This is a genomic window from Streptomyces sp. NPDC052299 (assembly GCF_040679335.1).
Taxonomy (GTDB): Bacteria; Actinomycetota; Actinomycetes; order Streptomycetales; family Streptomycetaceae; genus Streptomyces.
In genome coordinates, this window is the sequence record NZ_JBFAUP010000009.1 from 283,043 (window position 1) to 338,554 (window position 55,512).

Here is a 55,512-nt window from a genome sequence, read left to right on the forward strand (position 1 = left end):
AGTGGTGGCGCAAGGGCCCGTGCGTGTCGCCGTGCGGCGAGCAGGGCACGGACGAGGGCTGAGGGGGCGCCGGACATGACGCGCGTGGCCGCCATCGACTGCGGCACCAACTCGATCCGCCTGCTGGTCGCGGACGCCGACCCGGTCACCGGGAAGCTCGTCGAGCACGCCCGGCGGATGGAGATCGTCCGGCTGGGGCAGGGCGTCGACCGGACCGGCCAGCTCGCCCCCGAGGCGCTGGAGCGCACGTTCGCCGCCTGCCGGAGCTACGCGACGGTGATCGAGGAGCACGGCGCCGAGAAGATCCGTTTCGTTGCCACCTCCGCCTCCCGGGACGCGGAGAACCGGGACGACTTCGTGCGCGGGGTGGTGGACATCCTGGGCGTCGAGCCGGAGGTGATCAGCGGGGACCAGGAGGCCGCGTTCTCGTTCGCCGGGGCGACCAAGGAGCTGACCGGGCGCGACGACCTCGCGAAGCCGTACCTGGTCGTGGACATCGGCGGCGGCTCCACCGAGTTCGTCGTCGGCGACGACGAGGTGCGGGCCGCCCGGTCCGTGGACATCGGCTGCGTGCGGATGACCGAGCGCCACCTCGTGCGCGACGGCGTCGTCGCCGATCCGCCCTCGGCCGCCGGGATCGAAGCGGTCCGCGCCGACGTGGCGGCCGCCCTGGACCTCGCCGAGGAGACCGTGCCGCTCTCGTCGGCGGCCACGCTGGTGGGCCTCGCCGGGACGGTCACCACGGTGGCCGCGATCGCGCTGGGCCTGGAGGAGTACGACTCCGAGGCGATCCACCACTCCCGCGTCTCCCTGGAGCAGGTCCGGAAGATCACCGCGCGGCTGCTGGCCTCGACCCATGCGGAGCGCGCGGCGATCGGCGCGATGCACCCGGGCCGGGTCGACGTGATCCCGTCCGGTGCGCTGATCCTCCAGGCCGTGATGGAGCGGACCGGGGCGCGCGAGGTCGTGGTGAGCGAACACGACATCCTGGACGGAATCGCGTTCTCGCTGGCGTGAGCCGGGCGCTCATGCGTCGCACCTTCCGCACCGTTGAGAGGGTGGGGCGTGCCTGGTGGGGCGGCTTTCGGGCCGCCTCGCCACCAACTTCGTGAACTTCTTCACAAGGAATTGCCCACCTCGGTCCCGTCTTCTGCTCCGGACGGGTGGCGGGGGAGGTGAGCGGGGTCACTCGGGGGCCGGACCGGGAGGTTCCGGGAGTGTTACGCCGAGGTGGACCGGGAGGGCCCTTCACCCGGGTCCGAGGGCCAAGGGCCAGCTCGCAGGCGGTGAACAACGTTCACCACTGTAACGGGGTTCCCGAGGCGGGTCATGACCTGGGTCACGTGGGCGGCGAACTATAGCAGAGGGTTGCCCGAACCTTGTGAAGGGGCTCACGAGCATGGCTCCCGGGTGGGGTGGATACTCGATGGCATGAGCACCACGGAGCGTCCCAGGATCCTCGTAGTAGGCGGTGGGTACGTAGGTCTGTACGCAGCTCGGCGCATCCTCAAGAAGATGCGCTACGGCGAGGCGACCGTCACGGTCGTCGACCCCCGGTCGTACATGACCTATCAGCCCTTCCTCCCCGAAGCTGCCGCCGGCAGCATCTCGCCCCGGCATGTCGTCGTCCCGCTGCGACGCGTCCTGCCCAAGGCCGAGGTGCTCACCGGTCGTGTCACCACGATCGACCAGGACCGCAAGGTCGCCACGGTCGCGCCGCTCGTCGGCGAGGCCTACGAGCTGCCCTTCGACTACCTGGTCATCGCGCTCGGCGCGGTCTCCCGCACCTTCCCGATCCCCGGCCTCGCCGAGCAGGGCATCGGCATGAAGGGCATCGAGGAGGCCATCGGCCTGCGCAACCACGTCCTGGAGCAGCTGGACAAGGCCGACTCCACGACCGACGAGGACGTCCGCCGCCGGGCCCTCACCTTCGTCTTCGTGGGCGGCGGGTTCGCCGGTGCGGAGACCATCGGCGAGGTCGAGGACATGGCCCGCGACGCGGCCAAGTACTACACCAACGTGAAGCGCGAGGACATGCGCTTCATCCTGGTCGACGCCGCCGACAAGATCCTTCCCGAGGTCGGCCCGAAGCTCGGGACCTGGGGCCGCGAGCACCTGGAGTCCCGTGGTGTCGAGGTCTTCCTCTCGACCTCCATGGACTCCTGCGTCGACGGCCACGTGGTGCTGAAGAACGGCCTGGAGGTCGACTCCAACACCATCGTGTGGACCGCCGGTGTGAAGCCGAACCCGGCGCTGGCCCGCTTCGGCCTGCCGCTCGGCCCCCGCGGCCACGTGGACACCACCGAGAAGCTCCAGGTGCAGGGCACCGACTACATCTGGGCCGCGGGCGACAACGCCCAGGTCCCGGACATGGTCGGCCGCAAGGCGGGCAACCCCAACGCCTGGTGCCCGCCGAACGCCCAGCACGCGCTGCGCCAGGCCAAGGTCCTCGGCGACAACGTGATCTCCGGGATGCGCGGCTTCCCGCAGGCCGACTACAGCCACGCCAACAAGGGCGCGGTCGCCGGTCTGGGCCTGCACAAGGGCGTGGCGATGATCGTCATGGGCAAGATGAAGATCAAGCTCAAGGGCCGCCTCGCCTGGTACATGCACCGTGGCTACCACGGTCTGGCGATGCCGACCTGGAACCGCAAGATCCGGATCTTCGCCGACTGGACCCTCGCGATGTTCCTCAAGCGCGAGGTCGTCTCCCTCGGCGCCATGGAGACGCCGCGCGAGGAGTTCTACGAGGCCGCCAAGCCGGCCCCCGCACCGGCCGCCGCGAAGCCCGTGGGCGAGAAGGCCAAGGCTTCCTAGCCCACCGCTCCCGCCGGAGCGAGCAGTTCGACGCCCGAAGGGGCCGTCCGCCATCCGTGGTGCGGGCGGCCCCTTCGGCGTATCCCGCTCCGAAGGGGCGGTGCGCGGTGCGGGCCCGCACCCCCGGCGGATGCATGTGCCATGCACGCATTTTGCCGTTCCCTTGCCCGGTAGCGGGATGGCAGGGCCGCCGGAGACTGTTGTGGGGGATGTACCACGCCAAGGCGCCCCGGGTGCCGGGGCGTGGTCCGGGACATGTGTGGGCATGTCTGGGCACGTCGGGAAACACCGTCACGGAGGTGTGCGCCATGGCAGACGCCGCATTGCGGCTGACCGCTCTCGCCCAGCAGTTGCTGGGTCAACCCCTACCCGTCCGCATCCGGGCCTGGGACGGCAGCGAATCCGGACCGCCCGGAGCCCCCGTCCTCGTCATCAGGAACCGCCGGGCCCTGCGCCGGCTGCTGTGGAAGCCGGGCGAACTCGGCCTGGCCCGCGCCTGGGTGGCCGGCGAACTCGACATCGAGGGCGACCTCTACGAGGCCCTGGACCTGATGGCCGGGCTCGTCTGGGAGCGCGGCACCGACGCCCCGTCCGGCCTCCGGGCCCTGCGCGACCCGAGGACGCGCGCCGCCGCCGCGGACCTGCTGAAGCTCTCCGGGCCCTGGCTGCCGCCCGCCCCGCCGCCCGAGGAGGTGCGCCGCCGCAGCGGCCCCCTGCACACCAGACGCCGCGACAAGGAGGCGATCAGCCACCACTACGACGTGGGCAACGACTTCTACGAACTGGTGCTGGGCCCGTCCATGGTTTACTCCTGCGCCTACTGGGAGGACGCGGGGACCCTGGAGGACGCCCAGCGCGACAAGCTGGACCTGGTCTGCCGCAAACTGGCCCTCAAGGAGGGCGACCGCCTGCTGGACGTCGGCTGCGGCTGGGGCTCCATGGCCATCCACGCCGCCCGCGAGTACGGCGCCCACGTCACCGGCGTCACCCTCTCCACCGAACAGGCCGCCTACGCCCGCAAGCGCGTCGCCGACGAGGGCCTGACCGACCGCGTGGAGATCAGGGTCCAGGACTACCGGGACGTCCGAGACGGCCCCTACGACGCCATCTCGTCCATCGGCATGGCGGAGCACGTCGGCTCCGTCCGCTACCGGGAGTACGCCGACGACCTCTTCGCCCTCCTCAGGCCCGGCGGGCGCCTCCTCAACCACCAGATCGGGCGCCGCCCGGAGAAGGACGAGTCGGCGTACGAGATCGACGCGTTCATCGACGCCTATGTCTTCCCGGACGGGGAACTGGCCCCGGTCGGCCGGACCCTCGCCCTGCTGGAGGAGGCCGGCTTCGAGGCCCGGGACGTCGAGGCGCTGCGCGAGCACTACGCGCTGACCCTGCGGCAGTGGGTCGCCAACCTGGAGCGGGGCTGGAAGAGCGCCGTGAAGCTGGTCTCGCCCGGGCGGGCCCGGGTCTGGCGGCTCTACATGGCCGCGTCCGCGCTCTCCTTCGAGCGCAACAGGATCGGGGTCAACCAGATCCTCGCGGTGCGCCCGGAGGCGGACGGCGCCTCGCGCATGCCGTTGCGCGCCCGCGCCTGGAAGGCCGACGCGACCGCCTGAGCGACGTGAAGCACGGCTGTACGCACGGAAGGGGCCGGTGTCCGCGGACACCGGCCCCTTCCGTGCGTACCGCTGCGGTCACTCGGTCTTGATGGCCGTCAGCATGTTGAGCTTCGCGGCGCTGCGGGCGGGCCACAGGGCGGCGAGCACGCCGACCAGACCGGCCAGGACCAGGAAGACCGCGATCCGGCTCCAGGGGATCACCAGCACGTACTGCGGGATCTCCGCGGCCACGGTCTGCCCGATCGCCCAGCCGAGGAACAGCCCGAGTCCGATGCCGACGAGCGCGCCGAACAGCGAGATCACCACCGCCTCCAGCCGGATCATCCGCTTCACCCGGCGCCGGTCCAGGCCGATCGCCCGCAGCATGCCGATCTCCTGCTGGCGCTCGAACACCGACATGGCCAGGGTGTTGACGACCCCGAGCACCGCGATGATCAGAGCCATGCCGAGCAGGCCGTACATGATGTTCATCGCGAGGTTGACGCCGCCGCCGAACATGTCCCGGATGTCCTGACGGTCCATGATGCTCATGCCCGGGTTGTCGCCCAGGGCGTCCACCAGCGCCTGCTCGTTGGCCGCGCTCGCGCCGCCGTCCGTCTTGACCCAGACCTCCTGGATGTCGCCCTTGCCCTCGTGCGGGGCGACGGTGGCGCGCGGGATCAGGACCGGCGAGAGGAACTCGTTGTCCGTGTAGAGCGCGCCGACCTTCAGCGTCTCCTTCTTCTCGTCCTGGTACGTGACCGAAACGGTGTCCCCGGGCTTCCAGCCGTGCGACTTCGCGGTCTTCTCGGCGACCGCGATCTGCCCCTTCTCCAGGGTGTCCAGGGAGCCCGCGACGGTGTCGACGGCGAGCACCTGCTGCACGTCGCCCGGGGTGACGCCGGAGGCCGAGACGCCCTTCCCGCCGATCGTCAGCCAGACGGCCTGCTGGGGCGATGCGGCGGTGACGCCGTCGGCCTTCTCCAGGGCGGTCAGCGCCGCCTCGTCGAGCGCGTCACCGCTGGCCATCGAGACCATGTAGTCGGCCTTGATGTTGTCCATGGTCACCTTGTCGACCGCCCGGCCGAGGGTGACGCCGAGCACCGAGATCCCGGTGACGAGGGTGAGGCCGATCGCCAGTGCGGAGGCGGTGGCACCGGTGCGGCGGGGATTGCGGACGGCGTTCTGCGCGGCCAGCTTGCCGGAGACCCCGAACAGCCGCCGCAGCAGCGGGCGCACCAGGGCGATCACGGGGCGGGACAGCAGCGGGATGAGGACGATGACGCCGATCAGCGCGAGGAACGTGCCGCCCGCGATGAGCAGCTGGCCGTCCGACCCCGCCTGGGCCGCACCGCCGACGATCGCCGCCGTGCCCAGCAGCGTGATGATGCCGCCGACGGTGTTGCGCAGGACGAGTGACTTGACCGTCGCCACCGCGTGCGCGCTGTTCATCGCGGCGACCGGCGGGATCTTCGCGGCCCGGCGGGCGGGCAGCCAGGCGGCCAGCACGGTGATCAGGACGCCGACGGCGAACGCGGCGATCACCGTCACCGGGGCGATCACCAGCGGCCCGGCCGGGATCTTGCCGCCGAGCAGGCTCATCGCGGAGCGCAGCCCGGTCGCGAGGCCGAGGCCCACGGCGAAACCGACGACGGAGGCGATGAGGCCGACCACGGCCGCCTCCAGGAGCACCGAGCGCTTCACCTGGCGGCGCGACGCACCGACGGCGCGCATCAGGGCCAGCTCCTTGGTGCGCTGGGCGACCAGCATGGTGAAGGTGTTGGCGATCAGGAAGACGCCGACGAAGAGGGCGACCCCGGCGAAGGCGAGCAGCAGCTTGTTGAGGTCGCTGAGCCCCGCCTCGATGTCCGCGGCCTGCTCGTCCGCGCGCGCCTTGCCGGTCTTGGCCTCGGCGTCCTTCGGCAGCAGCGGCTTCACGGCCGCCAGCAGCTCCTGGTCGGAGGTGCCGGGGGCGGCGGCGACGGACACGTCCTTGAACTCACCGGGGCGCAGGAACAGCTTCTGCGCGACCGGGGTGTCGAACAGGACCAGACTGCCGCCCGCGTTGACCGCGCCGTCCTCGGTGGTGAACACCCCGGACAGGGTGTACTCCTTCACCGGCCCGTTGGTGGCCACGCGGACCTTGTCGCCGACCCGGTACTCGCCCTTCTCCGCGGTGTCGCGGTCCAGCGCGATGCTGCCGGGCCGGGTGGGACCCGTGCCGTCGGTGAAGGTGTACGCGGGGTCCTTGCCGTCCTTGCCGGGGGCGAAGTTGGAGCCGGTGTTGGACCAGCCGTTGCCGATCAGCTTGCCGTCGGGGTCGGCGACCCCGGCGAAGCCGTCGACCCGGCCGGTGACGGACGCGACGCCGTCCAGGGCCCGGATCTTCTCCAGGGCGGCCTCGCCGACGGCGGGGGTCTCCTTGTCGAGCTGGTCGGCATGGGTGGTGACGGCGACGGCGATGTCGTCGTAGCTCTTGGCCGACTGGTTGCGGAAGGCGTTGCCGAGGGTGTCGGTGAAGACCAGGGTGCCGGAGACGAAGGCCACGCCGAGCATCACGGCGAGGATCGTCATCAGCAGCCTGGCCTTGTGCGCGAGCACATTGCGCAGGGCGGTACGGAACATGTCAGTCAGTCCTGGGTGTCTGCCGGCCCGGGGAACGGCGAGCCGGAGGAAGGGGTACGAAGCGCCGGAACGGCCCGGCTCAGCTGGTGCGGCCCTTGGCGTCGAACGCCTTCATCCGGTCCAGCACCCCGTCGGCGGTGGGGCGGATCATCTGGTCGACGATCGCCCCGTCCGCCAGGAAGATGACCCGGTCCGCGTAGGAGGCGGCGACCGGGTCGTGGGTCACCATCACCACGGTCTGGCCCAGTTCGCGCACGGAGTTGCGCAGGAAGCCCAGGACCTCGGCGCCGGAGCGCGAGTCGAGGTTGCCGGTCGGCTCGTCCCCGAAGATGATCTCGGGCTGCGAGGCCAGGGCGCGGGCCACCGCCACGCGCTGCTGCTGGCCGCCGGAGAGCTCGGTGGGGCGGTGCTTCAGCCGGTCGGAGAGGCCCACCATGTCGATGACCCGGTGCAGCCACTCCTGGTTCGGCCTGCGGCCCGCGATGTCCATCGGGAGCGTGATGTTCTCCAGGGCGGTGAGCGTCGGCAGCAGGTTGAACGCCTGGAAGATGAAGCCGATCTTGTCCCTGCGCAGCTGCGTGAGCTGCTTGTCCTTGAGCGCGCCCAGCTCCGTCTCGCCGATGCGCACCGAACCGCTGCTGAAGCTGTCGAGGCCCGCCACGCAGTGCATCAGCGTGGACTTGCCGGAGCCCGACGGGCCCATGATCGCGGTGAACTCGCCCTGCGGGAAGTCCACGGTGACCCGGTCGAGAGCGGTCACCCGGGTCTCGCCCTCGCCGTAGACCTTGGACAGTTCCGTGGCGCGGGCGGCCACCGCGGTGGCGCGGTGAGCGGTGGACATGGTGGTCACAGCAGACTCCAGGGTGGGGTGCGTACGGGACGGAGCCCGCCCGGCGGCCCGCCGCGTCGGCGTGGGCCCCGGGTCAGGGGTACCGCTCCATCGTCTCCGCCGGACGGCGCCCGGTCGTCAATCCCGGTGCCCGTTCCAGGGGCCCTCTTGAGTCGCATGAGGGGCCCGTCGGCGTCCTCCTCGGGTATGACATCCGCCGCCGCACGGCTCAGGGGGCCTTGTTCGGCGCCCCCGTCGACCCCCGCGGCACCAGGCGGCCCGCCTCGTCCTCGTGCCCCTCGGCGCCGCCGTCCGTGATCAGGGACAGCAGGGTCCGGGCCGCGAGGCTGCCGTACGCCGGGATGTCGCGGCTCAGCGCCGTCAGCGGGGGCCGGACGACCCGGGAGAGCTGGGAGTCGTCCCAGGCGACGAGCGACAGGTCGCCCGGCACGTCGAGTCCCATCTCCTGGGCGACCGACAGCCCCGCGACGGCCATGATGTCGTTGTCGTACACGATCGCGGTGGGCCGCCCGGGCGAGCTGACCAGGCGGCGCGTGGCGTGCGCCCCGTCGTCGCCGGAGTAGCCCGTGTGCACGACGACCGGCTCGCCGAGGCCCAGTTCGGCGCAGACCTCACGCTGGGCCCGGTCGCGCAGGGCGGTGTGGTTCAGCTCCGGCATCCCGGCGACCCGGGCGACCGAGCGGTGGCCGAGGGCGGCGAGATACGCGAAGGTGTCGCGGACCGCCGCCGCGTCGTCGGACCACACGGCGGGGAGGGGGCCGGCCGCCGAGGGGTGGCCGATCGCCACGGCGGGCAGGCCGAGCCCGGCGACGCCCTCGATGCGGGGGTCGGCGCCGCGCAGGTCGGTGAGGAAGACGCCGTCCACCCGGCCCTCGCCCCACCAGCGGCGGTAGACCTCCAGCTCCTGGGCCGGGTCCGTGACGACCTGGAGGAGCAGGGCGCAGCCGCGCGGCGAGAGTTCGGACTCGATGCCGCTGATCAGCTCCATGAAGAACGGCTCGACGCCGAGCAGCTGGGCGGGCCGGCACAGCGCGAGGCCCACCGCGTCGGCCCTGGCCCGGGTGAGGGCGCGCGCCGCGCTGTTGGGGCGCCAGCCGATCTCCTGCGCGATGGCCTTGATGGCGGACCGGGTCGCGGGGGAGACGCCCGGCCGGTCGTTCAGCGCGTAGGACACGGCGACCTTGGACACCCCGGCGCGGGCCGCGATGTCGGCGATCGTGGGGCGTTTGGGCATGTGACCTCGCTTAACCGGTTCGTGCTGCGGCCACATCCTAGCCGCCGCGACGGGTGTGCGCGGGCCCCTCCTCCGAGCGTGATCGCCCAACTCGCCTGGCCCGTACACGCAATGGGAGCGCTCCCGCACCCTTGACAGGGGCATGAGGTGGCCTTAATTTCACGGCACTTACCCGGTTCAGTAACTCCGCTCGGCAGGGACGGCGGGGAGAAGGAGGGACGATGGGCACGGGATTCCGCGGACGGGTCGCGGCCACGCTCGCCGTGATCGCACTCACCGCCACCGCGTGCACGGGGGGCGGCTCCTCGGGCGGCTCGGGGACCGGCGGCGGGGGAGGCGGCGCCCTCCCCCGCAACGAGACGCTCTACACCACCGGCACCCAGTGGGGGCCGCCGGCCAACTACAACCCGCTGCACAACTGGGACCACGCCACCGGCACCAAGGGCCTCGTCTACGAGACCCTGTTCCACTTCGACCCCGACGCGGGCAAGCTCACGCCCTGGCTCGCCGAGTCGGGCAGCTGGACCGGGGACAAGACCTACGAGGTGAAGCTGCGCCCCGGCATCAAGTGGTCCGACGGCAAGCCCCTCACCGCGAAGGACGTCGCCTACTCCTATGAGATCGGGAAGATCGAGGCGTCCGCCTTCCACAGCCTGTGGAGCTGGCTCTCCGGCGCCGAGGCGGTGGACGCCACCACGGTCCGCTTCACCTTCAAGGAGGCCCGCTACCAGGAGTGGGACTTCACGCTCTACGGGCAGCCCGTCGTTCCCGAACACATCTGGGGCAAACGTTCCGAGAAGGAGATCCTGGACGGCGTCAACGACAAGCCCGTCGGCACCGGCGCGTACACGCTCAAGAGCCACACCCAGGACCGGGTCGTCTGGCAGCGGCGCGACGACTGGTGGGGCGTCAAGGCGCTCTCCATGAAGCCCGCGCCCCGCTACATCGTGGACGTCTCCAACCCCAGCAACGAGGTCGTCATCGGCCAGCTCGGCCAGAACCAGCTGGACCTGAGCAACAACTTCCTGCCCGGGGCCGCCTCCCTGGTCAAAAGCAAGAAGGTCGTCTCGTACTACGACGAGCCGCCCTACATGCTCTCCGCCAACACCGCCTGGCTGGTGCCCAACACCACCAAGAAGCCGATGAACGACGCCGCCTTCCGCCGGGCGCTCGCCGCCTCCGTCGACACCGGGAAGATCGTCAAGGGCGTGTACGGGGGCCTGGTCAAGGGGGCCGACCCGACCGGGCTGCTCCCGCAGTGGGACAAGTACATCGACAAGGGCCTCGTCGCGAGCGAGGGCTTCACCTTCGACACCGCCAAGGCCAAGCAGATCCTCGCGGACGCCGGCTACCGGGACACCGACGGGGACGGCCTGGTGGAGAACAAGGACGGCTCGAAGATCAGCCTGAAGCTGGCCGTGCCCACCGGCTGGACCGACTGGATGGAGGCGGCCAAGGTCATCGCCTCCTCCGCCAAGGCCGCCGGAATCAGGATCACCACCGAGTTCCCCGACGCCAACGCCCTCAACGAGCAGCGCGGCAAGGGCAACTTCGACCTCGTCGTCAACAACGAGCGCCAGCTCTCCAGCACCCCGTGGACGTACTACGAGTACATGTTCCAGCTGCCCGTCCAGAAGCAGCAGAACACCGTCAACTTCGGCCGCTACGAGAACGAGGACGCCTGGAAGCTCGTCCAGCAGCTCGGCGGGGTGAAGACCGACGACACCGAGGGCATGAAGAAGGTCATCTCGAAGATCCAGGACATCCAGCTGAAGGAGATGCCCGTCATCCCCCTCTGGTACAACGGCCTGTGGGCCCAGTCCACCACCGGCACCTGGACCAACTGGCCCTCGGACGCGCCCGGAGCGCCCAAGTACGCCCCCGCGATGTGGCGCAACTGGCTGGAGATGGGCGGCTTTGAAGCGCTCACACAGCTGAAGCCCGCCAAGTGACACGGCAGTTCTGAGGGCGGCCGGTCCCTGGGGGCCTTCCCCCGCCGGCCGCTCCTCATCCACGACCGCCCCGCCGTGCGCGCCGACCTGACCGCAGCCCGCACGGCGGGGCTCTCTCCGGGGAGCCCTCTTGCGCCGCTACTTCGCCCGCAAACTACTCATCTACGCGCTGACCTTCGTCGTCGCCGTCACCGTCAACTGGATGATCCCGCGCTTCATGCCCGGCGACCCGGTCGCCGCCATGGTGGCCCGGGCCCGGGTCTCCCAGCCCGAGGCCGTCGAGGCCATGCGCGCCTACTACAACAACCTCTTCGGCTTCGACGAGCCCGTCTGGCAGCAGTACCTGCACTTCTGGAGCGCCCTCCTCCAGGGCGACTTCGGCCTGTCCATCTGGGTGTTCCCGAAACCCGTCGCCGACGTCCTGCTCGACGCACTCCCGTACACCCTCGGGCTGATGATTCCCGCCGTGCTGCTCAGCTGGTTCGTGGGGAACTGGGCCGGGGCGCTCGCCGCCCGCCGCAAGGTGCTCGACAACACCGTGCTCCCGGCCGGCTACCTGCTCACCGCCATGCCCTACATGTGGATCGCCGTCGTCCTCGCCTGGGCGCTCGGCTCCAAGGCGGGCTGGTTCCCGCTCTCCGGCGGCTACAGCCTCGACATCCAGCCCACCTGGTCCTTCGCCTTCGCGGTGGACCTGTTCCAGCACTGGATGCTGCCGTTCCTGTCGCTCTTCCTGGTCGCGCTGGGCGGCTGGGCCATCGGCATGCGCAACATGATCATCTACGAGCTGGAGTCGGACTACTCGAACTACCTCTCGGCCCTCGGCGCGCCCCAGCGCCTCATCCGCCGCTACGCCTTCCGCAACGCCGTCCTGCCCCAGATCACCGGGCTCGCCCTCCAACTGGGCGTGCTGGTCGCCGGAGCGCTCGTCACGGAGATCGTCTTCGCGTACCCGGGACTCGGCTCGCTCATCCTCGCCGCGATCCAGAACCAGGACTTCTTCCTGCTCCAGGGCGCGTTCCTGTTCATCGTCATCGGCGTCCTGATCGCCAACTTCCTCATCGACATCGTGTACGTCCTGGTCGATCCCCGCACCCGCACCGGCATGGCAGGAGGCCAGTCATGAGCACCGTGCCCGAACCGGCCACCGAGCCCGCCGCGCCCTCCGCCCCCGCCGCCCGCCCCGGCCGCGAGACGCTGCACTACGCCGTCCGCAACCCGAAGCTGCTCATCGGGTTCACCGTCGTCGTGCTGCTCCTGCTCGTCGGGATCGTCGGCCCGCCGCTGCTCGACAACGCCGACCCCAACGAGTACGTCGGCCCGCAGGCCGCCCCGCCGGACTCCACGTACTGGATGGGCACCACCACCTTCGGGCAGGACGTCTACGCCCAGTTCGTGCACGGGCTGCGCTCCACGTTCCTGGTCGGCGTCGTCGGCGGGGCGATCGCCGCCGCGATCGCCATGCTCGTCGGCTTCCTGGCCGGCTACCGAGGGGGTGCCGTGGACGAGATCCTCAACATGCTCACCAACGTCGTGCTGGTGCTGCCCGCGCTCGCCGTCCTGCTCATCATCAACGCGTACCTCGGGGTCCGCTCCGTGCCCGTGCAGGGCCTGTTCATCGGGCTCACCTCCTGGCCGTGGGCGGCCAGGGCCATCCGGGCGCAGACCTTCTCGCTGCGCACCCGTGAGTTCGTGGACCTCGCCCGGCTCAGCGGCAGCGGCACCTGGCGGATCATCTTCCGCGAGATCGCGCCCAACATGAGCTCGTACCTCTTCATGATGTTCATCCTGCTGTTCGGCGGCTCGGTCCTGATCGCCTCCTCGCTCGACTTCATCGGGCTCGGCCCCACCGAGGGCGTCTCCCTAGGGCTGATGCTCCAGAGCGCCCAGCAGTGGAGCGCCCTCCAACTGGGCATGTGGTGGTGGTTCGTTCCGCCCGGCGCCGGGATCACCGCGATCGTCGGAGCGCTGTACGTCGCCAACGTCGGCCTCGACGAGGTCTTCAACCCCAAGCTGCGGGAGGCCTGACCATGACCGCGACCGATCGCAGGGAGGTCTGAGCGCATGACCCTGACCGTGACCGACCTCCGGGTCCACTACCGCACGCTGCGCGGTGAGGTGCGGGCCCTGGACGGCGTCTCCTTCGACCTCGCAGACGGGGAGATCCTGGGCCTCGCCGGTGAGTCCGGCTGCGGCAAGAGCACGCTCGGCAAGTCGCTGATCCGCCTCGACGGCCGGATGCGGCACGCGGGCGGCACCGTCACGCTGGACGGCGACGACGTGCCCGTGGCCGACGACCGGGCGATGAACGCCTTCCGCTTCCACCGGATCTCGCTCGTCCCGCAGTACTCCATGAGCGCCCTCAACCCGACCCGCCGCATCGGCCGCATGATCCGCGAGCTGCTCGCGTCGCGCGGCGCGAGCGTGGACACCGCCGAACTGCACCGCAGGCTCGACCTGGTGGGCCTCGACCACGACGTGCTGGACCGCTATCCGATCGAGCTGTCCGGCGGCATGAAGCAGCGCACCGTCATGGTGATCTCCACCCTGCTCGACCCGGCCGTCCTCATCGCCGACGAGGTCACCTCCGCGCTCGACGTCTCCACCCAGCGCGCCGTCGTCGGCGCACTGACCGGGCTGCGCGACAAGGGCCTGGTCACCAGCATGATCTTCGTGACCCACGACCTCGGGCTCACCTCGCACATCGCGGACTCCATCATGGTGATGTACGCGGGCAAGCTCGCCGAGAAGGCGCCCACGAAGACCCTGACGACCGCGCCCCGCCACCCGTACACCAAGCTCCTGCTCGGCGCGCTCCCCGAGGTCGGGGCCCGGCACGCCGACCGGCCCCTCACGGGCATCGCCGGAGCCCCGCCCTCGCTCCTGAATCCCCCGGCCGGCTGCCGCTTCCGCGACCGCTGCCCCGTCGCGGACGAGCGCTGCGCCGAGGAGCCCCCGGTCGTGGAGATCGCCCCCCGCCACTCCGTCGCATGCTGGAAGGCCTGATGCTGACCCTCGACCACGTCACCAAGACCTACCGGGCCGGGGCGTTCGGAGGCGGCTCCGTCACCGCCGTCGACCGGGTCTCCTTCACGGCCGAGCCCGGCGAGGTCGTCTCCCTCATCGGCGAGAGCGGCAGCGGCAAGTCCACGATCGGCCGCATGATCCTCGGCCTGACCGGCGTCAGCTCGGGCACCCTCACCCTGGACGGGCAGCGGGTGCGGCCCGGCAAGGACTTCTACCGGCGCGTCCAGGGCGTCTTCCAGGACCCCTTCTCCTGCTACAACCCCGTCTTCCGCGCCGACCGCGTCTTCGACCTGGTCCGCCGGGCGTACCACCCGGGCGTCCGTGACGCGGAGTGGGCCGACCGCGTCGAGAAGGCGGTACGCGATGTCCGCCTGGACCCCGCTCAGGTCCTCGGCCGCTACCCGCACCAGCTCAGCGGCGGCCAGCTGCAACGCCTGCTCATCGCCCGCGCCCTCCTGCTCGACCTGAGCTTCCTGGTCGCCGACGAGATCACCAGCATGCTCGACGCCTCCACCCGCATCGACGTCCTCAACCTCCTCGCCGGGCTCAAGGAGCGCGGCCTCGGCGTCCTCTACATCACGCACGACCTCGCCCTCGGCACGTACCTGGCGGAGAAGACGGTGGTGCTGCGCCGTGGCCGGGTGGTCGAACGCGGCGACACCCAGAAGGTGTTCGGCAACCCCCTCCACCCGTACACCCGCACCCTGCTCGCCGCGGTGCCCCGCCTCAACCAGCCGTGGGACCCGCCGGAGCCGGTGCGGACGTGCGCCTTCCACGAGGGGGGCGGCGGCGCCACCACCGACCTGTACGAGACCGAGCCGGACCACTTCGTCGCCTGTGCCCAGCTCCCCGACTGCGGAAGGACCCCCGCGTGACCCTTCGCCACCTGCCCCTGCACGACGGCTGGACGCTCCGCCCGGCCGGACCCGTGCCCTCCGGGCTCCCCGCGGGCGGCATTCCCGACGGCATCCCCGCCACCGTCCCCGGCTGCGTCCACACGGACCTGCTGGCCGCCGGGCTCATCGACGATCCGTATCTGGACGACAACGAGACCCGGCTCGGCTGGATCGGCCGCACCGACTGGGCGTACCGCACCGTCTTCGACTGGACGCCCGACGGCCACGACCACGCCGCCCTGTGCTTCGACGGCCTCGACACGGTCGCGACGATCCTGCTCAACGGCACGGAGATCGGCCGGACGGCGAACCAGCACCGCTCGTACCGCTTTCCCGTACGCGATCTTTTGAGCGAGGGCAAAAATACCCTCGACGTAATTTTCACCGCACCGTATACCTACGCCGAGGAACTGCGCGACCGCCTCGGCTACCGCCCCGGCGCGTACGCGGAGCCCTACGCCTTCATCCGCAAGATGGCCTGCAACTTCGGCTGGGACTGGGGCCCGACGCTGGTCACCTCGGGCATCTGGCGTCCGGTCGCCCTGGAGACGTGGAGCGGCCCGCGCATCGCGTCCGTGAAGCTGCTGCCCGACCTGGACCCGGAGGGCGTGCCGTTCCTGACCGCCGAGGTGGAGATCGAACACGACGGCATCGAACCCGTCTCGGGCGCGGTCGAGGTGACCGGCGCGGGGAGCGTCTTCATCCTCACGGAGGACGAGCACCGCGTCTCCGTCGGCCTCTCGGTGCCGCAGGCCGAGCCCTGGTGGCCGCACAGCCACGGCGAGCAGCCGCTGTACGAGGTGGAGGTCCGCGCCGGCGACCACGTGCGCCGCCTCCGCACGGGATTCCGGTCCGTCACGCTCGAACAGGAGGCGTTCCGGATCTCCGTGAACGACCGGCCGGTCTTCGTGCGCGGGGTCAACTGGATCCCCGAGGACTGCTTCCCGTCCCGCCTGACAAGGCAACAGCTCTCCGAACGCCTCGACCAGGCCGTCGCCGCCCACGTCAACCTGGTCCGGGTGTGGGGCGGCGGGCTCTACGAGAGCGACGACTTCTACGAACTGTGCGACGAGAAGGGGCTTCTGGTCTGGCAGGACTTCCCGTTCGCCTGCGCCGCCTACCCGGAGGAGCAGCCGCTGTGGGACGAGGTGGCGGCCGAGGCGCGCGAGAACGTCACCCGTCTGGCGCCGCACCCTTCCCTGGTCCTGTGGTGCGGGAACAACGAGAACCTGGAGGGCCACGCCGACTGGGGCTGGCAGAAGGAGCTCGGCGACCGCACGTGGGGCCACGGCTACTACCACCGGCTGCTGCCCGGGATCGTCGCCGAGACCGACCCGACGCGCCCGTACTGGCCGGGCTCGCCCTACTCCGGCAGCCCGGACATCCACCCGCAGGACCCGGAGCGGGGCACGATCCACATCTGGGACGTCTGGAACCGCGCCGACTACCGCGCGTACGCCGACCGGGTGCCGCGCTTCGTCGCGGAGTTCGGCTTCCAGGGGCCGCCCGCGTACGCCACGCTCCGCCGCGCGGTCAGCGGTCCGCTCGCCCCCGGCACCCCGCTCCTGGCCCACCACCAGAAGGCCGAGGACGGCGACGCGAAGCTGCTGCGCGGCCTGGGCGACCATCTGCCGCAGCCCGGCGCGGACTTCGACGACTGGCACTGGCTCACCCAGCTCAACCAGGCCCGCGCCGTCGCGTTCGGCATCCGCCACTTCCGCTCGCACGCGCCGTACTGCATGGGCACGATCGTCTGGCAGCTCAACGACTGCTGGCCGGTCGTCTCCTGGTCGGCGGTCGACGGCGACGGCCGCCGCAAGCCGCTCTGGCACGCGCTGCGCTCGGTGTACGAGGACCGCCTGATCGCCGTCCGCGACGGCTCCGTCCACCTGGTCAACGACACGGCGGCCCCGTGGGCGGGCACCCTTCGCCTGACCCGGCACGCCCTGGACGGCACGGTCCTGGCCGAGGAGGCCCTGCCGGTGACCACGGCGCCCCGCGCCACGACGAGCGTCCCCCTGCCCGCCGCGCTCGCGACCCCGGCCGATCCGGCCCGCGAACTCCTCGTCGCACGTCTGGACGAGACCAGGACCCTGCACTTCTACGAGGAGGACACGCGACTCGCCCTGCCGCAGGCGCGCTACGGGGTGACGGTCACGGAGGAGGAGGGCGCCGGGGCCCCCGCGTACCGCGTCGAGGTGCGGGCGGAGACCCTGCTCCGGGACCTCTGCCTCTTCCCGGACCGCCTCCACCCGGACGCCGAGGCCGACACCGTGCTCGTCACGCTCCTCCCGGGCGAGACCACCACGATCCGGGTCACGGGCGCCGTGCTGGAGGACCCGTCGGCGCTCGCGACCCGCCCGGTTCTGCGGTGCGTCAACGACCAGATCACGACCTAAAATCAGCCACGAGGTGGCGCGCCCCTGGCGATCGGTGGCGCGCCCCTGGCGAAGCGACTGTGTCGGTGCGGCGACTTTCCGTCAATTCGCCCGGCACCCCTGCACTGCCGCCATCTTGCCCGGGCATGTGGGTATGCCCCCGACGTGCACTGACGGGGACTCAAGAGATCGATAAATAAGACAACATCGAGCCACTGTTCGGCTGATCACGCCGAGCCCCCCGGATAGGGTCATGTGCCAACGCGGAGCCGCGCCAAGCCCGGATGGTGGAATGCAGACACGGCGAGCTTAAACCTCGCTGCCCCTCGGGGGCGTACCGGTTCAAGTCCGGTTCCGGGCACCATCGCGTACAAGGTCCAAAGCAATCACGGACCCGGAACCGGGCGCCCGGGACCGATGGAATCGGCACTGCCGGACAGCGGGAGTCCACGGGCTGAGAAACGCGGTGGGCCCGGGGTGGTTCGACCGGCAGGTTGGACGTATGACCGATGCGGATCAGTTCAAACACGACCTGCGGCTCTATCTTCAGGATGCCCGCGATGCCTTTCTCTGGAAGCTCGACGGGCTGTCCGAGTACGACATCCGGCGCCCTCTCACTCCCACCGGCACCAATCTGCTCGGGCTCGTCAAGCATGTGACCGGGGCCGAGGCGTTCTACCTCGGGACCGCCTTCGGCCGGCCCGTCGACGCGCCCGCCCTGTGGATCGCCGGGGACGCCGAGCCCAACGCCGACCTGTGGGCCACGCCCGACGAGTCCCGGGAGGAGATCACCGGGCGGTACCGCCGGGTGTGGGCGCACTCCGACGCGACCGTCGAGGCGTTCGGGCTGGACGCCGTGGGGGTCCTCCCCGGGGAGGACGGGGGTGCCGGGCCCGAGCTGTCGCTGCACCGCATCCTCGTCCACCTCGTCGCCGAGACCCAGCGCCATGCCGGGCACGCCGACCTCGTCCGGGAGCTGATCGACGGGGCGACCGGGCTGCGGCGGGGGAGCGAGGACATGGCGCCCGGTGACGAGGCATGGTGGCGCCGCCACCGGGCACGGGTGGAGAGCGCGGCCCGGGAGGCGGGCGCACGTACCGCAGGGTGACCGCGCACGGCCGGTCCGTTCGGGGAAAGATCCTCCTTCGGCACTAGGCCGATTGCTTTGCCTACCCATTACTCTTGTGGGAAGGCCACGCTGGGTGGCCATGGAGGAGTGAGATGAGGAGCAGCAACCCGGTCTTCTCGCGACGGGGCTTCAGCCGCGACAACGGTTACGCGGGCTTCAACGCGGCGCCGCAGGCCGGGGCCCCCGCAGCGGGTGCCAACCCGTACGCGCAGGGCACCGCCCCGAACCCGTACGCGACCAACCCCTACGCCCCCACGGGCGCCCCCGCGCCCGCCCGTACCGGCGCGATGACGATCGACGACGTCGTCACCCGCACGGCGATGACGCTGGGCACGGTGGTGCTCGGTGCCGCGCTCGCCTGGGCCCTGCTGCCGGTGGACGAGGCGAACCTCAACAAGTCGTACGGCATCGCCGTCGGCGCGGCGCTCATCGCGTTCGTGCTGTCCATGGTCCAGTCCTTCAAGCGCAAGCCCGTACCCGCGCTGATCATCGCCTATGCCGCCTTCGAGGGTGTCTTCCTCGGCGTCATCTCCAGCGCGGTCAGCACGTACATCGGGCCCGGCGTCGTGATGCAGGCGGTGATGGGCACCATGTGTGTCTTCGCCGGCGTGCTGCTCGCGTACAAGATGCGCTGGATTCGCGTCACCCGCCGCTTCTACGGCTTCGTGATGGCCGCCGCCATGGGCTTCGTGCTCCTGATGGCCGTCAACCTGCTGTTCGCCGTCTTCGGCGGCGGTGACGGCCTCGGCTTCCGCAGCGGTGGCCTCGGCATCCTCTTCGGTGTCATCGGCATCATCCTCGGCGCCTGCTTCCTGGCCCTGGACTTCAAGCAGGTCGAGGACGGCATCGCGTACGGCGCTCCGCGCGAGGAGTCCTGGCTGGCCGCCTTCGGCCTCACCATGACCCTGGTGTGGATCTACCTGGAGATGCTGCGCCTGCTCTCCATCCTCAGCGGCGACGACTGATCGCCCCCGGCGCACCCAAAAGCGGCCCGCGGTCTCCTCCAGGAGGCCGCGGGCCGCTTTTGTGTGTACGGCGATAAGGTCGCGGGGTGCTCGATACGACCCCCCTGATCATCGCCGTCGACCGATTCGCCGACCGGCTGCGCGCCGCCCCGCAGAGCAGGCTCCAGCGGGGGGCGGCGGCCCGGGGCCTCGCCGTCGCGCGTGAGCTGTCGGCGCGGGCCCAGCGCGCCGAGGAGCCCGGCCGGGAGCCCAGGGTCATGCCGGACGCCGGGGTCTTCGCGGTCGGCGACCAGCTCGCCGTGGCCGGCCGGGACCTGGCCGTGGCACTGGAAACGGCCCCGTCCGAGGAACTGGACGAGGCCGTGCGACATGTCGAGGAAGCGGCCGCGCGGGCCTTCGAGTAGGGCGCGCGGCGCACCGGGAGGCAGCAGCCTCCCGTAAGCCGGGGACCGACGTCGGGGCGTGCTCAGAAGCTCGCTATGACGCGGTCGGCGAGTATGTACACGTTCTCCTTGCCGCAGGAGAAGGTCAGCGCGTAGGCGCCCGAGACGCCGGAGCCGCCCAGCAGTACCGGGTGCTCGCCCGCGCGCAGCGATGCGGCCAGGCGCTCGGCCGTCTCGCGGTGGCCGGGGGTCATACAGAGCGTCGTACCGTCGGCGAACACGTACACGTCGAGCGTGCCGAGCGGGCCCGGGCGCACGTCGGACAGCTCCGTGCGGCTGTCGGCCAGCTCCTCCAGGCGGTTCACGGTGCGCTCGTGGTCGGTGACCACGGGCGTCTGCACGGGGACGAAGTCCGGGTGCGAGGGGTGGCGGCGGCGGGCGGCGGCCAGCTCGGGGGAGTCCTCGGCGAACTCGGTCTCCGGCAGCTCGGCCAGCTCGGTCAGCTCGTCCAGGGCCTCGGCCGCGTCGAGGTCCATCGACTCCAGACCGGCGAAGTCGCTCTGGCGCGGCATGAAGAACGGGGCGTCCTCGCCGAGTCCGGCCAGACCGCCGAGCAGGGACGGGGCGTCCGCCGCGTCACGCGCCTCCTGCGACGCCCAGAACGCGCGGGCCTCGGCCAGCTCCCGCTCGCGCTCCTCGGCCAGCGCCTCGGCGACGGCCGCGCGTATTTCTTCGGTGGAAGTGGTGTCGTTGCGGGTCTGAGGGGGTACAGCGGCAGTACGGGCGTGACCGTCGGCCAGCTCCTTCCGGAGCGCCGAGACCTGCCTGCGCAGCCCGTGAGCGGCGTGCAGAGCAGCGGCGCCCACAGCCGTGGCAGCGGCGGTGGTCAGCAACAGGGCAATAGGCATGGCGCTCACTGACATACTCCCGGTTTCAATCGATCCCCCGACTTCCTACATCAGCTTGTGCCCTGACGGCACCATGTGTCAGTGCATTACGTCACGAAATGGACAGGACTTTGGGCCCGGTGTAAACGACTGGTGTAGGTGTGACCTGCGCAAACGACTCTCCCCCAGGAGATAGATCACATCCTGGGGGAGATTCGGTCACGGTCGGGGCTCGGTGGCCCGCAGGGCCCCGAAACCCGCCCTGATCAGCTCAGACGCTCGATGACCATGGCCATGCCCTGGCCGCCGCCGACGCACATGGTCTCCAGTCCGAACTGCTTGTCGTGGAACTGGAGGCTGTTGATCAGCGTGCCGGTGATCCGCGCGCCGGTCATGCCGAAGGGGTGGCCGACGGCGATGGCGCCACCGTTGACGTTGACCTTCTCCAGCGGCAGGCCGAGGTCGCGGTAGGAGGGGATGACCTGGGCGGCGAACGCCTCGTTGATCTCGGCGAGGTCGATGTCGCCGACCGTCAGCCCGGCGCGCTTCAGCGCCTGCTTGCTGGCCTCGACGGGGCCGTAGCCCATGATCTCGGGGGAGAGGCCGGAGACGCCGGTGGAGACGATCCGGGCGAGCGGGGTCAGGCCCAGCTCGCGCGCCTTCGTGTCGGACATGATCACGAGCGCGGCGGCGCCGTCGTTGAGCGGGCAGCAGTTGCCCGCCGTGACCAGGCCGTCCGGGCGGAAGACCGGCTTCAGGCCCTGGACGCCCTCCATCGTGACGCCCGCGCGCGGGCCGTCGTCCTTGGCGACGACGGTGCCGTCCGGCGTGGTCACCGGGGTGATCTCGCGCTCCCAGAAGCCGTTCTTCAGGGCCTCCTCGGCGAGGTTCTGCGACCGTACGCCGAACTCGTCCATGTCCTGACGCGTCACGCCCTTCAGCCGGGCCAGGTTCTCCGCGGTCTGGCCCATCGAGATGTAGGCGTCCGGGATCAGGCCGTCCTCGCGCGGGTCGTGCCAGCCCGCACCGGACTCCTCGGCGCGGGCGGCGGTCCGGGCCTCGGCCTCCGCGAAGAGCGGGTTGTGCGTGTCCGGCAGGCTGTCCGAGTTGCCCTTGGCGAAGCGGGACACCATCTCGACACCGGCCGAGATGAAGACGTCGCCCTCGCCGGCCTTGATGGCGTGCAGGGCCATGCGGCTGGTCTGCAGCGAGGACGAGCAGTAGCGGGTGACCGTACAGCCGGGGAGGTGGTCCATTCCCATCTGCACGGCGATGATGCGGCCCAGGTTGTTGCCCTGCTCGCCGCCGGGCAGACCGCAGCCGAGCATCAGGTCGTCGATGTCCTTCGGATCCAGCTCCGGGACCTTGGCCAGTGCGGTCTGGATGATCGTCGCGGTCAGGTCGTCCGCGCGCAGGTCCTTGAGCGAGCCCTTGAAGGCCCGGCCGATGGGCGAACGGGCGGCAGAGACGATCACGGCTTCGGGCATCACGCGGCTCCATGAGGGCTGAGGGCGGACAGGCTGCCTGAGGAATCCGGCAGACCCGGCGGTACGGCACGACTGCTCTGGAAATTACCCGGACGTAGCGCCCGGGTCACCCGGCCCGGCATGTGATGCGGACCTCTTTTCTAAGCGAGCGCTCAGTCAACGGTGCCCCTTCCGGGGCGCCCGCTCGGCCGGCGGACCCACGCGTGCCGCGGCGAACCGTCCGCGTCCGGGTCCGGCCGGTGTTCGAGGCGGGTCGAGCCCCCGGGCTCCGGATGCGGATGCGGGTGCGGCTCCGTGGCGGCGGGCAGACGCCGCCGCCTGCGGTGCTTGAGCAGCGCCCACGGCGCCCGGGCCCCCGTGACCTCCGTACCGGCCTCCTTGGCCGCCTGGGAGGCCGCCTTGGCCACCGGCAGCATGTCCTCGCGCCGGGCCCCGTCCAGCCGGTCCGACTCCGGCCACAGCCCGAGCACCGCGCACAGCGTCGGCAGCACCGCCATGGACGCCGTCGCGTACCCCTCGGCCGACGGGTGGTAGTTGTCCGGGCCGAACAGCTCCCGCGGGTTCTCCTCGAACTCCGGGCCCAGCAGGTCGCCCAGCGACACCGTGCGCCCGCCCTGCTCCACCGTGCCGATCGTCTGCGCCGCCGCCAGCTGCCGGCTCACCCGCCGGGCCAGCCAGCGCAACGGCTGGTACACCGGCTCGATCGTCCCCAGGTCCGGACAGGTCCCGACGACGACCTCCGCCCCGGCCGTCCGCAGCCTGCGCACCGCCGTCGTCAGACAGCGCACCGACTGGGTGGCGGGCATCCGGTGCGTCACATCGTTCGCCCCGATCATGATCACGCACACGTCGGGCGTCCGCGCCGGGTCCGCGAGCATCAGCGAGACCTGCCGCTCCAGATCGTCCGACCGGGCACCCGGCAGCGCGACGTTGCGCAGGTCCACCGGCCGCTCGGACACCGCCGCGAGCCCCGAGGCCAGCAGCGCCCCCGGGGTCTGACCGGCCCGCCGCACCCCCTGCCCGGCCGCCGTGGAGTCCCCGAGCAGCCCGAGGCGCAAGGGCTCCGCCGGGCCCGTGAACGCCACTCCGTACCGTCCGTCCGCGCTCGGCGGGACCGGGGCGATGCCGCCGCCGACCTGCCGCTTCGCCAGCTGGACCTCCGCCAGCAGGACACCCACCGCCGCGGCGCCCAGCAGCCCGATGCTGCCCCCGCCGTAGGCCGCGCCCGCCGCGATCCGCCGTGCCACTCTCGCCGTCGACACAGTCCGGTCCACCTCCTCGTCCCACGTACCGCAGTAGAGCCGTACACAGAGCTACCTGCCCGCTACCGCCCGTTGTTCAATCGCGCCGCCCAATCCCGTGCCCGTGCGCATACGCTTGCCGCACCATCTCGGAGACCCCGGAGTACACGGTGCAATTCCACGATTCGATGATCAGTCTCGTAGGCAATACCCCGCTGGTGAGGCTGCGCAGTGTCACGGCCGGCATCCAGGCGACGGTCCTGGCCAAGGTCGAGTACTTCAATCCCGGCGGGTCGGTCAAGGACCGCATCGCCCTGCGCATGATCGAGGCCGCCGAACAGAGCGGCGAGCTGAAGCCCGGCGGCACGATCGTCGAGCCGACGAGCGGCAACACGGGTGTTGGCCTGGCGATCGTCGCGCAGCAGAAGGGGTACAAGTGCGTCTTCGTCTGCCCGGACAAGGTGTCCACGGACAAGATCAACGTACTGCGCGCCTACGGTGCCGAGGTCGTCGTCTGCCCCACGGCGGTCGACCCGGAGCACCCCGACTCGTACTACAACGTCTCCGACCGGCTGGTCCGTGAGACGCCGGGCGCCTGGAAGCCCGACCAGTACTCCAACCCGAACAACCCGCGCTCGCACTACGAGACCACCGGTCCGGAGCTGTGGGAGCAGACGGAGGGGAAGATCACCCACTTCGTCGCGGGCGTCGGGACCGGCGGCACGATCAGCGGCACCGGCCGCTATCTGAAGGAGGCCAGCGGCGGCCGGGTCCAGGTCGTCGGCGCCGACCCGGAGGGCTCGGTCTACTCCGGCGGTTCCGGCCGGCCCTACCTCGTGGAGGGCGTCGGCGAGGACTTCTGGCCCTCCGCCTACGACCGGACGGTGACCGACGAGATCGTCGCCGTGTCCGACAAGGACTCCTTCCAGATGACCCGTCGGCTCGCCAAGGAGGAGGGGCTGCTCGTCGGCGGCTCCTGCGGCATGGCGGTCGTCGGCGCGCTGGAGGTCGCGAAGCGGCTCGGGCCCGAGGACGTGGTCGTCGTCCTGCTCCCGGACAGCGGGCGCGGCTACCTCAGCAAGATCTTCAACGACGAGTGGATGGCGGACTACGGCTTCCTGGAGGACACCGGCCCCTCGGCGCGGGTCGCGGACGTCCTGAATCACAAGGAGGGGCCGATCCCCACCCTCGTCCACATGCACCCGGAGGAGACGGTCGGCGAGGCGATCGACGTGCTGCGCGAGTACGGCGTCTCGCAGATGCCGATCGTGAAGCCCGGCGCCGGCCACCCGGACGTGATGGCCGCCGAGGTCATCGGCTCGGTCGTGGAGCGCGAGCTGCTGAACGCCCTGTTCGCCCAGCGCGCCTCGCTCAGCGACCCGCTGGAGAAGCACATGTCGGCGCCGCTGCCGCAGGTCGGCTCCGGCGAGCCGGTCGAGGACCTGATGGCGGTGCTCGGCGGCACCGGCGCGGCGGACGCGGCGATCGTGCTGGTGGAGGGCAAGCCCAAGGGCGTCGTCAGCCGCCAGGACCTGCTGGCGTACCTGGCGAAGGACGCCCCGGCCGCCGCGAAGTAGCCGGGCTGCCGCGCGCTTCGCGAAAACGGTACGCGCGCGTCACGTGGGCGCAGCACCGGCTTAACACGGCTCGGGCACATTGGTGGATGTCGGCAGGGAGACCCGCCGGCACCGGAACGGCGACAACGGACTACGGAGCGGCTCCCGGACCTCCACCGTCGCCCGGACGCGTCACCCGGCCCTGACCCGGACCGCGTCCCTCGCGGGGACCGCCGTCGTCCCGCCCCCTGGGAAACCGGGGGTGCGGCGGTCCCCGCGACTACCGTTCTACGCGCGCAGCTCCGGCGCGCTCCCGTCGGCCGCCCAGCTCGCCAGCAGGGCGATGCGCTCGGCGGTCTCCGAACCGGGCTCCGGGGTGTAGACGACCAGCGACAGATCCGGCTCGCCGGGCACCGCCAGCGTCTCGTACGGCAGCGTCAGCGCGCCCACCACCGGATGGTGCATCCGCTTCACGCCGTACGTCTTCGCCTTCACCTGGTGGTCCGCCCACAGCCGCCGGAAGTCCTCGCTCTTCAGCGACAGCTCACCCACCAGCGCCGCGAGCTCCTTGTCGTCCGGGTGCAGCCCGGCGTCCAGCCTCAGATACGCGACCGTCTCCGCCGCCACCGCGGGCCAGTCCGGGTACAGCTCCCGCGCCCCCGGGGCCAGGAACGCCTGGCGCGGCATGTTCCGCTCGGCGGCGGGCATCCGGGAGAAGCCGGAGAGCGCGTCCCCCAGCGCGTTCCACGCCAGGACGTCCATCCGGCGGCCCAGCACGAAGGCGGGTGCCCGGTCGAACGTGTCGAGCAGCAGCCGCAGCCCCGGGCGCACCCGGCGGGCCGAAGGACGCGCCGTCCCGCGGCTCCTGGGGCGCGCCACCGTCCGCAGATACGCGTGCTCCGTCTCATCGAGCCGGAGCACCCGGGCTATCGCGTCGAGCACCGCGTCCGAGACGCTGGGCCCGCGCCCCTGCTCCAGGCGGATGTAGTAGTCGACGCTCACCCCGGCGAGCTGCGCCACCTCCTCGCGCCGCAGGCCGGGGACCCGCCTGCGGCCGTACGAGTTGAGCCCCACGTCCTGCGGGCTGATGCGGGCACGCCGTGAGCGCAGGAAGTCTCCGAGTTCGCCGTCCATGGCCCGATCGTAGGAGAACGGTTTCCGCCGAGCCTGGTACTGGCAGACCCAGGAACAACGCATCCCTGGGTGGGAGGCACGGCCCGGCGCAGTGTGGTCCCCGAGCCGGAACGCCGGCCGCGCACACCACACCAGGGAGCACCCCATGCCGTACGAGACCCTTGCCGACCGCACCGCCGTGATCACCGGAGCCGCCAGCGGCATGGGCGAGGCGACCGCCCGCCTGCTCGCCGCGCAGGGCGTGCGAGTGGCGCTGCTGGCCCGCCGCACGGAGCGGCTGGAAGAGCTGGCCGCCAAGATCACCGCGGACGGCGGGCAGGCGCTCGCCGTCACCGCCGACGTCACCGACCAGGCGTCCGTAGACGCGGCGGCGGACCGGGTGCACGCCGTGTTCGGCCCGGTGGACCTGGTCGTCAACGCGGCCGGGGTGATGCTGCCGAACCCCGTGGACGCGGGGCGCGTGGACGAGTGGCAGCGGATGCTCGACACCAATGTGGCCGGGGCGCTGCGCGTCATCCGCGCCTTCACCGCGGACCTGGTGGCGGCCGCCGCCGAGGGCCGCACCGCCGACCTGGTCAACATCTCCTCGATCGGCGCGCACCTCACGTTCCCCGGCTACGCGGTCTACGGAGCCACGAAGGCCGCGCTCACCCACCTGTCGGCCTCGCTGCGCAGCGAACTCGGCCCGCGCGACGTGCGCGTCACCAACATCGAGCCGGGCCTCACCGACTCGGAGCTGGCCGGACACGTCGACAACGCGGAGCTCAGCGGCCAGCTGGACGGCATGTTCGACGCGCTGGGCGGACTCTCGTCCGACGAGATCGCCGACCTCATCGCGTACACCACGAGCCGCGCCCGGCACATCAACCTGCGTCAGCTGGTCGTGCTGCCGACCCGTCAGGCGTGAGGCTCAGTCCTCCCAGTCGGAGGCCGTCCGCCGCTCCTCGCGGCCCCGGAACAGCCGCCTGCCGTGCCCGGCCTGGAACGCGTTGACGCCGACGATGCCGAGCCAGGCCACGACGAGCCCGCCGAAGCCCGCGTTCGCGACGCCGATCGCGGACAGCGGCACGGCCAGGACGAGGGAGACGATGCCGAAGCCGTAGCGCTCGCCGAAGTGCCCGGGCGGGCGCTCCGGGGTGCGCGCGCCCCGTGCGACGGCGGTCCGCTCCTCGGCGAGATGCCGCCGGACCCTGCGGTCGAGCGTGGCGTCGAGCCGCTGCTCCACCTTCTCCAGGAACGACTCCACGAGCGCCGAGTCGTAGTCGGCCCCCAGCTCGCTGCGGGCCTGCAAAGTCGCCTTGAGCTCCCTGTCGAGCTCGGTGTCGGGTGCGTCCATGGTTCTCACGGTACGGAGCCGGGGCGACCGGGGCAGTGGGGCTAACCCCCCGGTTTCCGGGCTGTCCCGGGGCCCGTCCGGGCCGCTCCGGAGCCGCTCCCGGATTCGTGGAAGTCGTCGGTAACATCCGCCGCCGCCCGGGCGTGTAACTGGACAGAGGCACAACACGGACAGCGGCAGAGGCAGTACTCGGGCAGGGCGAGAAGACAGGCGGGGGGCCATGACGGCAGGCAGTGAGGAAGTGGAGGCGTTCGACGCGTTCTACGCGGCGACCGCCAAACGCCTGGTCGCCACGGTGTACGCGATGACGGGCGACCTGGGGGAGGCGGAGGACGCGGTGCAGGAGGCGTATGTGCGGGCCTGGCAGCGGTGGGACAAGGTGTCCGGTTCCGGCGACCCGCTCCCGTGGGTGCGGACCGTGGCGGTGCGGCTGTCGATCAGCACCTGGCGGCGGACGCGCGGCAGATTGCGGGCGCACTTCCGGCACGGGGTGCCGGCCGACGTGCCGGGCCTCTCCGAGGACCGGGTGGCGCTGATGGGCGCGCTGGAGGAGCTGAACAGGGACCAGCGGCAGGCGGTGGTGCTGCACCACATGCTCGGCCTGCCCGTGGAGGAGGTGGCCCGGGAGACCGGGGCGTCGAACGGCGCGGTACGGACCCGACTGCACCGGGCCCGCCGGATTCTCGGCGAACGGCTCGCCGACACACCGGCGGTGACGGGGCGCCAGGTGACACGGAATGCGGTGGCGGAGCGGAACGCGGCGGAGCGGAAGGGGCGGGTGCGGCATGGCTGAGGTCGAGGACCTGATCGAGGACGTCGCCATACGGCTGCCCGAGGCCGGGGTCATCCGGGCCCGGGGGCAGCGGCGGCGCACCCGCGCCCGGGCGGTCAGGGGAGGCGCGGCGGGGGCGCTCGTCCTGGCGGCGGCCGGAGCGTGGGGTCTGCTCCTCCCGGCGGACGGCCCCGAGGCCCGGCAGACGGTCGCCACCACGACGGCCAACCCCTTCCGGGTGGACGGGGAGGTGGTGATGCGCCCGGCCGACGAGCTCCCGGAGTACGCGATCTGGCACTGGAAGGAGAGCGACGGCCTCCCGGAGGGCGCCGGACCGCGCAGCGACGCCCTGCCTCAGGTGGGGCTCGACGGCGCCTGCCCCGCCTCCTTCGTCCCGGCGGACGAGCCGGGCCAGCAGCGGTACTCCGTGCTCTACACGGGCAGCGACCACGCCCTGGCCCAGCACCGGGTCATCGAGTACGAGGCCACCGCGACCGCCAGGTCCCAGGTGACGGAGTTGCGCGGGGAGATGACGCGGTGCGGGCTGCGCTCCGCGTCGCCGACCGCGCGGGAGAAGGAGGAGGGCAGCTCGGTGTGGTCCGGCACGGTGGCCGACGGCCGGACGCTCCGGGTCTCCGTCCGGCGGTGGGAGTCATGGGTGTCGGTCGAGGAGGTGCTGCACGGGACACCCGCCGGCTGACCCGCCCGGCTGCATATGGACATGCAGACACCTTGCTGGCTGAATGGATTCGTCGGCGCCGGGCCGCGGCGCGGCGGATCTACCGAGGGGACAGGATGAGCGGGAGCAGCCCGGCCGCGCGGTTGCAGGAGCTGTTCGAGGGGCGCCGGCTCACGCCCACACAGCGGCGCATCGCGCACTCGATGGTGCGCAGGGCCAAGGACGCCCCGTTCCTCTCCAGCGTCGAGCTGGCCGAGCTGGCCGGGGTGAGTCAGCCCTCCGTCACCCGGTTCGCCGTCGCGCTCGGCTTCGACGGCTACCCCGCGCTGCGCAAGCACCTGCGCGAGGTCGCCCCGGCCGGGGCGGAAGCGGACGAGGGCGATGAGACGTACAACGAGTACCAGCAGGCGGTGCTCGGGGAGATCGAGAACCTGCGCCATCTGGCCGAACTCCTCGCCGACCCGGGCCCCGTCGAGCGGGCGGGCCGGCTGCTCGCCGCGTCCCGCCCGCTGCCGGTGCTCGGGCTGCGCGCGGCGTCCTCGCAGGCGCGCGGGTTCGGGTATTTCGCAGCGAAGGTGCACCCGGACATCCGGGTGCTCGACGAGGGCGGCAGCATGCTGCACGACCGCATCGACGCCGCCCGGCGGGCCGGGGCGACCGCGCTGATCTGCTTCGCGCTGCCCCGCCACCCGCGCGAGGTCGTGGACGCCCTGGCGTACGCGCGCGGCCGGGGACTCACCGTGGTGTCGGTCGCCGACTCCGCGTTCGCGCCGGTGGCCCGCCACAGCGACCTGCTCATCCCGGCCGCCGTCGGCACCGGCCTCGCCTTCGACACCGCCTGCGCCCCGATGCTGCTGGGCCGGGTCCTCCTGGAGGCCATGTGCGACGACCTCCCCGACGCCCAGGCCCGCCTGGAGGAGTTCGACGCGGGGGCGGCGGCGCGGGGGCTGTTCGTGGAGTAGGGCAGGGGGCGGGGGCGGGCCTCCCGGCCCCGCCCCGCGCCTCACACCTCCAGATCGGCCTCGATCTTCTTCAGCTGGTGGCGGGCCATCGCCAGGTTCGCCCGGCTGCTGTCCAGGACCAGGTAGAGGAACAGGCCGTTGTTGCCGCGGGTCTTGAGGAGGCGGATCAGGTGGTACTGGGTGCCCAGGGTGATCAGGATGTCCTCGATCTCGTCCTTGATGCCCAGGTGCTCCATGGTGCGGAGCTTGGCGCGTACGACGTCGGTGTTGCCGGCCGCCGCGACCTCCAGGTTGAAGTCCTTGCCGCCGCCGAGGGTGCCCAGCGCCATGCCGCTCGTGTAGTCGACGAGGGCGACACCGGTGGTGCCCTCGATGGACGACATCGCTTCCTTCAGTGACGCTTCGGTGTTCGCCATGAGTGGTGCTCCCTTTCTCTGACCGGCCACTGCGGCCGGTTCCGTTGCGTGGTGCGGGTGGTGCCGGTGGTGCCGGTGGGGGCTCAGGTCGGGCGTTGCGGGAGGGCACCCGGCTGTTGCGGGGCGCGGGGCGCGGGGGCCGGCTGCGGGGCCCGGGCCAGGGCGCGGTCGATCAGTTCGCCGATGCGGGAGCCGGCCCGGCGGCCCTCCAGATGGAGCCGGCCGACGTTGATCCGGTCCTCGGCGAGCAGGGTCAGGACGGCCTGGGACCCTGCGGCGTACGTCGCGATGTAGCCCGTCTCGCCGCGCACGAGCAGTTCGCGGAAGCCGTTCCGCCCGGTCGCCTCGGTCATCCGGATCGCGACGCCGAGCGCGGCGGCGGTGAGCGCGGCGACCCCCTCGGCCTCCACGCCCGGGGTGTCGTGCGCCAGGACGAGCCCGTCGGTGCTGGCCGCCAGCGCGCCGGAGAGGAGCGGGACCCGCGCTCGTAACCGCTGGAGCTCGGCGAGGACGTCCTGCGCTTCGGCTTCGGGCACCATCAGCTGTCTCCTTCCGGCACGCTGTCTGAGCGCGCGTATCACAGGGCCTCCAATGCGTCTCGGAGCCGGCGCAGCAGCGCGACGTCGGGGTCCGCCGTGACCTCGGGAAACGCGATCCGGCCCGGGTCCGGGGCGCCCGGGGCCGCCGGCGGTACCGGCTCGACCAGACCGGCCGCCGCGAGCCGCCGCAGGTCGACCAGGACGTGGAACGCGGACCTGCCGAGCTCCTGCGCGATGCCGGTGGCCGTGCGCACCCCGTCCACGCGCTCCAGCACGCGGCGCCGGCCGACCGGCACGGGTGCCTCGGACGGCAGTCCCGTCCGCGCCAGCGGGGTCGTGTCCACCGCCGCGTCCGGCCAGATCCGGTCCAGCAGTTCGCGGCGCCGGAGGGTCTCGCGCTGCACGGCGTCCACCGGCACCGGCCGCACCGGGCCGATCCAGTGCGCGACCCCGTACCGGAAGCGCGCGGGGGTCCGGGTCGGCGCGAGGGCGAAGAACGCCGCGTCGTACAGGGCGCCCAGGTGGCACAGCTCCAGCGCGCCGCCCGGCACCCGGCCGCTGTCCACGAGGTGCCGGCCGACCCGCTGCCCGGCCCCCGCCTCGGCGACCGCGTCCCACCAGCCCTCGCGGCGCAGCGCACCGCCCCGGGTCAGCAGGACGTCGATCCCGGGCGTCGCGGGGGACTCGGCGTGGACGACCTTGCCGTCGGCGAGGTAGAGCGTGCCCCGGTCGCGCATCAGGGCGCCGGTGGCCCGTTCGGCGGCGAGCCGCTGGAGCATCGGGGAGAGCACGGGGGTGGCGGTCTCGTCCGCGAGGGCGGCGGCGGTCATGCGAGGACCAGTCGTTCGGCGATCTCGCCGAGGCGTATCCGGGCCAGCGCGAGATTGCCCTCGGCGCGGTCCAGCCACAGGTGGAGGAAGACGCTGCTGTCGAAGTCCGTCTCCACGAACCGGAGGATGTGGTACCCGGCGCGGGTGGTGACAATGACGTCCTCGACCGGGGGAGCGCTGCCGTCCCCGCCCGGCTCGGGCGAGCCGAGCGCGAAGGCGGGCTGTTCGGCGGCCATCCGCGCGACCTCCGCCGTCTCCGCCGCGGTGGCCTCGTGGTCGCCGTTGGGCGAGTCGCCGACGGTGCCGAGGGCCAGACCGCTCGTCCAGTCGACAACGGCGGCGCCCCTGGCGCCGGGCAGTCTCATGACGTCGAGCAGGCACTCGTCGATTCCGGGCACGCGGATTCCCCTCCGACACGGCGTTCGGCTGTGACCCAGAGGTTACGCATCGTGCTCTCTCCTGGTGGAGGTTCTGGCATTTTCCATCGGTACATGCGGGCGGTTGGTGGAGAATGCCCCGCCGCGCGCGGCTTCTGACGTGCCGGTGAGCCTCGCGGCCCCGCCTGTTGACTGGGCGTATTCATCAGCTCAAGATGTGAATAGAAAAATCACAGTCGCGAGGAGGCACCGCCATGTCAGGACCCCGCCCCGTACGGGCGCCGCGCGGTACGGAACTGACCGCCCTGGGATGGCAGCAGGAAGCCGCCCTGCGGATGCTCCAGAACAACCTCGACCCCGAGGTCGCCGAGCACCCCGACAAGCTCGTCGTCTACGGCGGCACCGGCAAGGCGGCCCGCGACTGGCGCTCCTTCGACGCGATGGTCCGTACGCTGCGCACGCTCAAGCAGGACGAGACCATGCTCGTCCAGTCCGGGCGGCCGGTCGGCGTCATGCAGACGCACGAGTGGGCGCCGCGCGTCCTGATCGCCAACTCCAACCTGGTCGGCGACTGGGCGAACTGGGAGGAGTTCCGCCGCCTGGAGGCGCTCGGGCTCACCATGTACGGCCAGATGACCGCCGGTTCCTGGATCTACATCGGCACTCAGGGCATCCTCCAGGGCACGTACGAGACCTTCGCCGCCGTCGCCGCGAAGAAGTTCGGCGGGACCCTCGCGGGGACGATCACCCTGACCGCCGGGCTCGGTGGCATGGGCGGAGCCCAGCCGCTCGCCGTGACCATGAACGACGGCGTCGCGATCTGTGTCGACTGCGACCCGCGCGCCATCCAGCGCCGCATCGAGCACCGCTACCTGGACGTGAGGGCGGACTCCGTGGAGCACGCGCTCCAGCTCGCCGTCGAGGCCCGGGACGCCCGCCGCCCGCTCTCCATCGGCCTCCTGGGCAACGCGGCGGAGCTGCTGCCCCGGATGCTCGCCGAGGGCGCCCCCATCGACATCGTCACCGACCAGACCAGCGCCCACGACCCGCTGGCCTACCTCCCGGCCGGTGTCGACTTCGAGGACATGGCGTCGTACGCCGCCGAGAAGCCAGCCGACTTCACCAGCCGCGCCCGCGAGTCGATGGCCCGGCACGTCGAGGCCATGGTCGGCTTCATGGACGCCGGCGCGGAGGTCTTCGACTACGGCAACTCGATCCGGGGCGAGGCGCAGCTCGCCGGATACGAGCGGGCCTTCGACTTCCCCGGCTTCGTACCGGCGTACATCCGGCCGCTGTTCTGCGAGGGGAAGGGGCCGTTCCGCTGGGCCGCCCTGTCCGGCGAGGCGTCCGACATCCACAAGACGGACAAGGCGCTGCTCGAACTCTTCCCGGAGAACGAGTCCCTGCACCGCTGGATCAGGATGGCGGGGGAGCGCGTCCACTTCCAGGGCCTGCCCGCCCGCATCTGCTGGCTCGGCTACGGCGAACGCGACCGCGCCGGTGAGCGCTTCAACGACATGGTGGCGAGCGGCGAACTCGCGGCGCCGCTGGCGATCGGGCGCGACCACCTGGACTGCGGGTCCGTCGCCTCCCCGTACCGCGAGACCGAGGCCATGCTCGACGGCTCCGACGCGATCGCCGACTGGCCGCTGCTGAACGCCATGGTCAACGTGGCGTCGGGCGCCTCCTGGGTCTCCCTCCACCACGGCGGCGGGGTCGGCATGGGCCGGTCCATCCACGCCGGACAGGTGACCGTCGCGGACGGCACGCCACTGGCCGGCGAGAAGATCCGGCGGGTGCTGACGAACGACCCGGGCATGGGCGTGATCCGGCACGTCGACGCCGGGTACGACATCGCGGAGTCCGTGGCGGCGGACAAGGGCGTGCGGGTGCCGATGGGGGAGGGCGCGTGACGCTCGCGCAGCCCGGCTTCCAGACCATGTGGGCCGAGCTGGCCCCCATCGGGCTGCACGCCGCGAGCGGGGGATACCGCCGGTACGCCTGGACCGGGGCCGATTCCGACTGCCGCGAGTGGTTCCGGGCGCAGGCCGAGGCGCGGGGGCTGACGCTCGAGGTCGACCGGAACGGCAACCAGTGGGCCTGGCTCGGGGACCCGCTCGCCGGGGACGCCGTCGTCACCGGCTCGCACCTCGACTCGGTGCCCGACGGCGGCGCCTTCGACGGACCGCTCGGCGTCGTCTCCTCGTTCGCCGCGCTCGATGAACTCCGCCGCAGGGGAGTGGAGTTCACCAAGCCGCTGGCCATCACCAACTTCGGTGACGAGGAAGGCGCCCGGTTCGGCCTCGCCTGCGTCGGCTCCCGGCTCGCCGCCGGGCAGCTGACCGTCGAGGCCGCGCACCGGCTGCGCGACGCGGACGGCGTCACCCTCCCGCAGGCCATGGCCGCCGCCGGCCACGACCCCGACGCCATCGGCCCCGACCCCGAACGGCTCGCCCGGATCGGCGCGTTCGTGGAGCTCCACGTCGAGCAGGGCCGCGCCCTCGACCTCTCCGGCGACCCCGTCGGCATCGCCTCCGCGATCTGGCCGCACGGCCGCTGGCGGTTCGACTTCCGGGGCGAGGCCAACCACGCGGGCACCACCCGCCTCGCCGACCGCCGGGACCCGATGCTCACGTACGCCGAGACCGTCGTCGCCGCGCGGCGGGAGGCGGAACTCGCGGGCGCCCTCGCCACCTTCGGCAAGGTCGCCGTCGAGCCCAACGGGGTCAACGCCATCCCCTCCCTCGTGCGCGGCTGGCTCGACTCGCGCGCCGCCGACCAGGAGACCCTGGACACGGTCGTCGCCGCCGTCGAGCGCGCCGCCCGGGAGCACGCGGAGCGGGCCGGCATCGACCTCGACGTCGTCCGCGAGTCGTTCACGCCCGTGGTCGAGTTCCGGCACGCCCTGCGCGACGAACTCGCCACCCTGCTCAAGGGCTCCGGCCGCGGCACCGGGCGCCCGGTCCCCGTGCTCGGCACCGGCGCCGGACACGACGCGGGTATTTTGTCCGCTTCGGTCCCGACCGCCATGCTGTTCGTACGGAACCCGACCGGGATCTCGCACTCGCCGGCCGAACACGCCGCCGAGGACGACTGCGCGGCCGGGGTCACCGCACTCGCCGACGTACTGGAAGGTCTCGCGTGCCGCTGACGACGGAGGCGACGGGCACACCCGTCACCGAGACGTACTGGCTCTCCCACGCCTGGCTCGGCACCCATGTCGAGCCGGGCGTCGCCCTGGACGTGTCCGACGGGCGGATCGCCCGCGTACGCACCGGGGTGGACGCGGCGCCGCCCGGCGCCACCGCGCTGCGCGGGCTCACCCTGCCGGGCCTGGCCAACGCCCACTCGCACGCCTTCCACCGCGCCCTGCGCTCCACCGTCCAGGTCGGCTCGGGCACCTTCTGGACCTGGCGCGAGACCATGTACCAGGTCGCGTCCCGGCTCACGCCCGACAGCTACTACGCGCTCGCCCGCGCCGTGTACGCGGAGATGGCGCTCGCCGGCATCACGGCGGTCGGCGAATTCCACTATCTGCACCACGCGCCCGGCGGCACGCCCTACGACAACCCCAACGCCATGGGCGAGGCGCTGATCGCGGCCGCCCGCGCGGCCGGCATCCGGATCACCCTGCTCGACACCGCCTACCTCTCCGCGGGATTCGGCTCCGGGCCCGACGACTACCGCGAACCCGACCGCCACCAGGCGCGCTTCAGCGACGGGACCGCCGACGCCTGGGCCGAACGCGCCGCCCTCCTCAAGGGCGACGACCACACGGTCATCGGCGCCGCCGTCCACTCCGTGCGGGCGGTCCCGGCCGGCCAGCTCTCCACCGTGGCCCGCTGGGCCGAGGAACGGCAGGCCCCCCTGCACGTCCACCTCTCCGAGCAGACGGCCGAGAACGACGCCTGCCTCGCCGCCCACGGGCGCACCCCGGCCCGGCTCCTGGCCGACCACGGCGTCCTCGGACTCCGCACCACCGGTGTCCACAACACCCACCTCACCGACGAGGACATCGCCCTCATCGGCTCGACCGGCACCGGCACCTGCATGTGCCCGACCACCGAACGCGACCTCGCCGACGGCATCGGCCCCGCGGCCGCCCTCCAGCACGCCGGCTCCCCGCTCTCGCTCGGCAGCGACAGCCACGCGGTGATCGACCTCTTCGAGGAGGCCCGCGCGATGGAGCTCGACGAGCGCCTGCGCACCCGCAGGCGCGGCCACTGGACGGCAGCCGCCCTGCTGCGCGCCGCCTCGGCCGACGGCCACGCCGCGCTCGGCCGGCCCGAAGCCGGCGTCCTCGAAGCCGGCGCCCCCGCCGACCTGGTGACGGTCGCGCTGGACTCCGTCAGGACAGCGGGGCCGGTGCCGCGGCTGGCGGCGGAGACCGCCGTATTCGCCGCCTCGGCGGCGGACGTCCGCCACACCGTGGTGGCGGGGCGCCACCTCGTACGCGACGGACGGCACACGCTGGTGGACGACGTCCCGCAAGCGCTCGCGCAGGCCATCGGCGCGCTGCGGCACTGAGCGGCGTCCCGGCGAACACCCCCCGGCTCCCACGCAAGGAGAGCAGTCCCCCGATGACGACGACCGCCATCACCCACATCTCCGCACTGGTCACCAACGACCCCTCCCTCGGCGACGAGTCCCCCCTCGGGCTGGTCCAGGACGCCGCCGTCGTCATCGAGGGCGACCGCGTCGTCTGGACCGGTGAATCCAGCAAAGCACCCGCCACTGACAACGCCGTCGACGCGGGCGGCCGGGCCGTGATCCCCGGCTTCGTGGACTCCCACTCCCACCTGGTCTTCGCGGGCGACCGCACCCAGGAGTTCAACGCCCGGATGTCCGGCCGCCCCTACAGCGCGGGCGGCATCCGCACCACCGTCGCCGCCACCCGCGCCGCCACCGACGAGGAGCTCTCCGCCAACGTCGCCCGCTACCTCGCCGAGGCGCTGCGTCAGGGCACCACCACCTTCGAGACCAAGTCCGGCTACGGCCTCACCGTCGAGGACGAGGCCCGCGCCCTGCGCATCGCCGCCCGCCACACCGACGAGGTCACCTTCCTCGGCGCCCACATCGTCTCCCCGGACTACGCCGACGACCCCGCCGGATACGTGGACCTGGTCACCGGACCGATGCTCGACGCCTGCGCCCCGTACGCCCGCTGGATCGACGTCTTCTGCGAGCGCGGCGCCTTCGACGGCGACCAGGCGCGGGCGATCCTCACCGCGGGCCGGGCCCGGGGCCTGCACCCCCGGGTCCACGCCAACCAGCTCGGCCACGGCCCCGGCGTCCAGCTGGCCGTGGAGCTCGACGCCGCGTCCGCCGACCACTGCACCCACCTCACCGACGCGGACGTCGATGCCCTGGCCCAGTCGGACACCGTCGCGACGCTGCTGCCGGGCGCCGAGTTCTCCACCCGCGCCACCTGGCCGGACGCCCGCCGGCTGCTCGACGCGGGCGCCACCCTCGCCCTGTCCACGGACTGCAACCCGGGCTCCTCGTTCACCTCGTCCCTGCCGTTCTGCGTCGCCCTCGCCGTGCGGGACATGGGCATGACCCCGGACGAGGCCCTGTGGTCCGCCACGGCGGGCGGTGCGGCGGCCCTGCGGCGCGACGACATCGGCCGCCTCGCCCCGGGCGCCCGCGCCGACCTGGTGGTCCTGGACGCGCCCAGCCACGTCCACCTCGCGTACCGGCCGGGCGTGCCGCTCGTGCACGAGGTGTGGCGAGCGGGCGCCCGCGTGGTCTGACGCCCGGCCGGCGCCCCCGGAAAGCGGAAGGACCTGCCCCGTCCGGGGCAGGTCCTTTCCGGCTGTCCGCGCACACGGCGCGGGAAGCGTCTCACTCGTCCAGCGTCAGGCCCTTGCGGAGCTTGACCAGGGTGCGCGAGAGCAGTCTCGACACGTGCATCTGGGAGATGCCCAGCTCCTCGCCGATCTCCGACTGCGTCATGTTGGCGACGAAGCGGAGCGAGAGGATCTGCCGGTCGCGGCCGGGCAGCGAGGCGATGAGCGGCTTCAGGGACTCGATGTACTCGATGCCTTCGAGCCCGTGGTCCTCGTAGCCGATCCGGTCGGCCAGCGCGCCCTCGTGCTCCTCCTCCTCGGGCTTGGCGTCGAGCGAGCTCGCGGTGTACGCGTTGCTCGCGGCCATGCCCTCCACGACCTCGTCACGGGTGAGGCCGAGGCGGTCGGCGAGCTCGCCCACGGTGGGCGCCCTGTCGAGCTGCTGGGCGAGCTCGTCGCCCGCCTTGGCCAGGTCGAGCCGCAGCTCCTGCAGGCGGCGCGGGACGCGCACGGACCAGCTGGTGTCGCGGAAGAAGCGCTTGATCTCGCCGACGATGGTCGGCATCGCGAAGGTCGGGAACTCGACGCCCCGGCTGAGCTCGAAGCGGTCGATCGCCTTGATCAGGCCGATCGTGCCGACCTGGACGATGTCCTCCATCGGCTCGCTGCGGGAGCGGAAGCGGGACGCGGCGAACTTGACCAGGGCCAGGTTCAGCTCGACGAGGGTGTTGCGTACGTAGGAGTACTCCGGCGTGCCCTCTTCGAGGGTCTCCAGCCGGGCGAAGAGCGTCTTCGACAGGGCCCTGGCGTCCAGCGCCCCCACCTCGGTGTAGGGCGGGATCTCGGGCAGTCCTTCGAGTCCGTCGAACTCTTCGGTGTGTGATTCGGTCAGTCCCTGAGGACATGCCGACGGCGCGTTGTGGGTACGCGGTACGTCGAGCCGGGGTGACATGTGGTCTCCTCCATCGTTCTCGGCATATGGCTGCCGATGCCCATACGTGTTCCTGCGGTGAAGCGGCGCCTCCGAAGCCGGTCGCGTTTTTTGGGGTCCCTCTACCCTTACCCGTTCGTCATGACTCGGTACAACCTCCAATTGCCCGCCTATGTCCGCTTTGTTGAGGTCTCTGGCTACCGCGTGGCGCAGGGAACGCGTACTGTTCCAAGAACATCAGTGACAGCTGTGCACGCATCCGCAGTGCGGTGATGCGGACAGTGACGAGCGGTGAAGAGGGACGGGCATGGACCGCGGGACGGTCGGCAGTGCGAACCGGGGTCGGCTTCAGGTCGAGGTCCGGACCGAGGGGCGCAGCGAGGTGGTGACGCCCGTGGGTGAGCTCGACCACCACACGGCGGATCTGCTGCGCGAGCCGCTGGAGAGCGCGGTCGAACAGGGGCGTGCGCGCCTGGTGGTCGACTGCTCGCGACTCGACTTCTGTGATTCCACCGGGCTGAACGTCCTGCTCGGTGCCCGCCTGAAGGCGGAGGCAGCCGGGGGAGGGGTTCATTTGGCCGCGATGCAGCCCGTGGTGGCGCGGGTCTTCGAGATCACGGGGGCCGAGGCGGTATTCACCGTCCACGCCTCCCTCGCCGAGGCCCTGGAGACCTGACCGGACCCCGCTCCGGCGTCCCCGGCCGCCGCGTGGGTTACGCGATCCGCGAAGCGGTAAGGGGTGTCGTCGCGGTTCGGCCGGGCAGGAGATCTTCCGGCGAGCCCGGGCGGTCCGGGCCCCCGCGCCCGTGCGGTTCCTGTATCAGTGTCCGTACCGGTAGTCGTATCGGTATGCGTAGTCGTATCTGTTCAATGGTTCGTGTCCCTCCAAGGGCGACATGGTGAATCGGTGAGGTGAAGCGCTGATGAGCACCACCCGGCAGCATCCGCCGGGCGACCTCGGCCGCGAGCCGGAGGGCGCGGGCGTTTCCTCCGCCGAGCCCGTCCGGCCGGCCGAGGCCGCCGAGCGGCAGTGGCGCACGCTGTCGTTGCGGGAGGCCACCGGCATCGTGCCGACGGCCCGTGATTTCGCCCGCCAGGCACTCCAGGACTGGGGCTGGCTCCCCGCGTCGACCGCCGACCGCCGCGCCGCCGCGGAGGACGTCCTGCTGGTCGTCTCCGAGCTGGTCACCAACGCGTGCCTGCACGCGGGCGGCCCCGAGGAGCTCCGGATCGCCCGCAGCGCCAAGGCGCTCCGCGTGGAGGTCGCCGACGGTGGCGCGGGCCAGCCAGCGCCGCGCACCCCGCACCGGGCCGGGCGGCCCGGCGGCCACGGCATGTTCATCGTCCAGCGGCTCTGCCTGGACTGGGGGGTCGTACGGGTGCCGGGTGAGCCCGGAAAGACCGTGTGGGCGGAGCTGGCCGCTCCGGCGTAACGGGGCACCGGGCATACGGAAGGGGCCGCCGCACCGATTCGTCGGTGCGGCGGCCCCTTCCGTATGCCCGTACGGGCTACGGGATCAGTGCACGTCGCCCATGTGCTGGGAGACCTTCTTGCGGTACATCCAGATGCCCACACCGGCGATGACCGCGAGGACCGCCTCGAAGGCGACCGCTCCCGTGGTGTCCAGGTCGACCCCGATCGCCGGCGCCGTCAGCAGACCGGTCAGGGAGTCGCCCGCGGTGACCGCGAGGAACCACACGCCCATCATCTGCGAGCTGTACTTCGCCGGGGCCATCTTCGTGGTCACCGACAGGCCGACCGGCGAGAGGCACAGCTCCGCGACGGTCTGGATGAAGTAGATCGCCACCAGCCACATGGGGCTGACCCGGCCGCCGTTGTTGGCGGTGTCGATCAGCGGGATCAGGAAGACGACGAAGGAGATGCCGATCAGCACGAGGCTGGAGGCGAACTTGACGGCGGTGCTCGGCTCCTTGCCGCGCCTGTTCAGCCACAGCCAGCCCGAGGCGACCACGGGGGCGATCGCCATGATGAAGATCGGGTTCAGCGACTGGTACCAGGACGTCGGGAAGTCGAAGCCCAGCAGGTGGTTCGTGGTCGAGTTCTCGCCGAAGATCGACAGGGTCGAGCCGTTCTGGTCGTAGATCATCCAGAAGACGGCGGCGACCACGAAGAACCAGATGTAGCCCGACAGCTTGGACTGCTCGGTCGACGTCAGCTCCTTGTCGCGCTTCATGCGCACTAGGACCGCGACCGGAATGACCAGACCGGCGATGCTCAGCGGCACCGTGGCCCAGTCGGCGAAGTTGCCCGTGACGGCCATCAGGCCGTACACGACCGCGGCGACGACCAGCCAGATCAGGCCCTTGCGCAGGGCGGACTGCTTCTCCTGCTCGGTGGCGGGCGTCGAGACGACGTCGCTCTGCGGGCTGAGGTGGCGGGTGCCGAGCATGAACTGGGCGAGACCCAGGGCCATGCCGAGCGCGGCGAGCGCGAAGCCGAAGTGCCAGTTGACGTTCTCACCGACGGTGCCGATCGTCAGCGGGGCGAGGAAGGCGCCCACGTTGATGCCGATGTAGAAGAGCGTGAAGCCACCGTCGCGGCGCGGGTCCTCCGGGCCGTCGTAGAGGTGGCCGACCATCGTGGAGATGTTCGCCTTCAGCAGCCCGGACCCGAGCGCCACGAGCACCAGGCCCGCGAAGAAGGTCACCGCGTTCGGCACGGCGAGCGTGATGTGGCCGAGGATGACGACGGCGCCGCCGATGGCAACCGTCCTGCGCGGCCCCCAGAAGCGGTCGGCCATCCAGCCGCCGGGCATGGCGAGCAGGTAGACCATCGCCATGTAGACCGAGTAGATCGCCGTCGCCGTGGTGGCGTTCATGTGCATGCCGCCGGGCGCGATCAGGTACAGCGGGAGCAGTGCCTTCATGCCGTAGAAGCTGTAGCGCTCCCACATCTCGGTCATGAAGAGCGTGGCCAGGCCCCGGGGGTGGCCGAAGAAGGTCTTCTCGCCACCAGCGGTGCTCGACGGGTCCTTCGTCAGGCTGGACGCCATGATCGATCCTTGTGTGCTCGGGACGCGACGCCTCGTCGAGGCGGGTACGCGCCCGGTGGGGGGAGGCCGGCACCGCCGCGGGTACGCCCTTCCGCGACGGGATCCACACCCGGAGCGCCGTCATCGGCGGTCCGGGCCCGGCCCACAGGTCATTCACTGAACTTCCGGGCCGACGGGTACCGGCCCCGCACACAGAAGAGACCCTTGGTGCTCAGAGCTGCCCAAGGGTCCTTGAGTAGTGCAATAGGCGTTGAGACACCATACGACACGACAGAGCCCGATATGAAAGGACTTGAGACATGGATCACAGGTCCGGGGGCAACCACACTCGCATATTCGAAGGTCTTCCCCGTAACGGTGCCCAGTCCCGCAGGGCTCTCGGATCGCCTCCCTAGCTGTCCGCCGCGCGGACTACCATCAGTGCATGACCCGTGTACTGCTCGCCGAGGACGACGCATCCATCTCGGAGCCGCTGGCCCGCGCCCTGCGGCGGGAGGGTTACGAGGTCGAGGTGCGGGAAGACGGACCGACCGCGCTCGACGCCGGACTCCAGGGTGGAATCGACCTGGTCGTGCTCGACCTGGGACTGCCCGGGATGGACGGCCTCGAAGTCGCCCGCCGGCTGCGTGCCGAGGGTCACACCGTGCCGGTCCTGGTCCTGACCGCCCGCGCGGACGAGGTGGACACGGTCGTCGGGCTCGACGCGGGCGCCGACGACTACGTCACCAAGCCCTTCCGCCTCGCCGAACTCCTCGCCCGGGTCCGCGCCCTGCTGCGGCGCGGCGCCACCGAGCCCGCCCCCCAGCCCGCCACGCACGGCGTCCGCATCGACGTCGAGTCGCACCGGGCCTGGATGGGCGAGGAGGAGCTGCAGCTCACCGCGAAGGAGTTCGACCTCCTTCGGGTCCTCGTCCGGGACGCGGGCCGGGTCGTCACCCGCGACCAGCTGATGCGCGAGGTCTGGGACACCACGTGGTGGTCGTCCACCAAGACGCTCGACATGCACATCTCCTGGCTCCGCAAGAAGCTCGGCGACGACGCGGCCAACCCGCGCTACATCGCCACGGTCCGGGGCGTCGGCTTCCGCTTCGAGAAGAGCTAGGAACTGTAGCGTCCTGTCCGACCGATCGCCCGAGCCGACTGACGTACAGAAGCAGGCATGCGCCGACGACTGATCAATTCGACCCTCGCCGTCGTGCTCGTGGTGATCGCCGTCTTCGGCGTCTCCCTCGTCATCGTCGAGACCCGCACCATCAGCAGCAGCGCCCAGGAGAGCGTCGACTCCGAGGCCCTGCGGCTGATCAGCGTCATCGAGAGCCGCCTCCTGGGCTCCGAGCGGATCAACCCCGCCGTGCTGGCCGAGCAGATCGACGACAAGCGCTACGCCCTGGTCAAGATGCCCGGACGCGCCCCCATCGAGGTCGGCAAGCGCCCCGGCGGCCGTGTGATCACCGCCACGGAGACGGGCGAGCACGGCGAGACGGTCACCGTCGAGGAGTCCCGCTCCGCCGTCACCCGCGAGGTCGGCCGCACGCTGATGATCATCGGTGCGGTGGCGCTGCTCGCCATCGTCTCCGCCGTCCTCCTCGCCGTACGCCAGGCCGACAAGCTGGCCTCGCCGCTCACCGACCTCGCGGAGACCGCGGAACGCCTCGGCTCCGGCGACCCCCGCCCGCGCCACAAGCGGTACGGGGTGCCCGAGCTGGACCGCGTCGCCGACGTCCTGGACGCCTCCGCCGAGCGGATCGCCCGGATGCTCACGGCCGAACGCCGGCTCGCCGCCGACGCCTCCCACCAGCTGCGCACGCCGCTCACGGCCCTGTCCATGCGGATCGAGGAGATCTCGCTGACCGACGACCCGGAGACCGTGAAGGAGGAGGCGCACATCGCCCTCGCCCAGGTCGAACGGCTCACGGACGTGGTGGAGCGGCTGCTGACCAACGCCCGGGACCCCCGGACCGGCTCGGCGGTCGTCTTCGACCTGGACGAGGTCGTCAAGCAGCAGATCGAGGAGTGGCGCCCGGCCTACCGGGGCGAGGGACGCGCCATCGTCTGCTCCGGCAAACAGGGCCTGAGCGCGGTCGGCACCCCGGGCGCGGTCGCCCAGGTCCTGGCCGCGCTGATCGAGAACTCGCTCATGCACGGCGGCGGTACGGTCGCGCTGCGCACGAGGGTCACCGGAAACCAGGCGGTCATCGAGGTCACGGACGAGGGCCCCGGCGTCCCGGCGGACCTGGGCGCCCGGATCTTCGAGCGGACCATCAGCGGCCGCAACTCCACGGGCATCGGCCTCGCGGTCGCCCGCGACCTCGCCGAGGCGGACGGCGGCCGCCTGGAACTCCTCCAGCAGCAGCCCCCGGTCTTCGCCCTCTTCCTGAGCCGCACGGCCCAGTCGAGAGAGGAACCGGAACGCCCGGTGCGGTGAGCTGAAGACCTCCGCCCTGGCGCGCTACCGGCGCGCCGGGTCCACCTCGACCCGCACCGCGGGCGCGGGCACGGTCACGAGGGCCCCTTTGTCGGCAACGCCCTCCGAAGGCGCGGGGAGCGCCTTGAAGACCCACGTCCGGTACGACCAGAAGCGGAACAGCGTCGCGACGCCGATCCCGACGATCTTGAAGACATTGCTCTGGACCGGGGTGTCCCAGCCGAACCCGTACGTCGCCACGTACAGCACGCCGGTCTCGATCACCGCCCCCACCGCGCTGAACAGCAGGAACAGGGTCAGCTCGCGGGTGCGGCCGGTCTTGTCGCGGTCGCGGTACGTCCAGTAGCGGAAGCCGACGTAATTGCAGAGGATCGCGACGAACGTGGCGAGCAGCCCGGCCCGCACCGTCGGGATCTCCGTGTAGCGCCACAGCAGGTTGGACACGGCGATGTTCACGACCAGGCCGACCGCGCCGACCACGCCGAACTTGGCGACCTCCCGGGCCAGCAGCTCCAGCCGGGCCCGCAGTGCGCCTCGCTCGCTCATGTGATCGCTCAGTCCGTCCGTAGGTCCCGCTCCGCGTTCCGTCAACCCGGCCATGCTAACCAGGACACCCGCCGGACGCCTGTGCGTAAGGGAACGTGTGTGGCCGCCCACGCCCCCGCCCACGGGCGTGGGCAGGCGGTGCGGATACCCTGGGAGCGTGACGTTCCCGGTAGTCGGCATGGTCGGTGGCGGTCAGCTCGCCCGTATGACCCACGAGGCGGGCATCCCCCTCGGCATCAAGTTCAAGCTCCTCAGCGACACCGCTCAGGACTCCGCGGCCCAGGTGGCGGGTGAGGTCGTCGTGGGCGACTACCGCGACCTGGAGACGCTGCGGGCCTTCGCGCGCGGCTGTGACGTGATCACCTTCGATCACGAGCACGTGCCCACCGAGCACCTGCGGGCCCTGGAGGCGGACGGCATCCCCGTGCGCCCCGGCCCCGACGCCCTGGTGCACGCCCAGGACAAGGGGGTGATGCGCGCGAAGCTCACCGAGATCGGCGCGCCCTGCCCCCGCCACCGCATCGTGGAGGACGCGGCCGATGTCGTGGCCTTCGCCGAGGAGGGCGGTGGCTTCCCGGTCGTCCTCAAGACCGTGCGCGGCGGCTACGACGGCAAGGGCGTCTGGGTGGTCCGCTCCGAGGCGGACGCGGCCGAGCCGTTCCGGGCCGGTGTCCCGGTGCTCGCGGAGGAGAAGGTCGACTTCGTACGGGAGCTGGCGGCCAACATCGTCCGTTCGCCGCACGGCCAGGCCGTCGCCTACCCGGTGGTCGAGTCGATCCAGGTCGACGGCGTCTGCGACACGGTCATCGCCCCGGCACCCGAGCTGGACGAGGCACTGGCGGGCGAGGCCCAGCAGCTCGCGCTGCGCATCGCCTCCGAGCTGGGCGTCGTCGGGCACCTCGCGGTCGAGCTGTTCGAGACGCGTGACGGCCGCATCCTGGTCAACGAGCTGGCCATGCGCCCGCACAACTCCGGCCACTGGACCATGGACGGCGCGATCACCTCGCAGTTCGCCAACCACGTCCGGGCGGTCCTCGACCTCCCCCTCGGCGACCCGCGCCCCCGCGCCCCCTGGACGGTCATGTGCAACGTCCTCGGCGGCGACTACCCGGACATGTACCAGGGCTACCTGCACTGCATGGCGCGCGACCCGCAGCTCAAGATCCACATGTACGGAAAGGACGTGAAGCCCGGCCGCAAGGTCGGACACGTCAACACCTACGGCGACGATCTGGCGGACGTGCGCGAGCGCGCCCGGCACGCGGCCGACTACCTGCGAGGAACGATCACCGAATGACATCCCCCGCCTCCGCCGCACCGGTCGTCGGCATCGTCATGGGCTCGGACTCCGACTGGCCCGTCATGGAAGCGGCGGCCAAGGCCCTGGACGAGTTCGGCATCCCGTACGAGGTCGACGTCGTCTCCGCCCACCGCATGCCCCGCGAGATGATCGCGTACGGCGAGAACGCGGCGGGCCGCGGCCTCAGGGCGATCATCGCGGGCGCGGGCGGCGCCGCCCACCTGCCCGGCATGCTCGCCTCGGTCACCCCGCTGCCGGTCATCGGCGTGCCGGTCCCGCTGAAGTACCTGGACGGCATGGACAGCCTGATGTCCATCGTCCAGATGCCCGCGGGCATCCCCGTCGCCACGGTCTCCATCGCCGGCGCGCGCAACGCCGGACTGCTGGCCGTCCGCATCCTGGCCGCCTCCGACCCCGAGCTCCAGGGCCGGATGACGGAGTTCCTGGGCGACCTCAACGACCAGGCGACCGAGAAGGGCAAGCGGCTGCGCCAGAAGGCGGCGGGCGCGGAGTCCTTCGGCTTCGGGAAGTAGGCACCATGACGGACCGACTGGACCGGGCCAGGGAACTCCTCGCCGAGTACCCCGTGGTCGACGGCCACAACGACCTGCCGTGGGCGCTGCGCGAACAGGTCGGCTACGACCTGGCCGTACGCGACATCGCCACCGACCAGTCGGCCCACCTGCACACCGACATCCCCCGGCTCCGCGCCGGGGGCGTCGGCGCCCAGTTCTGGTCCGTCTACGTGCGCTCCGACCTCGCGGGCGACGCCGCCGTCAGCGCGACGCTGGAACAGATCGACGTCGTCGCCGAGCTCCTGGAGCGCTATCCGGCCGACCTCCGGCGCGCCCTGACCGCCGACGACATGGAGGCCGCCCGCGCCGAGGGCCGGATCGCATCCCTGATGGGTGCCGAGGGCGGCCACTCCATCGCCAACTCGCTGGGCACCCTGCGCGGACTGCACGCGCTGGGCGTCCGCTACATGACGCTCACGCACAACGACAACATCGCCTGGGCGGACTCCGCGACCGACGAGCCGGGTGTGGGCGGCCTCTCGCCGTTCGGCCACGAGGTCGTCCGCGAGATGAACCGCACCGGCATGCTGGTCGACCTCTCGCACGTCGCGGCGACGACCATGCGGGACGCGCTCGCCACCTCCGTCGCGCCGGTGATGTTCTCGCACTCCTCGTCGCGCGCCGTCTGCGACCACCCGCGCAACATCCCCGACGACGTCCTCGCACAACTCCCGGCGAACGGCGGCATCGCCATGGCCACCTTCGTGCCGAAGTTCGTCCTTCCGGAGGCCGTCGCCTGGACCCGGGCCGCCGACGAGAACCTGCGCGCGCACGGGCTGCACCACCTGGACACCACCGAGCGCGCGATGAAGCTGCACGCCGCGTTCGAGGCGGCGAACCCGCGCCCGACCGCCACCGTGGCCACCATCGCCGACCACCTCGACCACATGCGCGAGGTCGCGGGCGTCGACCACATCGGCATCGGCGGCGACTACGACGGCACCGCGTTCCTCCCGCAGGGCCTGGAGAGCGTCGCCGGCTACCCGAAACTGATCGCGGAGCTGCTGGGCCGGGGCTGGTCCGCCGCCGACCTGGCCAAGCTCACCTGGCAGAACGCCGTACGGGTGCTGCGCGCCGCCGAGGACGTGGCGCGGGACCTGCGCGCCCGGCGCGGCCCGTCGCACGCCACGATCGAACAGCTGGACGCCCCGGCGGCCTGAGCCACCGGGGCGCCCGCACCGATCAGCCGGCGCAGAGACAGAACGGGTGCCCCGCCGGGTCCGCGTAGACCCGGAAGGTGCGCTCCCGGTCGTCCGCCTCCAGCACCGTCGCACCCAGCGCCAGCACCTCGCGCTCGGCCGCGTCCAGATCGGCCACGGTGAGGTCCAGGTGGAACTGCTGCGAGGCGGCGGCGCTCGGCCACTTCGGCGGTACGAAGCCGGGCGCGGCCTGGAAGGCGAGCGGGGCGCCCGCACCCCCGTTGAGCTCCACCCAGTCCTCCTGCTGCTCGACCTTCCCGCCGATCAGCGCCGCGTAGAAGTTCGCCAGGGCGACGGGATCGGGGCAGTCCAGGACGACGGCACCCACTGCGGCCAGGGCCATGTTGTCTCCTCCTCGGGCAGAGCACGGACAGGCCGTACCAGTGTGCGCCGGGATCAGGCCGTGGGGCGGCCCATCGCGCGGTAGGTCCAGCCGGCCTCGCGCCACGCGACGGGGTCGAGCGCGTTGCGCCCGTCGAGGATGATCCGGTGGCCCGCGACCGCGCCCAGCGCCTCCGCGTCCAGGTCGCGGAACTCGCGCCACTCCGTCAGGTGCAGGACGACGTCCGCGCCGCGCACCGCGTCGAGCGCGCTCTCCGCGTAACCGAGGGTGGGGAAGACGCGGCGGGCGTTCTCCATGCCCTTCGGGTCGAAGACGGTGACCTGGCCGCCCTGGAGGTGGATCTGGCCGGCCACGTTGAGCGCGGGCGAGTCGCGTACGTCGTCCGAGTCCGGCTTGAACGTGGCGCCGAGCACCGCGACCCGCTTGCCGAGGAAGGAACCGCCGCCCACGGCCTCGCGGGCCAGCTCGACCATGTGGCCCCGGCGGCGCATGTTGATCGAGTCGACCTCGCGCAGGAACGTCAGCGCCTGGTCGGCGCCCAGCTCACCGGCGCGGGCCATGAAGGCGCGGATGTCCTTGGGCAGGCAGCCGCCGCCGAAGCCGATGCCGGCCCGCAGGAACTTCTTCCCGATGCGCTCGTCGTGGCCGATCGCCTCGGCCAGCTTCGCCACGTCGCCGTCGGCGGCCTCGCAGACCTCGGCCATCGCGTTGATGAACGAGATCTTGGTGGCCAGGAAGGAGTTGGCGGCCGTCTTCACCAGTTCGGCGGTCGGGTAGTCCGTCACGACGAACGGGGAGCCCTCGGCGACCGGGACGGCGTACACCTCGCGCAGCACCTTCTCGGCCCGCTCGCTCGTCACGCCGACGACGATCCGGTCCGGGTGCAGGGTGTCGTCCACCGCGAAGCCCTCGCGCAGGAACTCCGGGTTCCAGGCCAGCTCCGCGTCGGCGCCCGCGGGGGCCAGCTCCGCGAGGCGGGCGGCGAGGCGGGCGGCGGAGCCGACGGGCACGGTGGACTTGCCGACGACCAGGGCGGGGCGGGTGAGCAGCGGCGCCAGCGAGTCGAAGGCGGACTCGACGTAGGACATGTCACAGGCGTACTCGCCGTGCTTCTGCGGAGTGTTGGTGCACACGAAGTGCACGTCGCCGAAGTCAGCCACCTCCTCCCAGGAGGTGGTGAACCGCAGCCGCCCGGTGGCCCCCTCGATGCCCGCGACGTGCCGCTGGAGCATCTCCTCCAGTCCCGGTTCGTACATCGGGACCCGGCCCGCCGACAGCATCTCGATCTTCTCCGGCACGACATCGAGGCCCAGCACCTCGAAGCCGAGCTCCGCCATGGCCGCGGCGTGCGTGGCGCCCAGATAGCCGGTGCCGATCACGGTGATCCTGAGGGCCATGAAGTGCTCCTGTGAGATGCGGACAGAGATGCGGTGCACGAGCATAGTCCCGCTCGTGAAACCTCCCATTTCCGGCTGTCGCGCAGCTCACGGCCCGAGCGCGTATGCCGGGGGAGGGTCGAACACCTAAAATTGGGTTACTTAACGGTAGTTAGCACCCTGGGGAGTGAGCGTCTTGGCGGGTTCGACCGATTTCGACCTGTACCGTCCGGCTGAGGAGCACGAGATGCTCCGTGAGACGGTGCGTGCGCTCGCCGAGGCGAAGATCGCCCCGTTCGCGGCCGCGGTCGACGAGGAGGCCCGCTTCCCGCAGGAGGCGCTGGACGCCCTCACCGCCGCCGATCTGCACGCGGTCCACGTCCCGGAGGAGTACGGCGGCGCCGGGGCCGACGCGCTCGCCACGGTCATCGTGATCGAGGAGGTCGCCCGCGCCTGCGTGTCCTCCTCCCTGATCCCGGCCGTGAACAAGCTCGGCTCGCTGCCGGTCGTCCTGTCCGGGTCCGAGGCCCTGAAGAAGAAGTACCTGGGTCCGCTGGCCAAGGGCGACGGCATGTTCTCGTACTGCCTCTCCGAGCCGGACGCGGGCTCCGACGCCGCCGGAATGAAGACGCGCGCCGTGCGCGACGGCGACTTCTGGGTCCTCAACGGCGTGAAGCGCTGGATCACCAACGCGGGCGTCTCCGAGTACTACACGGTCATGGCCGTCACGGACCCGGAGAAGCGCTCCAAGGGCATCTCGGCCTTCGTCGTGGAGAAGTCCGACGAGGGCGTCTCCTTCGGTGCCCCCGAGAAGAAGCTCGGCATCAAGGGTTCCCCGACCCGCGAGGTCTACTTCGACAACGTCCGCATCCCCGCCGACCGCATGATCGGCGAGGAGGGCACCGGCTTCGCCACCGCGATGAAGACCCTGGACCACACCCGCATCACCATCGCGGCCCAGGCCCTCGGCGTCGCCCAGGGCGCGCTGGACTACGCCAAGGGTTACGTCCAGGAGCGCAAGCAGTTCGGCAAGCCGATCGCGGACTTCCAGGGCGTCCAGTTCATGCTCGCCGACATGGCCATGAAGCTGGAGGCCGCCCGCCAGCTGACGTACTCGGCCGCCGCCAAGTCCGAGCGCGTCGACGGCGACCTCACGTTCTTCGGCGCCGCCGCCAAGTGCTTCGCCTCCGACGTCGCGATGGAGATCACCACGGACGCGGTGCAGCTCCTCGGCGGCTACGGCTACACGCGGGACTACCCGGTGGAGCGGATGATGCGCGACGCCAAGATCACCCAGATCTACGAGGGCACGAACCAGGTCCAGCGCATCGTGATGGCGCGCAACCTGCCGTAACGGGGCGTTTTGCGAACGCACAGCCCCCCCGCCGCGATGCCGGGGGCTGTCGCATGTATGCGCTGATCAACTCCGCGTCAAGCCGTTGCTAGGCTGCGGGCGTTGGCCGGTGCATCACAGTGGGGGAGCGGGCCGATGGACGTGACGGATGTCTTCGAGCCGCTTCAGGCGAACGACCCGGCCGAGGTGGCCGGCTACCGGCTCACCGCCCGGCTCGGCGCGGGCGGCATGGGCCGGGTCTACCTCTCGCACACCGAGGGCGGCCGGGCCGTGGCCATCAAGGTCGTACGCCCGGAGCTGGCGGACGACCCGGACTTCCGGCGGCGGTTCGGCCGGGAGGTCCGGGCGGCCCGGCGGGTGCGCGGCGCGTACACGGCCGAGCTGATCGACGCCGACGCGGAGGCCGCGACGCCCTGGCTGGCCACGCTGTACGTCCCCGGCCCCTCCCTCACCCAGGCCGTGGCCCGGCAGGGCCCGTTGCCGGTCTCCGCCCTGCTCTGGCTGATGGCGGGAATGGCCGAGGCGCTCCAGGCCATCCACGCCGAGGGCATCGTGCACCGCGACCTGAAGCCGTCCAACGTGCTGCTCGCCTCCGACGGCCCCCGCGTGATCGACTTCGGCATCGCGCTGGCCACCGACGGAACCTCGTACACCACGACCGGGCACCCGATCGGCACCCCCGCGTACATGGCCCCCGAGCAGGCATCCGGGGAGGGCGCCACGGCGGCGAGCGACGTCTTCGCCCTCGCCCAGACGGCGGCGTACGCGGCGCTGGGCAAGCCGCTCTACGGTGACGGCCCGGGCGTCTACGTGCTGTACCGCATCATCCACTCCGAGCCCGACCTGACCCTGCTGCCCGAGCCCCTGCGTCCGCTGTTCGCCCGCTGTCTGGCCGCCGACCCGGCCGAGCGGCCCACCCCCGCGGAGATCGTGGAGTGGTGCCGCCAACGCCTGGGCGCGGAGGCCGGGGCGGACGGGGCGCCCGCCGTGTGGCGGGAGATCGGCGGACCGGAAGTCGCCGTTCCGGCCCCGGTCCCCGAGTCCACCCCGGTGCGGCCGGACCCGTGGGCCGCGCCTCCGCCCGCACCGGTCGACCGCGGGGTGCGCAGGCGGCGCGTCGCGCTGGTGTCGGCGGTCGGCGTGGTGAGCGCGCTGCTGGTCCTCGGCCTGGCCTGGCGTGCGATGGGGCCCATGGGCGGGGGCGGGCACCGGAACGACGCGGGGGCGTCGGAGTCGGCCGCCCCGTCCGCCGGGGCGGTGAAGGCCACACCGGAATCGGCCCGTTCCGCGTCGGCGGGCAAGGTCGCCGAAGAACGGACCGAGCCGAGCACACCGCCCTCGCCCCGGGAGCCGGTGGCGGAGCCGTACACCCCGGTCATGGTGAACGCGAAACGCTCGGTGAACCTCGCGGACCCGTTCAAGGAACTGGACGGCAAGCGGGGCGACATCACCTTCAATTGCGAGTCGTTCGGGTGCGAACTGAAGAGTGACACGAGCGTCTTCACTCTGATGTACGGCAAGCCGGGGGCCACGCTCGACGAGTGCCGCATGTTCCTCAACCACAGCAAGACGCGCAGCCTTCCGCTGGCCGCCGTGGCGAGCGGAAGCGAGATCTGCGTGAAGAACGCCGCGGGAGACATCGCGCTGTACGTGATCGTGACGAAGTCGACCGCGCTGCCGGAGGTCGCCTTCGTCACGGGTGACATGACGGTCTGGCGCAACGCGGCCTAGCGTCGCTCACGCCTCGCCCTTGCGCCGCACCATCTCCCCGATCCACACCGGCGCGTACGGCGACGTGCAGCCCTTGGGTGTCGGGTAGTCCTTGAGCACACCCAGCCGCTCCCCGATGTCCAGCGCACGGGCGCGGTGCTCCGGGTGCTCGATGCCGATCTGGGCGAGGCAGGTGTTCATCGCCCACTGAAGGCGGTCGGGGGCGCCCCGCATCTCGGCCTCGATGACGTCGAGCAACGCGTCCAGGTCGAGCCCGTCGGGCCGCTTCACGACCCGGTCGGCGGTCAGCGCCCACCCGGCGCTCGCGACGACCGGATCGGGGTCCTCCGTCCAGGCGAGACGCAGCTCCTCCGCGTGCGGGCTCTTCTTCACCACGTAGCCCACGAGCCAGTCGTGCACCTTCGGCGCCCGCGCCTCACGCAGCATGCGGTCCAGCTCGTCCCGCGTGTACGCCTTCGGCCGGCACACCAGCAACGCGACGAGCCGCGCGGCGGTGTCGTCGCTCTCCCACAGCTCGACGGCCAGCTCCTGCCGCTTCCCCAGCCGCTTGGCAAGGGCGCGCAGCTTGGTGAGGTTCACCCCGTGGTCGTCCCCGTGCCGAGCGTTGACGGCGCGGGCCTTGGGGTCGTCGAGCACGGCGAGCTCGTCGAGGACGTCGGCGGCGGTCGGATCGGTCATGAGGCGCGGAACACCTCCTCGGCGGAGGAGGCCGTGGCGGCGCGCTGGAGCCATTCCCGCAGGAGCTGCGGGTCGGTGCAGGCGGCGACCTTCTCGCGGTCCGCGTCGGTGAGGACGATGCCGCGCACCCCGAGAAGCAACAGGAGACCTTCGGCCCGGCCTTCCGCCCGGCCCTCGTCCCGGATCTCCTCCGACATGGCGGACTTGTAGAAAGAGGTGTCCACGGCCACCAGGTTCCTCCACTGTTGTGCGACCGGACGACTGCCCAGGCCCTGAGCGGTGAGTTCGACGATGGGGTCGGTGATGTTCTCGGGCGCGTCCCGCAGTGCTGCGGACAGCGTTTTCAGTATGGCACCGACGTCGGGATTGTCGGCATGTGTGATGGCCGCGAGGGTGGCGAGCGCGAGGTCCTTGCGAGCTTCCGCGACGTTCTTGATGACGGGCATGTTGTGCGGTCCTGCGACCAGTGGCCGCAGGGTGAGCGTCTGCCATTGGCGCAGGCCGATGGTGAGAGGGCGGGCAGCCCATTCGGCGGTGGCGCGGTCCTGGCAGACGACCAGGAGCAGGACCGGCAGGCCGCCGTATCTGTTGTGCAGGTAGCTGACGTAGTACGGCCAGCTGGCGGCCTTGCGTGAGTCCTTCTTGCCCTGTGCCTCGATCGCGAGGACGAAGGACCCTTCCTCCTGCGTCTCGATGCGTAGGAGGGTGTCCACGCGTCGCTCGACCGGGCTGTTCTCCGTGAGGTCGGTGGGCAGGACAGTGGCTGAGACGGGCGGTGGAATGTCGACACCGAGCACCTCCGACACCCGGGAGAACAGCCCCGGGTACTCCTGGAAGATGCGGTGCATCGCCTCGTGGGGCGAGCTGACCATGCGGGTCCGATCGGTAGTTCGGATGTTTCAGGACTTACGGCAGTCGCGGCACTGGCCCGGCTCCGGGGCGCGGAAGGCGCGGTTGCAGTCGTCGCAGTTCTGAAGGGGGATGACGGTGGGCGGCGCGGCCTGGGCCGGGAGTGGGGGTGGCAGGAGGGCCGTGATCCGGTGGCGGAGGAGGCGCGCCGGGTGGGCGAGGGGCGCCGGGAGATCCGTGGTGAGGGCCCGGCGGATGGCGTCGGGGTGCGCGTCGCGTTCGAGCCAGGTGGCCACCCCCGGTGCGAGGGCGGTGATGTCCGCCTCGGAGAGCGTCAGCACGGGTGCGTGGCGGCGGAGGTCCGCGAGGAGCAGGGCGGCGGTCCGGTGGAGGGCGGGGGTGCGGGGCTGGGGGAGGGGCGTGGGCGCGGGCGCCGCGCCCGACTTCGGTTCGGTGCGCGGTTTCCCGGGCGGGGGCGGCGGGGCGGTCGTGCGCGGGCGGTCGTACGGCGCCGGTGGCGGCGGAGTCGTGGCGCGCGGGGCCTCGTGCGGCACCGGCGGCGTCGGGGCCATCGCGTACGGCCGGTTGTGCGACTCCGTACGCGTGCGTACGCGGCCGTCCCGCAGGCGTACGCGGATGCGGCGCAGGTAGCCCGCCGCCTCCAGCTCGCGCAGCGCGGCCGCGATCCGCATCTCGCTCTCCGGGAAGCGCGCGGCGAGCACCTTGACGCCGATCTTCGCGCCCTCGGGCAGCGACTGGATGTGCACGGCGAGCCCGATCGCGAGGAGGGACAGGTCTCCGTGCTGGGCGAGGTGGTTGCCGATGACTGTGAAGCCGGACGTATGGCGGGAGTTGACGTGGATGACACCGGAGGTCGGTGTGACGTCGCCGGGAGAACCGGGCGGGGCGCACGGGGGCGCGATAGCCTGCTGGGCAGTCATCGGGAAGGTTGCTTCTTCCTCGGTGGTCAGGCCCTGGCCGGGGTTCACAGTCCCGGTCGGGGCCGACTCGTGTCTGGGGTTGTTGCCCGGAGCATATGCCCGACAACCGACCCCAAATCCAGCTCAGTTGCCATTTGTCACCCGCGCGAGTGATTGGCGTTCGGACGGGGTTCGGGTGGGGTGGGGTTGGGTTCTTACCCGAGGTTCTTTCAAAGCATGTGACGTCGTGGCGCACCGCGTCGCGGGCTTCCGCGTCGTGGCCCACCGGGTCGCGGAAACCCGCGATCCGGTGGCCCGCGCCTGCTTACGGTGAATGTCCGGCGCTTGTCCGGCGTTGTCCCGGCTGTCCGGCGTGACGTAGGGGGACGTGAGCGGTTGAGGAACAAAGGCACGC

Annotated in this window: 51 protein-coding genes and 1 tRNA gene (1 of these 52 running past the window's edge); 32 read left to right on the forward strand and 20 right to left on the reverse strand. The window is 71.7% G+C overall.

Annotation, left to right across the window (positions count from 1 at the left end):
• The 4 genes from AB0L33_RS18070 to AB0L33_RS18085 all read left to right on the forward strand — a co-directional run.
• Positions 1–62 carry the 3' end of a DUF501 domain-containing protein gene (locus tag AB0L33_RS18070; RefSeq protein ID WP_073968547.1) on the forward strand. It extends 478 nt beyond the left edge of the window, so 62 of the gene's 540 nt are visible here — the last part of the coding sequence; the start codon falls outside the window, past its left edge; its stop codon occupies positions 60–62.
• A gap of 13 nt (positions 63–75) precedes the next feature.
• A complete protein-coding gene (locus AB0L33_RS18075; protein ID WP_365682446.1) occupies positions 76–1,017 on the forward strand; it encodes a Ppx/GppA phosphatase family protein in 942 nt (313 codons plus the stop codon).
• Between the two features lie 414 nt (positions 1,018–1,431).
• A complete protein-coding gene (locus AB0L33_RS18080; RefSeq protein WP_073968545.1) occupies positions 1,432–2,817 on the forward strand; it encodes an NAD(P)/FAD-dependent oxidoreductase in 1,386 nt (461 codons plus the stop codon).
• A gap of 308 nt (positions 2,818–3,125) precedes the next feature.
• The gene (locus AB0L33_RS18085; protein WP_365682448.1) at positions 3,126–4,430 is read left to right on the forward strand and encodes a cyclopropane-fatty-acyl-phospholipid synthase family protein; all 1,305 of its coding nucleotides are present in this window, start codon (positions 3,126–3,128) and stop codon (positions 4,428–4,430) included.
• Positions 4,431–4,508: 78 nt separating this feature from the next.
• On the opposite strand, the gene AB0L33_RS18090 is transcribed toward AB0L33_RS18085, so the two are convergent.
• The 3 genes from AB0L33_RS18090 to AB0L33_RS18100 form a co-directional block, all read right to left on the reverse strand.
• Complete coding sequence (locus AB0L33_RS18090) at positions 4,509–7,037, reverse strand: ABC transporter permease (protein WP_365682449.1); 2,529 nt, start codon at positions 7,035–7,037, stop codon at positions 4,509–4,511.
• 79 nt (positions 7,038–7,116) lie between these two features.
• Complete coding sequence (locus tag AB0L33_RS18095; RefSeq protein WP_365682451.1) at positions 7,117–7,887, reverse strand: ABC transporter ATP-binding protein; 771 nt, start codon at positions 7,885–7,887, stop codon at positions 7,117–7,119.
• A gap of 208 nt (positions 7,888–8,095) precedes the next feature.
• The gene (locus tag AB0L33_RS18100; RefSeq protein ID WP_365682453.1) at positions 8,096–9,121 is read right to left on the reverse strand and encodes a LacI family DNA-binding transcriptional regulator; all 1,026 of its coding nucleotides are present in this window, start codon (positions 9,119–9,121) and stop codon (positions 8,096–8,098) included.
• 221 nt (positions 9,122–9,342) lie between these two features.
• Between AB0L33_RS18100 and AB0L33_RS18105 the strand changes: the two genes are divergently transcribed.
• The 10 genes from AB0L33_RS18105 (at position 9,343) to AB0L33_RS18150 (ending at position 19,872) form a co-directional block, all read left to right on the forward strand.
• The gene (locus AB0L33_RS18105; RefSeq protein ID WP_365682455.1) at positions 9,343–11,073 is read left to right on the forward strand and encodes an ABC transporter substrate-binding protein; all 1,731 of its coding nucleotides are present in this window, start codon (positions 9,343–9,345) and stop codon (positions 11,071–11,073) included.
• 130 nt (positions 11,074–11,203) lie between these two features.
• A complete protein-coding gene (locus AB0L33_RS18110; protein ID WP_365682457.1) occupies positions 11,204–12,199 on the forward strand; it encodes an ABC transporter permease in 996 nt (331 codons plus the stop codon).
• Positions 12,196–13,101 (forward strand): ABC transporter permease, encoded by a 906-nt coding sequence (locus AB0L33_RS18115; protein WP_365682460.1) that lies wholly within the window; start codon positions 12,196–12,198, stop codon positions 13,099–13,101. The genes AB0L33_RS18110 and AB0L33_RS18115 overlap by 4 nt, the downstream gene beginning before the upstream one ends.
• A gap of 36 nt (positions 13,102–13,137) precedes the next feature.
• Entirely contained in the window at positions 13,138–14,079 is a 942-nt protein-coding gene (locus AB0L33_RS18120) for an ABC transporter ATP-binding protein (protein ID WP_365682462.1), read from the forward strand.
• Positions 14,064–14,975, forward strand: a complete 912-nt coding sequence (locus AB0L33_RS18125; protein WP_365682464.1) for an ATP-binding cassette domain-containing protein — start codon at positions 14,064–14,066, stop codon at positions 14,973–14,975. Before AB0L33_RS18120 ends, AB0L33_RS18125 begins: the two co-directional genes overlap by 16 nt.
• On the forward strand, positions 14,972–17,395 hold the full coding sequence (locus tag AB0L33_RS18130; protein WP_365682466.1) for a glycoside hydrolase family 2 TIM barrel-domain containing protein: 2,424 nt from the start codon (positions 14,972–14,974) through the stop codon (positions 17,393–17,395). The genes AB0L33_RS18125 and AB0L33_RS18130 overlap by 4 nt, the downstream gene beginning before the upstream one ends.
• 257 nt (positions 17,396–17,652) lie before the next feature.
• Positions 17,653–17,738, forward strand: a tRNA-Leu gene (locus AB0L33_RS18135).
• A gap of 138 nt (positions 17,739–17,876) precedes the next feature.
• The gene (locus AB0L33_RS18140) at positions 17,877–18,482 is read left to right on the forward strand and encodes a DinB family protein (protein WP_365682468.1); all 606 of its coding nucleotides are present in this window, start codon (positions 17,877–17,879) and stop codon (positions 18,480–18,482) included.
• A gap of 113 nt (positions 18,483–18,595) precedes the next feature.
• A complete protein-coding gene (locus tag AB0L33_RS18145; protein WP_365682470.1) occupies positions 18,596–19,468 on the forward strand; it encodes a Bax inhibitor-1/YccA family protein in 873 nt (290 codons plus the stop codon).
• A gap of 86 nt (positions 19,469–19,554) precedes the next feature.
• Entirely contained in the window at positions 19,555–19,872 is a 318-nt protein-coding gene (locus AB0L33_RS18150; RefSeq protein ID WP_365682473.1) for a hypothetical protein, read from the forward strand.
• A 62-nt stretch (positions 19,873–19,934) separates the two neighbouring features.
• Here the strand turns inward: AB0L33_RS18150 and AB0L33_RS18155 are convergent, their stop codons facing one another.
• The 3 genes from AB0L33_RS18155 to AB0L33_RS18165 all read right to left on the reverse strand — a co-directional run bounded on the left by AB0L33_RS18155 (position 19,935) and on the right by AB0L33_RS18165 (position 23,472).
• Positions 19,935–20,744: a hypothetical protein gene (locus AB0L33_RS18155; protein ID WP_365682573.1), complete on the reverse strand. Its 810-nt coding sequence runs from the start codon at positions 20,742–20,744 to the stop codon at positions 19,935–19,937.
• A gap of 260 nt (positions 20,745–21,004) precedes the next feature.
• Complete coding sequence (locus AB0L33_RS18160) at positions 21,005–22,225, reverse strand: acetyl-CoA C-acetyltransferase (RefSeq protein ID WP_365682475.1); 1,221 nt, start codon at positions 22,223–22,225, stop codon at positions 21,005–21,007.
• 152 nt (positions 22,226–22,377) lie between these two features.
• Positions 22,378–23,472 (reverse strand): SGNH/GDSL hydrolase family protein, encoded by a 1,095-nt coding sequence (locus AB0L33_RS18165; protein WP_365682575.1) that lies wholly within the window; start codon positions 23,470–23,472, stop codon positions 22,378–22,380.
• A gap of 164 nt (positions 23,473–23,636) precedes the next feature.
• On the opposite strand from AB0L33_RS18165, the gene AB0L33_RS18170 reads away from it, so the two are divergent.
• Positions 23,637–25,043 carry a cystathionine beta-synthase gene (locus AB0L33_RS18170; RefSeq protein WP_365682477.1) on the forward strand — a complete coding sequence of 469 codons (1,407 nt, stop codon included), beginning with the start codon at positions 23,637–23,639 and terminating at the stop codon, positions 25,041–25,043.
• A gap of 267 nt (positions 25,044–25,310) precedes the next feature.
• Here AB0L33_RS18170 and AB0L33_RS18175 read toward each other — a convergent pair whose 3' ends face one another.
• Positions 25,311–26,156: a helix-turn-helix transcriptional regulator gene (locus AB0L33_RS18175; RefSeq protein ID WP_365682479.1), complete on the reverse strand. Its 846-nt coding sequence runs from the start codon at positions 26,154–26,156 to the stop codon at positions 25,311–25,313.
• 145 nt (positions 26,157–26,301) lie between these two features.
• Between AB0L33_RS18175 and AB0L33_RS18180 the strand changes: the two genes are divergently transcribed.
• A complete protein-coding gene (locus AB0L33_RS18180; protein WP_365682480.1) occupies positions 26,302–27,063 on the forward strand; it encodes an SDR family oxidoreductase in 762 nt (253 codons plus the stop codon).
• Between the two features lie 3 nt (positions 27,064–27,066).
• On the opposite strand, the gene AB0L33_RS18185 is transcribed toward AB0L33_RS18180, so the two are convergent.
• Positions 27,067–27,492 carry a hypothetical protein gene (locus tag AB0L33_RS18185; RefSeq protein WP_361021749.1) on the reverse strand — a complete coding sequence of 142 codons (426 nt, stop codon included), beginning with the start codon at positions 27,490–27,492 and terminating at the stop codon, positions 27,067–27,069.
• A 220-nt stretch (positions 27,493–27,712) separates the two neighbouring features.
• On the opposite strand from AB0L33_RS18185, the gene AB0L33_RS18190 reads away from it, so the two are divergent.
• From AB0L33_RS18190 to AB0L33_RS18200, 3 genes are all read left to right on the forward strand, one after another.
• Positions 27,713–28,285 (forward strand): SigE family RNA polymerase sigma factor, encoded by a 573-nt coding sequence (locus tag AB0L33_RS18190; protein WP_365682482.1) that lies wholly within the window; start codon positions 27,713–27,715, stop codon positions 28,283–28,285.
• The gene (locus tag AB0L33_RS18195) at positions 28,278–28,964 is read left to right on the forward strand and encodes a hypothetical protein (RefSeq protein WP_365682484.1); all 687 of its coding nucleotides are present in this window, start codon (positions 28,278–28,280) and stop codon (positions 28,962–28,964) included. The genes AB0L33_RS18190 and AB0L33_RS18195 overlap by 8 nt, the downstream gene beginning before the upstream one ends.
• Before the next feature lie 95 nt (positions 28,965–29,059).
• Positions 29,060–29,905, forward strand: a complete 846-nt coding sequence (locus tag AB0L33_RS18200) for a MurR/RpiR family transcriptional regulator (protein ID WP_365682486.1) — start codon at positions 29,060–29,062, stop codon at positions 29,903–29,905.
• Between the two features lie 41 nt (positions 29,906–29,946).
• Here the strand turns inward: AB0L33_RS18200 and AB0L33_RS18205 are convergent, their stop codons facing one another.
• The 4 genes from AB0L33_RS18205 to AB0L33_RS18220 form a co-directional block, all read right to left on the reverse strand.
• Positions 29,947–30,321, reverse strand: a complete 375-nt coding sequence (locus tag AB0L33_RS18205; RefSeq protein WP_365682488.1) for a hypothetical protein — start codon at positions 30,319–30,321, stop codon at positions 29,947–29,949.
• A gap of 83 nt (positions 30,322–30,404) precedes the next feature.
• A complete protein-coding gene (locus AB0L33_RS18210) occupies positions 30,405–30,860 on the reverse strand; it encodes a roadblock/LC7 domain-containing protein (RefSeq protein ID WP_361021756.1) in 456 nt (151 codons plus the stop codon).
• Between the two features lie 38 nt (positions 30,861–30,898).
• The gene (locus AB0L33_RS18215) at positions 30,899–31,690 is read right to left on the reverse strand and encodes a transcriptional regulator (RefSeq protein ID WP_365682490.1); all 792 of its coding nucleotides are present in this window, start codon (positions 31,688–31,690) and stop codon (positions 30,899–30,901) included.
• Positions 31,687–32,088, reverse strand: coding sequence for a hypothetical protein (locus AB0L33_RS18220; protein WP_365682492.1), 402 nt, complete (start codon positions 32,086–32,088; stop codon positions 31,687–31,689). Before AB0L33_RS18220 ends, AB0L33_RS18215 begins: the two co-directional genes overlap by 4 nt.
• Before the next feature lie 233 nt (positions 32,089–32,321).
• On the opposite strand from AB0L33_RS18220, the gene hutU reads away from it, so the two are divergent.
• From hutU to hutI, 4 genes are read left to right on the forward strand one after another with little or no spacing between them, the layout of a single operon-like run.
• Positions 32,322–33,980: a urocanate hydratase gene (hutU, locus tag AB0L33_RS18225; RefSeq protein ID WP_365682494.1), complete on the forward strand. Its 1,659-nt coding sequence runs from the start codon at positions 32,322–32,324 to the stop codon at positions 33,978–33,980.
• Positions 33,981–34,006: 26 nt separating this feature from the next.
• Positions 34,007–35,218 carry an allantoate amidohydrolase gene (locus AB0L33_RS18230; RefSeq protein WP_365682577.1) on the forward strand — a complete coding sequence of 404 codons (1,212 nt, stop codon included), beginning with the start codon at positions 34,007–34,009 and terminating at the stop codon, positions 35,216–35,218.
• Positions 35,209–36,594 carry a formimidoylglutamate deiminase gene (locus tag AB0L33_RS18235; RefSeq protein WP_365682496.1) on the forward strand — a complete coding sequence of 462 codons (1,386 nt, stop codon included), beginning with the start codon at positions 35,209–35,211 and terminating at the stop codon, positions 36,592–36,594. Before AB0L33_RS18230 ends, AB0L33_RS18235 begins: the two co-directional genes overlap by 10 nt.
• Positions 36,595–36,647: 53 nt before the next feature.
• Positions 36,648–37,820, forward strand: a complete 1,173-nt coding sequence (gene hutI, locus AB0L33_RS18240) for an imidazolonepropionase (protein ID WP_365682497.1) — start codon at positions 36,648–36,650, stop codon at positions 37,818–37,820.
• A 91-nt stretch (positions 37,821–37,911) separates the two neighbouring features.
• On the opposite strand, the gene AB0L33_RS18245 is transcribed toward hutI, so the two are convergent.
• Positions 37,912–38,808 (reverse strand): RNA polymerase sigma factor SigF, encoded by an 897-nt coding sequence (locus AB0L33_RS18245; protein ID WP_365682499.1) that lies wholly within the window; start codon positions 38,806–38,808, stop codon positions 37,912–37,914.
• A gap of 286 nt (positions 38,809–39,094) precedes the next feature.
• On the opposite strand from AB0L33_RS18245, the gene AB0L33_RS18250 reads away from it, so the two are divergent.
• The gene (locus AB0L33_RS18250) at positions 39,095–39,463 is read left to right on the forward strand and encodes an STAS domain-containing protein (protein WP_018104036.1); all 369 of its coding nucleotides are present in this window, start codon (positions 39,095–39,097) and stop codon (positions 39,461–39,463) included.
• A 247-nt stretch (positions 39,464–39,710) separates the two neighbouring features.
• Positions 39,711–40,220, forward strand: a complete 510-nt coding sequence (locus AB0L33_RS18255; RefSeq protein WP_365682501.1) for an ATP-binding protein — start codon at positions 39,711–39,713, stop codon at positions 40,218–40,220.
• Positions 40,221–40,304: 84 nt separating this feature from the next.
• Here the strand turns inward: AB0L33_RS18255 and AB0L33_RS18260 are convergent, their stop codons facing one another.
• On the reverse strand, positions 40,305–41,801 hold the full coding sequence (locus tag AB0L33_RS18260) for an oligopeptide:H+ symporter (protein WP_365682503.1): 1,497 nt from the start codon (positions 41,799–41,801) through the stop codon (positions 40,305–40,307).
• A gap of 424 nt (positions 41,802–42,225) precedes the next feature.
• On the opposite strand from AB0L33_RS18260, the gene AB0L33_RS18265 reads away from it, so the two are divergent.
• A complete protein-coding gene (locus AB0L33_RS18265) occupies positions 42,226–42,903 on the forward strand; it encodes a response regulator transcription factor (RefSeq protein WP_018104033.1) in 678 nt (225 codons plus the stop codon).
• Positions 42,904–42,960: 57 nt separating this feature from the next.
• Positions 42,961–44,226 carry an ATP-binding protein gene (locus AB0L33_RS18270; RefSeq protein ID WP_365682505.1) on the forward strand — a complete coding sequence of 422 codons (1,266 nt, stop codon included), beginning with the start codon at positions 42,961–42,963 and terminating at the stop codon, positions 44,224–44,226.
• Positions 44,227–44,250: 24 nt separating this feature from the next.
• Here AB0L33_RS18270 and AB0L33_RS18275 read toward each other — a convergent pair whose 3' ends face one another.
• Positions 44,251–44,772: a GtrA family protein gene (locus tag AB0L33_RS18275; RefSeq protein ID WP_365682507.1), complete on the reverse strand. Its 522-nt coding sequence runs from the start codon at positions 44,770–44,772 to the stop codon at positions 44,251–44,253.
• Positions 44,773–44,929: 157 nt separating this feature from the next.
• On the opposite strand from AB0L33_RS18275, the gene AB0L33_RS18280 reads away from it, so the two are divergent.
• Genes AB0L33_RS18280 through AB0L33_RS18290 form a run of 3 tightly spaced genes read left to right on the forward strand, consistent with a single transcriptional unit; the run spans position 44,930 to position 47,807 of the window.
• Positions 44,930–46,069 carry a 5-(carboxyamino)imidazole ribonucleotide synthase gene (locus AB0L33_RS18280; protein WP_365682509.1) on the forward strand — a complete coding sequence of 380 codons (1,140 nt, stop codon included), beginning with the start codon at positions 44,930–44,932 and terminating at the stop codon, positions 46,067–46,069.
• Positions 46,066–46,605: a 5-(carboxyamino)imidazole ribonucleotide mutase gene (purE, locus tag AB0L33_RS18285; RefSeq protein ID WP_365682511.1), complete on the forward strand. Its 540-nt coding sequence runs from the start codon at positions 46,066–46,068 to the stop codon at positions 46,603–46,605. Before AB0L33_RS18280 ends, purE begins: the two co-directional genes overlap by 4 nt.
• A 5-nt stretch (positions 46,606–46,610) precedes the next feature.
• Positions 46,611–47,807 (forward strand): dipeptidase, encoded by a 1,197-nt coding sequence (locus AB0L33_RS18290; RefSeq protein ID WP_365682513.1) that lies wholly within the window; start codon positions 46,611–46,613, stop codon positions 47,805–47,807.
• A 22-nt stretch (positions 47,808–47,829) separates the two neighbouring features.
• On the opposite strand, the gene AB0L33_RS18295 is transcribed toward AB0L33_RS18290, so the two are convergent.
• Positions 47,830–48,189, reverse strand: a complete 360-nt coding sequence (locus AB0L33_RS18295; protein ID WP_365682515.1) for a VOC family protein — start codon at positions 48,187–48,189, stop codon at positions 47,830–47,832.
• Positions 48,190–48,242: 53 nt separating this feature from the next.
• Positions 48,243–49,586, reverse strand: a complete 1,344-nt coding sequence (locus tag AB0L33_RS18300; protein WP_365682518.1) for a UDP-glucose/GDP-mannose dehydrogenase family protein — start codon at positions 49,584–49,586, stop codon at positions 48,243–48,245.
• A gap of 175 nt (positions 49,587–49,761) precedes the next feature.
• Here AB0L33_RS18300 and AB0L33_RS18305 point away from each other — a divergent pair, with 175 nt between their 5' ends.
• Positions 49,762–50,919 (forward strand): acyl-CoA dehydrogenase family protein, encoded by a 1,158-nt coding sequence (locus AB0L33_RS18305; RefSeq protein WP_365682520.1) that lies wholly within the window; start codon positions 49,762–49,764, stop codon positions 50,917–50,919.
• Between the two features lie 135 nt (positions 50,920–51,054).
• Positions 51,055–52,650 (forward strand): serine/threonine-protein kinase, encoded by a 1,596-nt coding sequence (locus AB0L33_RS18310; RefSeq protein ID WP_365682522.1) that lies wholly within the window; start codon positions 51,055–51,057, stop codon positions 52,648–52,650.
• A gap of 6 nt (positions 52,651–52,656) precedes the next feature.
• Here AB0L33_RS18310 and AB0L33_RS18315 read toward each other — a convergent pair whose 3' ends face one another.
• From AB0L33_RS18315 to AB0L33_RS18325, 3 genes are read right to left on the reverse strand one after another with little or no spacing between them, the layout of a single operon-like run.
• A complete protein-coding gene (locus AB0L33_RS18315; RefSeq protein WP_365682524.1) occupies positions 52,657–53,328 on the reverse strand; it encodes a DNA alkylation repair protein in 672 nt (223 codons plus the stop codon).
• Positions 53,325–54,200: a hypothetical protein gene (locus tag AB0L33_RS18320; RefSeq protein ID WP_365682526.1), complete on the reverse strand. Its 876-nt coding sequence runs from the start codon at positions 54,198–54,200 to the stop codon at positions 53,325–53,327. Before AB0L33_RS18320 ends, AB0L33_RS18315 begins: the two co-directional genes overlap by 4 nt.
• Positions 54,201–54,227: 27 nt before the next feature.
• Complete coding sequence (locus AB0L33_RS18325) at positions 54,228–55,118, reverse strand: helix-turn-helix domain-containing protein (RefSeq protein ID WP_365682529.1); 891 nt, start codon at positions 55,116–55,118, stop codon at positions 54,228–54,230.
• Positions 55,119–55,512: the final 394 nt, after the last annotated feature.

Excerpts from the sequence above, each read along its gene's own strand:
- hutI (WP_365682497.1), top strand. The coding sequence starts at position 36,648 with ATGACGACGACCGCCATCACCCACATCTCCGCACTGGTCACCAACGAC.
- AB0L33_RS18195 (WP_365682484.1), top strand. The coding sequence starts at position 28,278 with ATGGCTGAGGTCGAGGACCTGATCGAGGACGTCGCCATACGGCTGCCC.
- AB0L33_RS18265 (WP_018104033.1), top strand. The coding sequence starts at position 42,226 with ATGACCCGTGTACTGCTCGCCGAGGACGACGCATCCATCTCGGAGCCG.
- AB0L33_RS18105 (WP_365682455.1), top strand. The coding sequence starts at position 9,343 with ATGGGCACGGGATTCCGCGGACGGGTCGCGGCCACGCTCGCCGTGATC.
- AB0L33_RS18115 (WP_365682460.1), top strand. The coding sequence starts at position 12,196 with ATGAGCACCGTGCCCGAACCGGCCACCGAGCCCGCCGCGCCCTCCGCC.
- AB0L33_RS18100 (WP_365682453.1), bottom strand. The coding sequence starts at position 9,121 with ATGCCCAAACGCCCCACGATCGCCGACATCGCGGCCCGCGCCGGGGTG.
- AB0L33_RS18250 (WP_018104036.1), top strand. The coding sequence starts at position 39,095 with ATGGACCGCGGGACGGTCGGCAGTGCGAACCGGGGTCGGCTTCAGGTC.
- AB0L33_RS18270 (WP_365682505.1), top strand. The coding sequence starts at position 42,961 with ATGCGCCGACGACTGATCAATTCGACCCTCGCCGTCGTGCTCGTGGTG.
- AB0L33_RS18080 (WP_073968545.1), top strand. The coding sequence starts at position 1,432 with ATGAGCACCACGGAGCGTCCCAGGATCCTCGTAGTAGGCGGTGGGTAC.
- AB0L33_RS18245 (WP_365682499.1), bottom strand. The coding sequence starts at position 38,808 with ATGTCACCCCGGCTCGACGTACCGCGTACCCACAACGCGCCGTCGGCA.
- AB0L33_RS18300 (WP_365682518.1), bottom strand. The coding sequence starts at position 49,586 with ATGGCCCTCAGGATCACCGTGATCGGCACCGGCTATCTGGGCGCCACG.
- hutU (WP_365682494.1), top strand. The coding sequence starts at position 32,322 with ATGTCAGGACCCCGCCCCGTACGGGCGCCGCGCGGTACGGAACTGACC.
- AB0L33_RS18325 (WP_365682529.1), bottom strand. The coding sequence starts at position 55,118 with ATGACTGCCCAGCAGGCTATCGCGCCCCCGTGCGCCCCGCCCGGTTCT.
- AB0L33_RS18290 (WP_365682513.1), top strand. The coding sequence starts at position 46,611 with ATGACGGACCGACTGGACCGGGCCAGGGAACTCCTCGCCGAGTACCCC.
- purE (WP_365682511.1), top strand. The coding sequence starts at position 46,066 with ATGACATCCCCCGCCTCCGCCGCACCGGTCGTCGGCATCGTCATGGGC.
- AB0L33_RS18275 (WP_365682507.1), bottom strand. The coding sequence starts at position 44,772 with ATGAGCGAGCGAGGCGCACTGCGGGCCCGGCTGGAGCTGCTGGCCCGG.
- AB0L33_RS18180 (WP_365682480.1), top strand. The coding sequence starts at position 26,302 with ATGCCGTACGAGACCCTTGCCGACCGCACCGCCGTGATCACCGGAGCC.
- AB0L33_RS18175 (WP_365682479.1), bottom strand. The coding sequence starts at position 26,156 with ATGGACGGCGAACTCGGAGACTTCCTGCGCTCACGGCGTGCCCGCATC.
- AB0L33_RS18200 (WP_365682486.1), top strand. The coding sequence starts at position 29,060 with ATGAGCGGGAGCAGCCCGGCCGCGCGGTTGCAGGAGCTGTTCGAGGGG.
- AB0L33_RS18090 (WP_365682449.1), bottom strand. The coding sequence starts at position 7,037 with ATGTTCCGTACCGCCCTGCGCAATGTGCTCGCGCACAAGGCCAGGCTG.
- AB0L33_RS18120 (WP_365682462.1), top strand. The coding sequence starts at position 13,138 with ATGACCCTGACCGTGACCGACCTCCGGGTCCACTACCGCACGCTGCGC.
- AB0L33_RS18185 (WP_361021749.1), bottom strand. The coding sequence starts at position 27,492 with ATGGACGCACCCGACACCGAGCTCGACAGGGAGCTCAAGGCGACTTTG.
- AB0L33_RS18260 (WP_365682503.1), bottom strand. The coding sequence starts at position 41,801 with ATGGCGTCCAGCCTGACGAAGGACCCGTCGAGCACCGCTGGTGGCGAG.
- AB0L33_RS18295 (WP_365682515.1), bottom strand. The coding sequence starts at position 48,189 with ATGGCCCTGGCCGCAGTGGGTGCCGTCGTCCTGGACTGCCCCGATCCC.
- AB0L33_RS18205 (WP_365682488.1), bottom strand. The coding sequence starts at position 30,321 with ATGGCGAACACCGAAGCGTCACTGAAGGAAGCGATGTCGTCCATCGAG.
- AB0L33_RS18085 (WP_365682448.1), top strand. The coding sequence starts at position 3,126 with ATGGCAGACGCCGCATTGCGGCTGACCGCTCTCGCCCAGCAGTTGCTG.
- AB0L33_RS18310 (WP_365682522.1), top strand. The coding sequence starts at position 51,055 with ATGGACGTGACGGATGTCTTCGAGCCGCTTCAGGCGAACGACCCGGCC.
- AB0L33_RS18190 (WP_365682482.1), top strand. The coding sequence starts at position 27,713 with ATGACGGCAGGCAGTGAGGAAGTGGAGGCGTTCGACGCGTTCTACGCG.
- AB0L33_RS18125 (WP_365682464.1), top strand. The coding sequence starts at position 14,064 with ATGCTGGAAGGCCTGATGCTGACCCTCGACCACGTCACCAAGACCTAC.
- AB0L33_RS18145 (WP_365682470.1), top strand. The coding sequence starts at position 18,596 with ATGAGGAGCAGCAACCCGGTCTTCTCGCGACGGGGCTTCAGCCGCGAC.
- AB0L33_RS18315 (WP_365682524.1), bottom strand. The coding sequence starts at position 53,328 with ATGACCGATCCGACCGCCGCCGACGTCCTCGACGAGCTCGCCGTGCTC.
- AB0L33_RS18230 (WP_365682577.1), top strand. The coding sequence starts at position 34,007 with ATGTGGGCCGAGCTGGCCCCCATCGGGCTGCACGCCGCGAGCGGGGGA.
- AB0L33_RS18140 (WP_365682468.1), top strand. The coding sequence starts at position 17,877 with ATGACCGATGCGGATCAGTTCAAACACGACCTGCGGCTCTATCTTCAG.
- AB0L33_RS18160 (WP_365682475.1), bottom strand. The coding sequence starts at position 22,225 with ATGCCCGAAGCCGTGATCGTCTCTGCCGCCCGTTCGCCCATCGGCCGG.
- AB0L33_RS18210 (WP_361021756.1), bottom strand. The coding sequence starts at position 30,860 with ATGGTGCCCGAAGCCGAAGCGCAGGACGTCCTCGCCGAGCTCCAGCGG.
- AB0L33_RS18255 (WP_365682501.1), top strand. The coding sequence starts at position 39,711 with ATGAGCACCACCCGGCAGCATCCGCCGGGCGACCTCGGCCGCGAGCCG.
- AB0L33_RS18215 (WP_365682490.1), bottom strand. The coding sequence starts at position 31,690 with ATGACCGCCGCCGCCCTCGCGGACGAGACCGCCACCCCCGTGCTCTCC.
- AB0L33_RS18320 (WP_365682526.1), bottom strand. The coding sequence starts at position 54,200 with ATGGTCAGCTCGCCCCACGAGGCGATGCACCGCATCTTCCAGGAGTAC.
- AB0L33_RS18075 (WP_365682446.1), top strand. The coding sequence starts at position 76 with ATGACGCGCGTGGCCGCCATCGACTGCGGCACCAACTCGATCCGCCTG.